This is a genomic window from Paenibacillus sanfengchensis (assembly GCF_036864765.1).
GTDB classification, from domain to species: domain Bacteria; phylum Bacillota; class Bacilli; order Paenibacillales; family Paenibacillaceae; genus Fontibacillus; species Fontibacillus sanfengchensis.
Genome location: NZ_JBAGJC010000001.1, coordinates 346,030 through 403,700, shown reverse-complemented (window position 1 = coordinate 403,700; position 57,671 = coordinate 346,030). Strand labels below are relative to the sequence as shown.

General features: G+C 52.1%; 47 protein-coding genes (2 of these 47 only partly in view). 34 read left to right on the top strand and 13 right to left on the bottom strand.

Annotated features, from left to right (window positions below):
* The 5 genes from yqeK to V4U84_RS01800 all read left to right on the top strand — a co-directional run.
* A protein-coding gene (gene yqeK / locus V4U84_RS01820; RefSeq protein WP_334076611.1) for a bis(5'-nucleosyl)-tetraphosphatase (symmetrical) YqeK crosses the window boundary here: on the top strand, positions 1-472 show its 3' portion. 659 nt of this gene lie to the left of the window's left edge; only the last 472 of its 1,131 coding nucleotides appear in the window; its start codon lies beyond the left edge, outside the window; its stop codon occupies positions 470-472.
* A gap of 3 nt (positions 473-475) precedes the next feature.
* Positions 476-1,090, top strand: coding sequence for an NUDIX hydrolase (locus tag V4U84_RS01815; protein ID WP_334076610.1), 615 nt, complete (start codon positions 476-478; stop codon positions 1,088-1,090).
* A gap of 30 nt (positions 1,091-1,120) precedes the next feature.
* Complete coding sequence (locus V4U84_RS01810) at positions 1,121-1,729, top strand: DUF4269 domain-containing protein (protein WP_334076609.1); 609 nt, start codon at positions 1,121-1,123, stop codon at positions 1,727-1,729.
* A 10-nt stretch (positions 1,730-1,739) separates the two neighbouring features.
* The gene (cysK, locus tag V4U84_RS01805) at positions 1,740-2,675 is read left to right on the top strand and encodes a cysteine synthase A (protein ID WP_334073374.1); all 936 of its coding nucleotides are present in this window, start codon (positions 1,740-1,742) and stop codon (positions 2,673-2,675) included.
* Positions 2,676-2,827: 152 nt separating this feature from the next.
* Positions 2,828-3,247 carry a YjdF family protein gene (locus tag V4U84_RS01800; RefSeq protein ID WP_334073070.1) on the top strand — a complete coding sequence of 140 codons (420 nt, stop codon included), beginning with the start codon at positions 2,828-2,830 and terminating at the stop codon, positions 3,245-3,247.
* Between the two features lie 64 nt (positions 3,248-3,311).
* On the opposite strand, the gene V4U84_RS01795 is transcribed toward V4U84_RS01800, so the two are convergent.
* Entirely contained in the window at positions 3,312-4,148 is an 837-nt protein-coding gene (locus V4U84_RS01795; RefSeq protein ID WP_334073069.1) for a helix-turn-helix transcriptional regulator, read from the bottom strand.
* A 142-nt stretch (positions 4,149-4,290) separates the two neighbouring features.
* Between V4U84_RS01795 and fabF the strand changes: the two genes are divergently transcribed.
* From fabF to V4U84_RS01725, 14 genes are all read left to right on the top strand, one after another.
* A complete protein-coding gene (gene fabF / locus V4U84_RS01790) occupies positions 4,291-5,526 on the top strand; it encodes a beta-ketoacyl-ACP synthase II (RefSeq protein WP_334073068.1) in 1,236 nt (411 codons plus the stop codon).
* 264 nt (positions 5,527-5,790) lie between these two features.
* Entirely contained in the window at positions 5,791-7,122 is a 1,332-nt protein-coding gene (locus V4U84_RS01785) for a hemolysin family protein (protein WP_334073067.1), read from the top strand.
* A 144-nt stretch (positions 7,123-7,266) separates the two neighbouring features.
* Positions 7,267-8,337, top strand: a complete 1,071-nt coding sequence (locus tag V4U84_RS01780; protein ID WP_334073066.1) for a DUF4349 domain-containing protein — start codon at positions 7,267-7,269, stop codon at positions 8,335-8,337.
* 126 nt (positions 8,338-8,463) lie between these two features.
* Positions 8,464-9,618 (top strand): response regulator, encoded by a 1,155-nt coding sequence (locus tag V4U84_RS01775; RefSeq protein WP_334073065.1) that lies wholly within the window; start codon positions 8,464-8,466, stop codon positions 9,616-9,618.
* Positions 9,619-10,334: 716 nt separating this feature from the next.
* Positions 10,335-14,366, top strand: coding sequence for a collagen binding domain-containing protein (locus V4U84_RS01770; protein WP_334076608.1), 4,032 nt, complete (start codon positions 10,335-10,337; stop codon positions 14,364-14,366).
* Positions 14,367-14,577: 211 nt separating this feature from the next.
* Positions 14,578-16,020, top strand: coding sequence for a polysaccharide deacetylase family protein (locus V4U84_RS01765; RefSeq protein WP_334073063.1), 1,443 nt, complete (start codon positions 14,578-14,580; stop codon positions 16,018-16,020).
* Positions 16,021-16,040: 20 nt separating this feature from the next.
* Positions 16,041-17,360, top strand: a complete 1,320-nt coding sequence (locus tag V4U84_RS01760; protein ID WP_334073062.1) for a nucleotide sugar dehydrogenase — start codon at positions 16,041-16,043, stop codon at positions 17,358-17,360.
* A 65-nt stretch (positions 17,361-17,425) separates the two neighbouring features.
* Positions 17,426-19,237, top strand: coding sequence for a glycosyltransferase (locus V4U84_RS01755; protein WP_334073061.1), 1,812 nt, complete (start codon positions 17,426-17,428; stop codon positions 19,235-19,237).
* A gap of 11 nt (positions 19,238-19,248) precedes the next feature.
* Complete coding sequence (locus V4U84_RS01750; RefSeq protein WP_334073060.1) at positions 19,249-21,000, top strand: polysaccharide deacetylase family protein; 1,752 nt, start codon at positions 19,249-19,251, stop codon at positions 20,998-21,000.
* A gap of 33 nt (positions 21,001-21,033) precedes the next feature.
* Complete coding sequence (locus V4U84_RS01745) at positions 21,034-22,116, top strand: glycosyl hydrolase family 18 protein (RefSeq protein ID WP_334073059.1); 1,083 nt, start codon at positions 21,034-21,036, stop codon at positions 22,114-22,116.
* A gap of 89 nt (positions 22,117-22,205) precedes the next feature.
* Positions 22,206-22,850, top strand: a complete 645-nt coding sequence (locus tag V4U84_RS01740; RefSeq protein ID WP_334073058.1) for a class D sortase — start codon at positions 22,206-22,208, stop codon at positions 22,848-22,850.
* A gap of 28 nt (positions 22,851-22,878) precedes the next feature.
* Positions 22,879-26,025 (top strand): hybrid sensor histidine kinase/response regulator, encoded by a 3,147-nt coding sequence (locus tag V4U84_RS01735; protein ID WP_334073057.1) that lies wholly within the window; start codon positions 22,879-22,881, stop codon positions 26,023-26,025.
* Entirely contained in the window at positions 26,025-26,672 is a 648-nt protein-coding gene (locus V4U84_RS01730; protein WP_334073056.1) for a GGDEF domain-containing protein, read from the top strand. Before V4U84_RS01735 ends, V4U84_RS01730 begins: the two co-directional genes overlap by 1 nt.
* A 121-nt stretch (positions 26,673-26,793) precedes the next feature.
* A complete protein-coding gene (locus V4U84_RS01725; RefSeq protein WP_334073055.1) occupies positions 26,794-28,986 on the top strand; it encodes an alpha-galactosidase in 2,193 nt (730 codons plus the stop codon).
* 84 nt (positions 28,987-29,070) lie between these two features.
* On the opposite strand, the gene V4U84_RS01720 is transcribed toward V4U84_RS01725, so the two are convergent.
* The 3 genes from V4U84_RS01720 to V4U84_RS01710 all read right to left on the bottom strand — a co-directional run bounded on the left by V4U84_RS01720 (position 29,071) and on the right by V4U84_RS01710 (position 31,854).
* Positions 29,071-29,520, bottom strand: coding sequence for a carboxymuconolactone decarboxylase family protein (locus V4U84_RS01720; RefSeq protein WP_334073054.1), 450 nt, complete (start codon positions 29,518-29,520; stop codon positions 29,071-29,073).
* A gap of 81 nt (positions 29,521-29,601) precedes the next feature.
* Positions 29,602-30,501: a sigma-70 family RNA polymerase sigma factor gene (locus V4U84_RS01715; protein ID WP_334073053.1), complete on the bottom strand. Its 900-nt coding sequence runs from the start codon at positions 30,499-30,501 to the stop codon at positions 29,602-29,604.
* A gap of 102 nt (positions 30,502-30,603) precedes the next feature.
* On the bottom strand, positions 30,604-31,854 hold the full coding sequence (locus tag V4U84_RS01710; protein ID WP_334073052.1) for a methyl-accepting chemotaxis protein: 1,251 nt from the start codon (positions 31,852-31,854) through the stop codon (positions 30,604-30,606).
* 422 nt (positions 31,855-32,276) lie between these two features.
* Between V4U84_RS01710 and V4U84_RS01705 the strand changes: the two genes are divergently transcribed.
* Positions 32,277-33,701 (top strand): N-acetylmuramoyl-L-alanine amidase family protein, encoded by a 1,425-nt coding sequence (locus tag V4U84_RS01705; protein ID WP_334073051.1) that lies wholly within the window; start codon positions 32,277-32,279, stop codon positions 33,699-33,701.
* An 87-nt stretch (positions 33,702-33,788) separates the two neighbouring features.
* Here V4U84_RS01705 and V4U84_RS01700 read toward each other — a convergent pair whose 3' ends face one another.
* From V4U84_RS01700 to V4U84_RS01685, 4 genes are all read right to left on the bottom strand, one after another.
* Positions 33,789-36,230, bottom strand: coding sequence for a glycoside hydrolase family 94 protein (locus tag V4U84_RS01700; protein WP_334073050.1), 2,442 nt, complete (start codon positions 36,228-36,230; stop codon positions 33,789-33,791).
* 167 nt (positions 36,231-36,397) lie between these two features.
* Positions 36,398-37,450, bottom strand: a complete 1,053-nt coding sequence (locus V4U84_RS01695; RefSeq protein WP_334073049.1) for a LacI family DNA-binding transcriptional regulator — start codon at positions 37,448-37,450, stop codon at positions 36,398-36,400.
* Between the two features lie 135 nt (positions 37,451-37,585).
* Positions 37,586-38,497 (bottom strand): molecular chaperone DnaJ, encoded by a 912-nt coding sequence (locus V4U84_RS01690; RefSeq protein WP_334073048.1) that lies wholly within the window; start codon positions 38,495-38,497, stop codon positions 37,586-37,588.
* A 189-nt stretch (positions 38,498-38,686) separates the two neighbouring features.
* A complete protein-coding gene (locus tag V4U84_RS01685) occupies positions 38,687-39,580 on the bottom strand; it encodes a C40 family peptidase (RefSeq protein ID WP_334073047.1) in 894 nt (297 codons plus the stop codon).
* 185 nt (positions 39,581-39,765) lie between these two features.
* On the opposite strand from V4U84_RS01685, the gene V4U84_RS01680 reads away from it, so the two are divergent.
* Both V4U84_RS01680 and V4U84_RS01675 read left to right on the top strand, forming a co-directional pair.
* Positions 39,766-41,013, top strand: a complete 1,248-nt coding sequence (locus V4U84_RS01680; RefSeq protein WP_334073046.1) for an MFS transporter — start codon at positions 39,766-39,768, stop codon at positions 41,011-41,013.
* A 125-nt stretch (positions 41,014-41,138) separates the two neighbouring features.
* Positions 41,139-42,131 carry an aldose 1-epimerase gene (locus V4U84_RS01675; protein WP_334073045.1) on the top strand — a complete coding sequence of 331 codons (993 nt, stop codon included), beginning with the start codon at positions 41,139-41,141 and terminating at the stop codon, positions 42,129-42,131.
* 103 nt (positions 42,132-42,234) lie between these two features.
* Here the strand turns inward: V4U84_RS01675 and V4U84_RS01670 are convergent, their stop codons facing one another.
* The gene (locus V4U84_RS01670; protein ID WP_334073044.1) at positions 42,235-42,597 is read right to left on the bottom strand and encodes a LytTR family transcriptional regulator DNA-binding domain-containing protein; all 363 of its coding nucleotides are present in this window, start codon (positions 42,595-42,597) and stop codon (positions 42,235-42,237) included.
* A 175-nt stretch (positions 42,598-42,772) separates the two neighbouring features.
* Here V4U84_RS01670 and V4U84_RS01665 point away from each other — a divergent pair, with 175 nt between their 5' ends.
* Positions 42,773-43,858, top strand: a complete 1,086-nt coding sequence (locus V4U84_RS01665) for a lactonase family protein (RefSeq protein WP_334073043.1) — start codon at positions 42,773-42,775, stop codon at positions 43,856-43,858.
* On the opposite strand, the gene V4U84_RS01660 is transcribed toward V4U84_RS01665, so the two are convergent.
* A complete protein-coding gene (locus V4U84_RS01660) occupies positions 43,855-44,946 on the bottom strand; it encodes a bifunctional 3-deoxy-7-phosphoheptulonate synthase/chorismate mutase (RefSeq protein ID WP_334073042.1) in 1,092 nt (363 codons plus the stop codon). The two genes, V4U84_RS01665 and V4U84_RS01660, sit on opposite strands and share 4 nt — an antisense overlap.
* Positions 44,947-45,477: 531 nt before the next feature.
* Here V4U84_RS01660 and V4U84_RS01655 point away from each other — a divergent pair.
* Positions 45,478-46,539 carry an AI-2E family transporter gene (locus V4U84_RS01655; protein WP_334073041.1) on the top strand — a complete coding sequence of 354 codons (1,062 nt, stop codon included), beginning with the start codon at positions 45,478-45,480 and terminating at the stop codon, positions 46,537-46,539.
* A gap of 63 nt (positions 46,540-46,602) precedes the next feature.
* Here the strand turns inward: V4U84_RS01655 and V4U84_RS01650 are convergent, their stop codons facing one another.
* Positions 46,603-47,142 carry a hypothetical protein gene (locus tag V4U84_RS01650; RefSeq protein WP_334073040.1) on the bottom strand — a complete coding sequence of 180 codons (540 nt, stop codon included), beginning with the start codon at positions 47,140-47,142 and terminating at the stop codon, positions 46,603-46,605.
* 123 nt (positions 47,143-47,265) lie between these two features.
* Here V4U84_RS01650 and V4U84_RS01645 point away from each other — a divergent pair, with 123 nt between their 5' ends.
* The 5 genes from V4U84_RS01645 to V4U84_RS01625 all read left to right on the top strand — a co-directional run bounded on the left by V4U84_RS01645 (position 47,266) and on the right by V4U84_RS01625 (position 53,555).
* On the top strand, positions 47,266-48,291 hold the full coding sequence (locus V4U84_RS01645) for an FUSC family protein (protein WP_334073373.1): 1,026 nt from the start codon (positions 47,266-47,268) through the stop codon (positions 48,289-48,291).
* Between the two features lie 225 nt (positions 48,292-48,516).
* A complete protein-coding gene (gene helD, locus V4U84_RS01640; protein WP_334073039.1) occupies positions 48,517-50,859 on the top strand; it encodes an RNA polymerase recycling motor HelD in 2,343 nt (780 codons plus the stop codon).
* Between the two features lie 92 nt (positions 50,860-50,951).
* Complete coding sequence (locus V4U84_RS01635; protein WP_334073038.1) at positions 50,952-52,196, top strand: MFS transporter; 1,245 nt, start codon at positions 50,952-50,954, stop codon at positions 52,194-52,196.
* A 221-nt stretch (positions 52,197-52,417) separates the two neighbouring features.
* On the top strand, positions 52,418-53,095 hold the full coding sequence (rpiA, locus tag V4U84_RS01630) for a ribose 5-phosphate isomerase A (protein WP_334073037.1): 678 nt from the start codon (positions 52,418-52,420) through the stop codon (positions 53,093-53,095).
* A 25-nt stretch (positions 53,096-53,120) separates the two neighbouring features.
* Positions 53,121-53,555 (top strand): GNAT family N-acetyltransferase, encoded by a 435-nt coding sequence (locus V4U84_RS01625; protein ID WP_334073036.1) that lies wholly within the window; start codon positions 53,121-53,123, stop codon positions 53,553-53,555.
* Positions 53,556-53,608: 53 nt separating this feature from the next.
* Here the strand turns inward: V4U84_RS01625 and V4U84_RS01620 are convergent, their stop codons facing one another.
* Positions 53,609-54,283: a tetratricopeptide repeat protein gene (locus V4U84_RS01620; RefSeq protein ID WP_334076607.1), complete on the bottom strand. Its 675-nt coding sequence runs from the start codon at positions 54,281-54,283 to the stop codon at positions 53,609-53,611.
* Between the two features lie 181 nt (positions 54,284-54,464).
* Here V4U84_RS01620 and V4U84_RS01615 point away from each other — a divergent pair, with 181 nt between their 5' ends.
* The 5 genes from V4U84_RS01615 to V4U84_RS01595 all read left to right on the top strand — a co-directional run bounded on the left by V4U84_RS01615 (position 54,465) and on the right by V4U84_RS01595 (position 57,541).
* Positions 54,465-55,016, top strand: a complete 552-nt coding sequence (locus V4U84_RS01615) for a hypothetical protein (protein ID WP_334076606.1) — start codon at positions 54,465-54,467, stop codon at positions 55,014-55,016.
* A 74-nt stretch (positions 55,017-55,090) separates the two neighbouring features.
* Positions 55,091-55,345, top strand: a complete 255-nt coding sequence (locus V4U84_RS01610) for a hypothetical protein (protein WP_334076605.1) — start codon at positions 55,091-55,093, stop codon at positions 55,343-55,345.
* Positions 55,346-55,443: 98 nt separating this feature from the next.
* Complete coding sequence (gene gpmA, locus V4U84_RS01605) at positions 55,444-56,193, top strand: 2,3-diphosphoglycerate-dependent phosphoglycerate mutase (protein WP_334076604.1); 750 nt, start codon at positions 55,444-55,446, stop codon at positions 56,191-56,193.
* Between the two features lie 69 nt (positions 56,194-56,262).
* The gene (locus V4U84_RS01600; protein ID WP_334076603.1) at positions 56,263-56,976 is read left to right on the top strand and encodes a glycoside hydrolase family 73 protein; all 714 of its coding nucleotides are present in this window, start codon (positions 56,263-56,265) and stop codon (positions 56,974-56,976) included.
* Between the two features lie 169 nt (positions 56,977-57,145).
* Entirely contained in the window at positions 57,146-57,541 is a 396-nt protein-coding gene (locus V4U84_RS01595; protein ID WP_334076602.1) for a hypothetical protein, read from the top strand.
* Between the two features lie 45 nt (positions 57,542-57,586).
* On the opposite strand, the gene V4U84_RS01590 is transcribed toward V4U84_RS01595, so the two are convergent.
* Positions 57,587-57,671: the 3' end of a hypothetical protein gene (locus V4U84_RS01590; RefSeq protein ID WP_334073029.1), read on the bottom strand. It continues 317 nt past the right edge of the window; only the last 85 of its 402 coding nucleotides appear in the window; the start codon falls outside the window, past its right edge — the gene reads right to left on this strand; its stop codon occupies positions 57,587-57,589.

Here is a 57,671-nt window from a genome sequence, read left to right as displayed (position 1 = left end):
CTCTCCTGTCAAAATGCAGCTGCTTCGGATGTTTAGGCATATGGCCTGGGCCAACCGGAAAATCGTGAATGCGCTTCAAGAGGAGGAATCGTTGCCGGAACGCCCTTTTCAACTGTTTGGCCATATTTTGGCGGCGGAAGCAACGTGGCTCGCCAGACTGCAGGGAGCGGAAGGAAAGGCAGGGCCCCTCTGGTCCGCCGGAAAGGGAAAGATCGAGCATTACACCGAGCTTGCGGAGGAGAACATCGAAGGATTCCGGCAATTTATGGCCGCAGTGAATGACGGGAAGCTGAAGGAACAGATTCATTACCGAACAAGCAACGGGGAGTCGTTCGCTACATCGATCGAAGATATATTGACGCATGTTGCGCTTCACGGCAGCTATCATCGGGGACAAATCGCCGCTTCCCTGAGGATGGCGGAGATTGCCCCGCCGGCAACGGATTATATCTTTTTCGTGAGAGGGGACTGAACGATGCAACTGAAATGGCTGGAATGGGCGAAGCAAATTCAGGCGATCAGCCAGGCCGGGCTTGCTTATTCCAAGGATATGTATGATTTGGAGCGTTTTGAAATGCTGCGCGACTTAAGCGTGGAAATTCTAAGCGAATATACCGGCGTTGAAAAGGAGCGGGTGAAATCGCTGTTTGCCGGGGAAAGCGGATACGCGACGCCGAAGGTGGATGTCCGCGGGGTCGTGTTTCGCGATGAGCGCATCCTGCTCGTCCGGGAAAAGCTGGATGGGGATTGGGCTTTGCCCGGGGGCTGGGCGGATGTCGGTTTATCGCCGAAAGAGGTGGCCGTCAAGGAGATCCGGGAGGAATCCGGTCTGATCGTGGAGCCAGTACGCCTGCTGGGCGTACTGGATAAGAAGTTCCATGACCATCCTCCTGCGCCATGGCATGTTTATAAAATGTTTATTCTGTGCGAAGAGACGGGCGGAGAAGCCCAGGCGGGCATGGAGACGATGGAGGTCGGCTTTTTTTCCAAGGATGGGCTTCCTCCTCTTTCCCGAGAACGCAATACGCTGGAGCAGGTTCTATGGTTATTTGAAACCAGGGGGAACCGTCATGAGGTTCGATTGGACTAACTTGAATAAGCATCCGGAGGAGGAGGTTTCATGGCCTTGCCGGACGGCAAAGACCTTGATTATTTAATGGGCGGAACTCCCGTTCAGCAGGAAGTTTACCACTTGATCCAACGGTACGGTCTTTGCGAAATGTTGAAAGATTATCATCCGGTTCTCGTCGGGACGGTTCCGCTTGATCTCCAAATTCCGGGCAGTGACCTTGATCTCATTTGTGAAGTTTTTCATTTTCATCGTTTCGCGGATCATGTACGTCGGCGCTTCGGCCACTTTCCGGGTTTTACGCTTACCCGCCGGCGGGTGCATGGGGTAGAAAGACTCAAGGCCAATTTTAATTGCGGGAATTGGCCTGTTGAAGTGTTTGCGCAGCCGATCCCCGTCCACCAGCAAAACGGGTATCGGCATATGATGGCGGAAGCCCGGGTGCTGCGCCTCTTCGGCGAGGATTTCAAGCGGGCGGTGATTCAGCTCAAACAGCGGGGCTTCAAGACCGAGCCGGCCTTTGCTTCCTTGCTGGGATTGGAAGGGGATCCTTACCTTCGGTTGCTGGATTTGACAGATTGGACGGACGAGGAGTTGGTTTCCAAATTTACATCCCCAATTGCGGGTGTTAAAGTGGAATTGTTGAACTATAAAAAGTGAGGGATGAATGTTGTCGAATATCGCCAAAAATTTAACGGATCTGATCGGAAATACGCCGATGCTGGAATTGAACAATTTCTCCGCCGCTTCCAAGGCGGATGCCCGGCTTGTCGCGAAGCTGGAATATTTTAATCCGGCGGGCAGCGTAAAGGACAGGATCGGTTTTGCCATGATCAAGGATGCCGAGGAACGCGGCTTGCTGAAGCCCGGTTCGGTCATTATCGAGCCGACGAGCGGAAATACCGGCGTGGGGCTGGCTTTCGCCGCGGCGGCTCTCGGCTATAAGCTGATTATTACGCTCCCCGAAAGCTTCAGCATCGAACGGAGAAAGCTGCTTGTGGCGCTGGGTGCCGAACTGGTGCTGACGCCGGCCGCGGAAGGCATGGGGGGAGCGATCCGCAGGGCTGAGGAACTGGCCAATGGGACGCCAAATGCGTTTATTCCCCAACAGTTTGAGAATCCGGCCAACCCGGAAATACATAAACGGACCACCGCGGAGGAAATCTGGAGCGATATGGATGGCAAGGTCGATATATTCGTGGCCGGCGTAGGAACCGGAGGGACGATTTCCGGCGTGGGAGCGGTATTGAAAGAAAGAAATCCCAAGGTGCAAATCGTGGCTGTGGAGCCCCATGAATCGCCGGTGCTGTCGGGCGGAGCGCGCGGATTCCATAAGATTCAGGGCATCGGGGCCGGCTTTGTGCCGCAAAATTACAACCGCGAGGTCGTGGACGAGATTTTCCCGGTAAAAGATGAGGATGCCTTCGCGACTTCCCGACTGCTCGCCCGGACCGAAGGCTTGCTTGTCGGCATCTCGTCCGGTGCGGCCGCTTTCGCCGCGCTTCAGCTTGCGAAACGCCCGGAGAACGCGGGGAAGAATATCGTCGTTCTTCTGCCGGATACGGGCGAACGTTACTTATCGACACCGCTTTTTCCTGAAGAGTGATGCCGAAATCCCGCAAGATTTGCTATACTGAAACCCGGAGCGCAAAAACACATTCTGGTTGGTAGTCCAGAAGCATGGTTTTTTGCCGTGTCAGTAACCTTCCCCCCTCGGGATGTCCGGCGCTTCGATGCATAATAAGAGGGGGATTTACCATGAAGTTGACGGTTTATTTTGAGGGACAGTTTTGGGTTGGCGTGGTGGAGGAGACCATTGGAGGGCAGTTGAAAGCGTATCGGCATATTTTTGGGTCCGAGCCGAAAGATCCCGAGATTTTTCAGTTTGTGATTCAAGAGCTGTCCCGCGTTGCGGATGTGCTGTCGCGTTCGAGAGGCGTGGAAGGGGAACTCGATACCGGTGCCCGCAGAGTCAATCCGAAACGGCTGGCCCGCCTGGCTGCTCGTGAGTTGAACCGTCGAGGAATCTCGACGTTTGCGCAGGAGGCCTTGAAGGAAGAACTGCTGCTTCGCAAGAAGGAGCGGAAAAGTCTCGGCCGGGACGAGCGTGAACGTCAGCAAGCGTACAAGCGCGAGCAAAAGGTGCTGAAAGCGAAGCAGAAGCACCGGGGTAGATAGGAAAAACAGCGTTCCCCGCTTGAATGGGGAACGCTGTTTTTTTGCCTGTTTCGCTGTCGCGGCTTTACCCCTCCAGCAGTTTTCTGAGCTTCGTCTCCGTAGCGGTTTGTGGGGCAGGGGTGTAAATGCTCATCCTGAGGTCGGATTCCCCTTGGACCTGGAGGGAGGACAGATTAAACAGCATTTTTCCGGCCCGGGCGTGGCGGAATTCGATCATAACTTCGGGAGCCGCACTCACTTCACTCTGATTCCACAGCTCCTCAAAGTCGGGGAATTCCCCCGACATCCGCCCGATAAAAGCCGAGTACCAGGGATCGGCCACATATTGACCGTAGTAGGCGCGGAAAATCGCCAAAAATCCCCGAACAAATTGGGCCCAGTTCACGGCAAGCGTACGCAGCTCTTTTTTGCGAAACAGAAGATAGATTAAATTGCGCTCGGCTTCGGGCACCTGTTCAAAGTTCAGAAACACGTGGGAAGCGGCTGTATTCCAGCCTACGATATGACAGTGACGGTCGGAAATAAGCGTAGGACAAAATTTCAGCTCTTCGAGGATTTTGTTGAGCGACGGACTGATCTCGGCCTCCCGCCCCGGGGCAAGCTCGGGATGAAAGCCGTTATCGAGCGCCAGATCAAACAAGTACTTACGCTCATCGCTATTCAGCCGGAGCGCTCCGGCTATGGCGTCCAAAACGACGGCGGAAACCTTGATATCCCGGCCCTGTTCCAGCCAGGTATACCACGTTGTACTGACCCCGGCCAACTGGGCGACTTCTTCACGCCGCAGTCCGGGAGTCCGCCTCCGCGCGCCCGGCGGCAAACCGACCGCGGCCGGATGCAGTTTGGACCTTTGGCTTTTCAGGAAATCCGATAACGCCTTAAGTCGGGGATCATTATGCATGCGAAAGACCTCCTGTTCTTATTGTATTATCAATTATACTAGGATAACCAAAAACTTGTAATAGGATAAACAAAGGGTACAATAGGGACAAACGGCTCCCGATCCAAGAATGGGACGGGACTTTATGAGGAGGCACAAACGAATGCAAAGAGTTGTTGTGACCGGCATGGGAATCGTTTCGCCGCTGGGCCATGATGTTGAACTTTTCTGGAACGGGCTGAAAGCGGGACGCTCCGGCATTTCCGTTATCGATCATTTTGATGTGTCCGGTTTCGGGACAAAAATCGCGGGAATTGTGCGGGACTTCGATCCGGAAGCCCTGTTTGGGCGTAAGGACGCGAGAAAGATGGACCGCTTCGTCCAGTTCGCCGTATATGCCGCGGAACAGGCGGTGAGGGACGCCGCACTTGATCCCGAGCGGATCGACCGGGAGCGCTTCGGGGTATATGTCGGCACCGGAATCGGCGGTATCACGACGCTGACGGACAATATGGAGGCCTATCAGCAGCGCGGTCCGGGCCGCGTCAGCCCGAGTCTCGTGCCGATGATGATCTCCAACATGGCCGCCGCGCAGATCAGTATCAGGTACGGTGCCATGGGGCCGACCTTGTCCCCCGTCACGGCTTGTTCCATCGGCAATACGGCGATCGGAGAAGCGCTCCGCCTGATCCGAAGCGGCGAGGCCGACGTGATCATCGCCGGAGGGACCGAAGCGGCGGTGCATCCGCTGTCCCTCGCCAGCTTCGGCAACGCAACGGCCCTGTCGAAGCGGAACGAGGCGCCGGAGCGGGCCAGCCGTCCGTTCGATGCGGAGCGGGACGGTTTCGTCATGGCCGAAGGAGCGGGCCTCCTTGTCCTGGAGTCGCTTGACCATGCCCGGCGCAGGGGTGCCCGCATCCATGCCGAGGTTATCGGTTACGGTGCCAGTTCGGACGCCTATCATGTCGTGGCCTCGCATCCGGAAGGGGAAGGGGCTTTCCTGGCGATGAAACGGGCGCTGCAATCGGCCGGCATTTCGGCGGCGGACGTGGATGTCGTCAGCGCCCATGCCACGGGGACCCAGGTCGGAGATTTGGCGGAAACGACCGCGCTTAAGAAGTTGTTCGGCGAGCAGGCCGCCCGCACTCCGGTTACGGCCAATAAATCGATGACCGGCCATATGTTCGGTGCCGCCGGAGGGGTAGAGGCCATCGCCTTGATCCAAAGCTTGAAAGAAGGCGTAATTCCGCCAACGATCAATCTCGATCATCCGGACCCGGCGTGTGACCTGGACTATGTCCCGCACGTTGCCCGTCAGGCCCAATTAAACATCGGCCTCTCGAATTCCTTCGGTTTTGGCGGACATAACGCCGCCATTCTGCTTCAAAGGGGAGAGTGAATCCGCCGCTCATCTACCGGGTTGGGAGGGCTCGAATTGCAAAAGCTTGACACCCCGATAATCGGCTCTTTATAATATATTTTAATATTCGGAAAGAGGTTTAGTTACGATGAGCGATACGGACGACCCGGACAGTAACAACCCCAACCCTGATCAGGGAAATAATATTATCCAGGCATACCAGGCATAACCTGCGTCTAATTTGACGTCGGGTTGTGCCTTTTTGCGTTTTAAAGCGTTCCATAAATTTGGAGGTGTTTTCTTTTGTTTGAACTTATCATTATTTTCATTTTGATCCTGATCAATGCTTTTTTTGCCGCCTCGGAAATCGCGTTGATTTCACTGAACGATAATAAGATCCGGTTGATGGCGCAGCAGGGGCATAAGAAGGCGAAAAAACTGGTTGAACTGCTGGGAGAGCCCAGCCGGTTTTTGGCCACGATTCAAATCGGGATTACGCTGGCCGGCTTCTTTGCCAGCGCTTATGCGGGAGACAGCTTTGCGGGGGATCTGGCGGCGTTTCTCATCGAGCGTGGAGTACCGCTGTCGCCAACGGTCTTAAGTACCATTTCACTCGTCATCATCACCTTGTTTCTCTCGTATTTTCAACTTGTTCTCGGAGAACTGGTACCCAAGCGGGTAGCGATGAAAAAGGCGGAGGGCATGGCGATGTTTGCGGTAAACGCGCTATATGTGCTTTCAAAAGCCACGGCCCCCTTTGTCAAAATGCTTACGTTATCCACCAATCTGCTCGTTCGTCTGTTCGGAATAGACCCCAACGCGAAGGATGAAGAAGTATCCGAAGAAGAGATCCGGATGATGCTGGATACCGGAACCGAGCTCGGGACGATACAGGCCAGTGAGAAACTGATGATTAACAATATTTTCGATTTTGACAATATGAACGTTTCCGACATTATGACCCATCGGATCGATGTGGTTGCTTTGCCGGTGGATGCCGATTTACAAACGGTGGCTGAACTGGCGGACCGGGAACAATACACCCGTTTCCCGGTATACGAGGACACGATCGATAACGTGATCGGGGTGTTGCATGTGAAGGATTTGATCCGTTATCTGAAGCAGGCGGAACCTCGTTTGTGGGATTTGCGTTCGATGTTAACCCGGCCTTATTTCGTCCCGGTATCCATGAAGACGAATGAATTGTTTGAAGATCTGCAGCAAAACCGGATTCATTTGGCGGTCGTCGTCGATGAATACGGTGGGACGGCCGGGATTGTCACGATGGAGGATTTGTTGGAAGAAATCGTCGGTAATATCTATGACGAACATGATGTAGAAGAGGCGGAATACGAGCAATTGCAGGAGGGCAGCTATCTTTTCCGGGGAACGGTGTCGCTTCACGATGCGCAGGAGCTGCTGGGAATCAGCCTCCCGGTTGAGGACTTCGATACTTTGAGCGGGTTTATGATCGGTCAACTGAAACGGATTCCGACGACGCAGGAAAAGCCGCAACTGGAGTATAACGGCTATATCTTTGCCGTTCGGGAAGTGGGGCAGCGCCGGATTCGTAAGCTTGCAGTCACCAAGAAGACGGAATCGGAAACCGTTCCGGAAAGCAATCTGATAGATTAAGATTAGGGATTTTCCGGCAACCTTCCAGCCTCTGGAAACGTCAGGTAATCAGGATCGGTTGATCGCTGTCATAGAAACTTATAAAGATGAGCCGCCGCGATTCAACCGGATTTCCTGACGAATCCATTTCAGGGGGCGATTGAAATGAAACGATGGGGCAGTTGCGCAGTTGCTTTAAGTCTTGTGCTGGCGATGCTGTTGGGAGGCTGCGGGAGCGCCCACAATTCGGCCGGCAATGCCAGTTCGGCCGATCCCGGCGGAGCCGGCGGCTATGCGGCGGAAGAGATGTCGGTTGCTACCGCAGAAGATAAGGCGGTGATGGATGAAAAGAGTCCCGCAGATGGCGGGGTGGAGGGGAGTGAGGCGGAAACGGCGGTTCGGCCGGGTGAGAAGGCCGCGGACTCTTACTCTTCCTCGGCTGGGGCTGGCGGCGGGTTTCAGGCGTCGAGTTCGGAAACGGGTCTTAACAAGAAGCTGATCTACGAAGCGAATGTGACCCTCGAAGTGAAAGATTTCAATAAGGTTCAATTGGATATCCGCAGTCTGGTCACATTGACTGGAGGTTACATTGTTGAATTTTCCGACAACCAGTCCGGCAGCGAGCGAGGCGGCACGTTCATTCTAAAGGTTCCGGCCAGCGGGTTCTCTTCCTTTCTCGATGAGCTTGGAAAGTTGAAATCCGAATCTTTCCAGCAAAGTATTCACGGGCAGGATGTTTCCGAAGAGTATGTGGATCTGGAGTCCCGGCTCAAGGTGAAGCAGGCGATGGAGGCGCGCTATCTGAAGTTTATGAATGAGGCCACCAAAACCGAGCAATTGGTTCAGTTCGCCAACGAACTGGAGCGGATACAGACTGAAATCGAACAAATCAAGGGGCGCATGCGGTTTATCGATAATCACGTGGCGTTCTCCACGGTGGAGATTCGGGTTTTTCAACCGTTGGATGACGCCGCAACCAAGCTTGAAAAAGAGCAGGCTCCGCTCCTGCAGCGCGCCGAACAAGCGTTGAACGGCAGTATGAAGGTGATTTCGATGATCTTGCAATGGGTCGTCATCGTCATTGCCGGCGCCTTGCCGGTTATCCTGATCGCCGCATTGATCGTGGCCATTTATGTCCCACTGCGGAAGAAGCGCGGGAAAAGGCAGTCCGTACGCGAAGCGGAGCGCCCCGAAAGCCTCGATTCCACCGGCCCCGATGAAGGAGATGTAAGGTAGAAGGAGAATGGTTCGCCTCGGACGTAGCAGGTTCGAGGCTTCTTTGTTGAAGTTAATTATGTTATCCTTCTTAGTAAGCAAGCCATGTAAGTGCAATACACTCAAAGCGATTGAGGAGTTAAATCTATGAGAGTAGTCATTGTGGATGATGAACAATTGGCTTTGGATTACCTGGAGCGGCAAATCGCGAAAATCACGGATATCTCTGCCGACATCGTCGGGAAGTTTACCGATCCCCTTGAGGGGAAGCGGTTTTTGCTGCAAAATCAGGCGGATGTAGCTTTTTTGGATATCCATCTGCCGGAGATAAGCGGTATCGAAATGGCCGAACAAATTTTGGAGGCCAAGCCGGAGCTTGCCGTTGTGTTCGTAACGGCTTACAACGAATTTGCCGTCAAAGCCTTTGAGCTCAATGCACTGGATTATATTGTGAAGCCGGTACGTCTGGAGCGTCTTTCAAAAACCTTGTCGCGTGTCCGGGACAGCTTGTCTCTGAAGCAGCCATCTGTGGCTGAAACGGAATCGGCTCAAGATCTTCGCCTGAACTTGTTCAGACAGTTCAGTATCGCCGCAGAGGAGGGGCAACACTTGCTCCAGTGGCGGACAACGAAGGCGCAGGAACTGTTTTTGTATCTGCTTCAGCATCGCGGGCAGTTGGTTCGCAAATCTACCTTGACCGACTTGTTGTGGCCCGAATATGAGCTGGACAAAGTTTATTCGCAGCTCTATACCGCGGTTTATCATATTCGTAAAACGTTAAAGCCATATGCGAAATACATTCAAATTACAAATACCACCGAAGGGTATATTTTAAGCTTGACGGGAGTCCGGCTGGACATCGAGGAGTGGGAGGAACGGATCGGCAAGCTCCCCCCGATCAGCGAGGTCTCCTTGGAAGATTACATAGATACGATGAAGCTTTATTCAGGGGATTATTTGCAGGAATACGGGTACTGGTGGACCGAGAGCGAATGTCAGCGCTTAAAGGAGCAAGGGCTGGGCGTTTCTTTCGCGATCGCGGAATGGTACCAGCAGCAGGAAATTTGGGATAAGGCGGTCTCTTGCTACCAACGTTTGAGATCTCTATATCCGCAGGAAGAACGAACTTATTTTGAGCTTATGAAGATCTATGCTTCTGCGCAAAACTCCGTATTGGTCGAGCAGCAATATAAAGAGCTTCAATACATTTTGAAAGAGGAATTGGATGTAACGCCGAGCAAATATATCACCGACTGGTATGAAGCCTGGTGCCAAGCTCGGGAGGCAGTCCGGAAGGTTTAGAGCCGATTCAGGTTAGGGCACACAGCGGTATCGCCTCTTGATTCTCCTTGATGAAGACTTACCTGCATTGATATAATCGAGTATGAATTCCTGCAGAAGGTCAGGCTTTCCGGCTGGTACTAACGCCTGGGAGGAGTCTAACGGCTGTAGCAGCCGCTATTTAACGAAAAGTAGCCCTTTCGAAATTCTAACGGTCGTGAGCGCCGTTATTCCCCTGGATACTCGCCTTAACAGCCTGTTTGTGCGAAAATAAGCGCCGTGATGACCGTTAGAATGGGAAATCGGCGTTTTCAGGACAAATAACGGCTGTGGCAACCGTTAGCGTTAATTTTCGTCTTTCTTGCAAGGCTGCTCATGCGACGGCGGTTAGGGAAATGGGGCACGCCGGATCCAACTCGCCACACCGAGGCGACAAGTTTCAAAATAAGCAGCACCCTCCTGCGCGGCTTATTAAAACAAGGCTGGCCGCCGGCAGACGAACCTAATAGCAGTCTCCAATACTAGGAGCAAGTTTTAAGAGTGCCGGAAGGCGCTCTTTTTTTGTCGAGAAGCTTGTTGAGAAATATGTGGAGTATTGTAGAGAATTTGTTCAGAACCAGGAACTAGTATATTTATTGTGACTTTTTATACAACAAACCTGATAGGAGGGGTCAGGAAAAACAAACTTCGTTTGATCCTTGAAAAAAAAATAAAAAAGAAGGTGAGTAAGTAACCCAATGAAGAAAAGAATGATTGCCATAGCGATGGCCTGGGTTCTTCTGCTTCAAACGGTGTTTGGAGCGTGGATGCCGACGGCCAGCGCGGATTCGAATGCTTTCCCTCCGGGGGATGCGGCAACGGTAACGGATGCGGTCTATGGACCGGTTTCGTTGATGGCTGTCGGCAAAGAGAGCATGATCACCAAGGTTAGGCTCCTGGACCAAAACAACACCGTGATCGATGCGGTGTACAATCCGAGCCGTGAAGGATTTTCCAAGCCCGGGGATCCCGTTCGAATTGAATATGAATGGTCATTGGAGAACGGACACGGCTATACAGGCGGCCAATCGTTTGAATTTGACATCCCTAAGGAATTCACAATTTACAGTGGGTTTACCCAGCCGCTGTTCATTGATGACGGCAGCAGCATTGGGGAGTTTACCGTTGAAACGAACGGTCACGTAACGGTGGTCTTCAATGATCAGGTGGATAACTCGGAAGTTCGGGGCACCATGGAGATGCACACCGAATTCAGCAAGACTGAGATTAAAGGAAGCATCGAAGTACCCATCACCTTCCCGATACGTGGAGGGGACCAGGTAACAAAGGTTAAATTTGCGCCGTTTGGCGGGAAGCCGTTAGTAAAGCAAGGTACGCCAACTGGGGAAAAGTATATTGATTGGACCTTGGATGTTAACACAGATGCTAAAAAACTGAACGCTCCTGAGATTTCGGATCAAATTCCTGCTGGACTTAAGTTGGATAAGACCAGCATCAAGGTTTACGGACTTAACCTGAACATTGACCGGGCACCGGGCGAAGGGAGCGAGGTTTCCCCTGCGGACGGGAGCTACACAGTGGCAGCCGAACCGGATGGTTCCGCTTTTAGCATCAAATTTAACGATGCTGAGGTTACTTCGGCATACCGGATTCGCTTTAAAACGGACGTGATCGATGAGAAAGAAACCTATTTCAATAATACAGCCACGTTAAAGAGCAACTCTACCACTGTGAGTGCCTCCGATGATGTTACCATTCAACGTAAGGAACTGGTGACAAAAAAAGCCGGTAATTATGATCCGGTCAATCAGACGGTGGAATGGACGATTGATTATAATCACGGGGAAAAACCTATCATTGAGGCCGAGGCGTTTATTGTGGACCGATTTCCTGACACCATGGATTTGGTTGGAGACCTCATCGTTACTCAGGTTGGAGCCGGGGAAGTGGACAAAAGCAAATTTGAAGTAACAAAACCCGATGATCTGGCTCCGGGCCAAAACGGTTTCAAATTGAAATTCAATTCAGGCATAAATTCAGGGTACACGATTAAATACAAGACTAAATACAAATCAAGGGTATACGATAATGTTAAGGTCACGAATGTAGTATCCACGACATACAAAGGGGAAGAAACCAAGAAGTCCGCATCTCAAACCTTTAGCAGCGGGATCGGAACTAAGAGCCTTGTAAAGTCCGCTACAAATTATGCTACCAAGGAACTTACCTGGAAAATCGTTGTTAACAGTGACCTTCAGAAAATGACGGACCTAGTTATCGATGACAACTTCACAGGTGGAGGATTGACCTTGATTCCAAGTGAACTTAAGGTAACCTCTAAATCCGGAAATGTAATACCCCATAGCTTGGATAGTAGTATAGCAGTTGATCAGGGTTTTAAGCTAAGCTTCTCGGGAGAGTTCTCCGAAGAATACGTGATCACTTATAAGACTGCGTTTGATCCTAGTAAATCGGAGTTCGGGAACAATGCTAAATTAGACTGGGCGGAAAAGACAGCTGATTATCAAACTTTGAGTGATTCTTTTGATCCTAACCCCTATACCAAGAACAACGGTGCCAAGACAGGCAGCTATGATCCTCAAACCAAGAAATTAACCTGGACAATCTATGCCAATTACAATGGGTTCAAAGTAGATAGTGCGATCTTTAAGGATCCTCTGCTGGAAAATCAAACTTTGGTCGAGGATTCACTAAAAGTCTACCAAATGTCTGTTCAGGAAAACGGCGATCCTTTGCAACGTTCGGAAGTCGATCTCACTAATAAAAAGGTTGATACCACCAACGGCCAGATTCAGCTCGATTTTGGAAACATCCATGAACCCTACTGGATTACCTTCCAAACGAAGCTTGATAACACATTGGTGGCGGACAAAATACCGAACGTCGCTGCATTGAGCGGGGAAGGCGGAGCAAAATGGAATTGGGGCCATACCGTAACAATCCCGCACGGCGAAGTATATGTCAGCAAGACCGGTGAACGCGGCGCCGGCAAAGACGCCGACAAAATCTTTTGGCAAATCAAAATCAACGAAGGTCAATCCTACGTCGAGAATCCGAAAATCATCGATACGCCAAGTGCCAATCAAATCGTGAAGCCGGAAACTTTCGAGCTGTACGAAGGTAAAGTGGATGCAAATGGCAACGTTTCGGCCGCTAAGCTTCAGGAAAAAGGCAAGGACTATGATGTTGTGCTTCACACCGATGATTCGGGTGAATTGAAGAGCTTCGAAGTGATTCTTCCCAAGGCCATCGAAACGGCCTATATCCTGAAATATCAGTCGGAAATCGCCGTATCCGTCGACAAAGAAAAGATCACGAACCAAGTGAACTTTACGGGAGACGGTGTATCGGTAGGTACGCGGGAAACGGGGAAGGAGATTGAAATTCGCTTATCCTCCGGTTCCGGTACCGGCTCTGGCGTTCGCGGCGGTCTGGAAATCACGAAAGTGGACAAGGACAGACCGGACACGGTATTGCCCGGCGCCAAGTTTGAGCTGAAAAACAGCAAGGGCGAATCGATCGGAGTAAAAGAAACCGGAGCGGACGGGAAAATTACGTTCACCAAGCTGCTTTACGACACCTATACGCTGACCGAGCTTCAAGCGCCGGCGGGCTATGAACCGCTGACGGCTCCTCTAACGGTGAAAATCGATAAAGAGGTGCAAAGCACAGGCGGCGTGAAAGTGCTCCCGGTACCTAACGAAAAAATCCCATACATTCCGCTCGGCGGTTTGGAAATCCAGAAAGTGGCCCAAGAGGATACCTCGAAAAGACTGGCAGGGGCCAAATTCCAATTGCAGGATGCGGGTAAGCAAAAAGACCCGATTGTCTTGACGACGGATGAAACAGGGCGTGCACGGATTAACGGACTTACCTTTGGGGATTACACCCTGAAAGAGATCGAGGCTCCTGCAGGTTATGTACTGGACCCCACGGAGCGTAAAATCGCCATCGACAAGGAATCCATCGTGACGTTAACGGTGGAGAATGAAAAACAGCCTGACCCTGTCGCTTCACTGGAAATCGTCAAGGTCGACAAGGACGATGTTTCCAAGAAGCTGGCCGGAGCGACCTTCGTACTCCAGGATGCCGCAAAGCTGAGGGACCCGTTGACGGTGACAACGGATACTTATGGTGTGGCGGTGTTCCCGAATCTTCGATACGGGGAGTATATCCTTAAGGAAACGGCGGCACCGGCGGGCTATCTGCTCGATGCGACCGAGCGTCCCGTAACGATCGGTTCGAGCACCGAGCTGGTGGACGGCAAATTCATACTCCCTATTCCCAACGTCAAAAAGCCGCAGGTTCCCGGAAACCCAGGAAACTCTGGCGGCAATAACGGAAACCGCGGTGGCGGAAAATCCGGAAACAAAGGCGGATCCAGCCAACCGCAAACCCCTTCGCAACCGAATAAGCCGAATGATCCTTCAACCCCTCCTGCGGAAGATGGGGACGGAGGAAACAATAATGATCAAGGAAATACGGAGGCTCCAGGCACAGGTAACGGTTCTGCCGGAGATACCACCGGGCCGGATCAAAAACCTGATCAGGATACGAAGCAAGACGGCAAAAATAGCTCATTAGGAAATTCAGGCGGTGAAGCCGGAGTTGATGCCGGTCAGAAAGGCAGTGGCGTGAAAGTGCTGCCGAAAACCGGTGAAGAGAGCGCTTTGCCGGTGCAATTGGCCGGGGTTTCCTTGATTGCTCTAGGCTTGTTGCTTAAGAGAAGAATGGCACTCAAAAAGTAGTTTGACACCGAGCGTTCCCCAAAGGAGACCTTTCCTCTCCTGGGGAGCGCTTTTCTTTTGCCCGAAAATTCTCTTAGTTTGTATAGAAATTGTAAAGAAGAATGAGGTATTGTAATAGTGGGGCTATTTTACTAGAAAAATAATCTTGGTGCTGTGAGGAAATTCCTATTATACTATGTTTATTTACGATTTTTAAAGGAGCTAAGGAAAGATGGAAGTAATGAAACGGCCGCTGCGCAAAGCGGGAGTGATGATCTCGGCCTTCTTCATTCTGTTGGCGGGATGTTCGGCGGAGACCGGAAAGGGTTCGGATCAGCCTGTCGTGAAGCCGACGGAGGTTGTCGAGAAGTATACCGGCGGAAAGAGTCTGGAACTCCCTTTTGTATACACGGCCAAGAAGGAATTATCCCTGACGTTTAACGGGATGGGGGATAGAGACACAATGACGAAACTGCTGGCTCAGTTGGACAAATACAAGGTGAAGGCGACCTTTTTTCTTCCCGGCATACGGGTTGCGGAGGAACCTGATATTGCCGCGGCGATCTTGGCCGGCGGGCATGAGATTGAGAACAACACATTAAACCAGTTGGACATGAACAAGCTGAACTACCAGCAAATCTACAAAGAGGTCAAGCTGGCCAGCGACGTGATCGAAGAGAAAACCGGAACGCGCCCGAAATATGTGCGCACCCGCTCGGGGGACTATCCCGCGGATCTGCCTTTGGTGGCGGCCCAGCTCGGCATGAAGGCGGTGGTCAGCTACAATATCAACCCGAAGGACCGGGATATGAAGAGCGCCAAGGAGATTGGCGACTATGTGAAAAAATATATCCACCGGGGCGGCATTATCTCATTGAACACCGACATTAATCCGGAAGTGATCGCGTCGATTCCCTTTATCGCCGCGGCGGCGGACGAGGTCGGATATAAGCTGGTTACGCTGGACAAGCTCGTCAGCGGCGGCGGCGTACGAAAGCCGCTCGAGCAGATTCCGGGTTACGATGCGGCGCGCATCAACCCCGAGTACCAAAAGGCGGACTATCGTCTCATCTACCAGGTGGACACTCCCAAGAAACATATAGCCCTCACCTTCGACGATTGGGGGAGCGACAAAACCGTCACGAAAATTCTCGACATCCTGGCCGAGAAGGGCGTGCACGCTACGTTCTTCCTGCGGGCAAAAGGCGTAGAAACCAACCCGAATCTGGCCAGGGCGATGGTGGAGGAAGGGCATGATGTCGCCAACCATTCCTACAGCCACCCGGTGGTCACTTCCCTGACGGCCGAAGAACTGCAGAAGGATATTGTCAAGGCGCACCAGGTGATCACCGACGCGATTCAAGAGCAGCCGGTTATGCTCTTCCGCCCGCCTACCGGTGTAGTCGACGACGAAAGAGCCAAAGCGATCGCGGCGGTAGGCTATCCGGACATCGCGATGTACGATGTGACGATGCTCGACTGGGATGCCTCCAACAGCGCCGACGATATCGTGAACGGCGCCTTAACGCAGACGAAGCCGGGCAGCGTGATCCTGCTTCATATGCTGGATGACATTCATACGATTGAAGCTCTGCCAAGGTTGATCGACAGTCTGGAAGGCAAAGGCTATACGTTTGTGAAAATGGCGGATTTGATCAAGGAACAAAAAAATTAGGACAGCGGGGAAGTAAGAATATGAACACTGGACTATATGAAAATATCGTCGATCGGCGTGAAAAAATCGCGGTCATCGGCCTCGGGTATGTCGGCCTTCCGATCGCGGTCGCTTTTTCCAAAAAAGCCGAGGTGATCGGCTTCGATGTCAATGTCGCCAAAGTGGCGAGTTATCAGCGGGGAATCGATGTCACGGGGGATCTGGGGGACGAGGCCATATCCGACTGCCGCGTGAAATTTACGTCCGATCCGGCCGATCTTGACGGGGTGCGATGCTTCATTGTGGCGGTGCCGACGCCGGTCAAGAGCGGGAACGTCCCCGACCTGCAGTTCGTGAAGAAGGCCAGCGCGCTGGTCGCCGGAAAGATGAGGCCCGGATCGCTCGTCGTTTTCGAGTCAACGGTCTATCCCGGAGTGACGGAGGAAGTTTGCGTGCCGGTGCTCGAATCGCAATCGGGTCTCCGCTGCGGCACCGATTTCAAGGTCGGCTACTCACCCGAACGGATTAATCCGGGCGACCCGGTTCACCGCCTGGAGAATATCGTGAAGATCGTTTCGGGCAGCGACGAAGAGGCGCTGGGCACCGTTGCGAAGTTGTACGAACTGATCATTGAGGCCGGGGTACACCGGGCCGAAACGATCAAGGTCGCCGAGGCGGCCAAAGTCATTGAAAATGCCCAGCGCGATATCAATATCGCCTTTATGAACGAACTGTCCATGCTGTTTCACGAGATGGATATCGACACGAATGCCGTGCTGCGGGCGGCGGGGACCAAATGGAACTTCCTGAATTTCCGTCCGGGTCTGGTCGGAGGACATTGCATCGGAATCGATCCGTATTATTTAACGTATAAGGCGGAAGACAGCGGATATCATTCCAAAATCATTTTGGCCGGCCGACATGTCAATGACGGCATGGGGAAATATATCGCATTAAACATCATTAAAATGATGGTTCGGGAACGCCTGGATCTGAGCCGGACGAAGGTAGGCATTTTAGGGCTGGCCTTCAAAGAAAATTGCCGGGATATCCGCAACTCCAAAGTCATCGATATCATCCGGGAGCTTCAGGAGTACGGCGTCGAACCGCTTGTCTTCGATCCGCTGGTCGACCCCGCGGAAGCGTGTGAGGAGTATGGCGTGGAGCTATCGGGAGCCGAGGCGCTGAAGGAACTCAATATAGTCGTTGTGGCTGTGGCGCATGATTGTTTTGCCTCAATGGGTCCGATGGAAATCGACAGCATGTGCAGCGACGACCAGCCCAAGGCAATGATCGATATTAAAGGGATTTATGACAAAAACGTGTTCAAACACAAAGGCTTCCATTACTGGAGCCTGTAATATAGCGATTGGGGTTTTCTCAAGTGATCATTAAGAAAAAAGAAAATAAAGAAGAAAAATTAACAATGACTCGAACGGACCGGCGGACGCTTTCGTATGTTCCCGATCCGGAACAGGTCCGCAAGAGCGCGGACCGAAGAGGCTCGCAATTGGCGGGATCCGGGGACGGAGATGTTGATCCGGAGTATATCAACAAGCTGCGGATGTTAAGTTTGCGATATATGGCCGACTTTGAAGTACTGCTCGTGCCGGAGGGCAAGCGGAAAAAAGAGGGAACCCGGGGCAGGGCGGTCGATATCTCGGCAACGGGTCTCTTGATCGAACTGGGGAAAGATGCGGACTTGATGGAAGGAAACCGGGTGAGCGCCCGCTTCCGTATTCCTCCCGGAACGATGCCGGAGGGGTTTGAATCCGCCGTTACCATTGACGCTAAGGTTGTACGCCGTTTTACACGTGAGGACGGGCAGGAAGCCAAGCTCATGTTGGCCGTGGAATTTTCCAAGCCTCTGACTGCTTACTTTCAAAGAAAACGTTGGGGATATTCCGTCTACTCCGCGAGCGCGATCCTTTTTGTAGCCGTCTTGTTTATTATGCTGATGCGCGTGGAGAGTGTCATTTACTTCCGCTACAACCTGGTGCTTTATTTATACAGCTTGATTGCGGCGGCTTTTTTGCTGACCCGCTATTTATTCGGCGCCTTTTACCGCGATGTCCCGATCAATCCCGACTATACGCCGGGCGTTTCTATCATCATCCCTTGCTTTAACGAAGAAGAATGGATCAGCAGGACGATCATGAGCTGTATCAATCAGGACTATCCGGTGGACAAGCTGGAGGTGATTGTGGTGGATGATCGTTCCACGGACGGTTCGGTGAGCCATATTCGACAAACCGTGGAGTTGATTCATAACGAGGCGGAGCGCTTTGCTACCAGGGATCGGCTGAAGTACACCGTTCTGGAGAAGAACGGCGGAAAGCGGGAGGCGCTGGTCAAAGGGGTCGAGTTGGCCCAACATGATCTCGTCGTCTTCGTTGATTCGGACAGTTTCCTGGAACCTACGGCGATCCGGCATCTGGTCCAGCCTTTTCAAGACCCGAATATGGGCGGCGTGGCAGGGCGGACGGATGTGGAGAACAAATACACGAACACCGTCACCAAGCTTCAGACGGTTCGCTATTATATCGCATTTCGCATAATGAAGGCGGCGGAATCCTGGTTTGACAGCGTCACCTGTCTTTCCGGTCCTTTGTCATGCTACCGGAAGGATCTCATTCAGCAGCATGCCGAGGCCTGGCTGAATCAGAAGTTTCTTGGACAGCCCGCAACCTTCGGGGATGACCGGAGCATGACCAACTTTATATTGAAAACGCATCGGACGGCATACCAGGATTCCGCGATCTGCTCCACGATCGTTCCTTCGAAGATGGACGTATTTCTGAAGCAGCAAATGCGGTGGAAACGTTCCTGGCTTCGCGAATCGCTCCGGGCCGCGACGTTTATTTGGCGGAAGGAGCCTTTTATGGCCTTATTTTTCTACATAGGTTTAATCGTGCCGATCGCCGCGCCGGTTGTTGTGCTGTATAACCTCGTTTACGTACCGGCGGTTTACCGCGTTTTCCCCACGACCTTCCTGTTGGGGTTATTGATGATGGCTTTGCTGATGAGTTTGGCGCACCTGATGTTCCGGAAGAGCCGGCTTTGGGTATTCGGCTTCGTCTTCTGTGTCTTTTATGAGTTCATCTTGCTCTGGCAGATGCCTGTAGCTTGGGTGACCTTCTGGAAGTCCACTTGGGGAACGCGGGAAACGCCGCAGGACATAGAGGCCAGGAAGAAGAAAGAAGCACGGAAACTTAAAAATAAAAACCGAGTCAAGTGAGGATGGCAGACATGGTAAAGAAAAAACAAGGTTCTGCCCTGGATGTACGCAGAAAAAACACGAAGAAGCTGGTCAAAACGTTGATCCAGTCCGTCATATTGGTCTTGTTGGGGGTCGTTTTGTTTCATGCTGTGTTTGATGTAGAGACTTATCAGGAGCCCGACCGGGCGAAATGGCAGCAGCAGGGCGGGTTTATCGCCCTGTCCTATTTCGGTGTGGGGCGTTCCGGGACCTCCAAATTGGTGGACAAAAGCGACCTGGACGAGCAGCTTCGGGTGCTGCACGATTTGGGCTATCAGACGATATCGCAGCAGGATATCATGAACTTTTATACGAAAGGCAAACCGCTTCCGGACAAGGCGCTGTTCCTGTCCTTCGAAGACGGGAGAAATGATTCGAGTTTGTTTGCCCGTCCGATGCTGGAGAAGTATAATTTTAAGGCGACATTTTTTTCCTATGCCGACAAGCTGGGAGACAATAAAGAGCGGAAATTCGTCCAGCCGGAAGAAATGAAGAAGATGGAGAAGACCGGTTTTTGGGAAATGGGGACGAACGGGTACCGTCTCAGCTACATTAATGTGTTCGATAATGATGGCCGTTTTATCGGGATGAAGAACGAGAATGAACTGCGGGATAAGTCCAATGTGGCGTACTATAACCACTATTTAATGGACTTTATTCGGGACGAGAATATGATCCCGGCCGAGAACCGGGATGAGATGAATGCGCGGATCAGCGCCGATTATGAGAATATCCAAGGAATATATACGAAACAGATGGGTTATGTGCCTTCGGTCTATATGATCATGCATGCCAACGCGCTCGGCGAAGGAATGAACCGTCTGGTGACGGAGGCCAACCAGGAAAATATCCGTCAACTGTTCCAGATTCATTTCAACCGGGAGGGTGAGGCTTATAATTCCAAAAGTGCCGATATTCTCAATCTGACCCGGCTTCAGCCCGCACCTTATTGGTCGACGAACCATCTTTTAATGAGGCTGCGGGAGGATACGGGCGAAGCGCTGCCGTTCATAACCGGAAATGAGGAGGATGCCGGACAGTGGAACGTCAAGGATGGGGCGGCGCAGTTTAAAGATCATGAGCTGATTCTGACCTCCCCGCCGGGAAGAAGCGGATGGCTCGAATTAAAGGAACCGGCAAAGAGCGGGAATTTGCACTTTTCCGCCAAAGTGACCGGAAATGTGGTGGGCAAGCAGAGCATTTATGTCCGGTATGACCGTGCGAAAGATTCTTATATCCGGGTCACTTTGGACAACAACACCCTTCAAGTGGAACAGAAGAAATCCGGTGCCGATCCTGAAGTCTTGCTTGCGCGCAAGCTGGACGCCGTCTCCTGGTCATCCGAAGATCTGAGCTTTGACAAGGCTTCCGTCTATACGTATGAGCAGACCTCGGCCGGAGTGAATAAGGATGACGATGCCCATCCGATCAATATCAATGACGAGCGGCAGGTCGACATTTCGCTGGACGGCGGTTCCTTGACTGTGCGGGTGGACGACGAGGCGATGCTGGACAAGCGGCAGATCGATGATTCCATACGATCCGGTACGGTGGCTGTCGAAGCGGAATACAACGAGAAGAATAAGAAGGAAAATATCTACGATGCCCGGTTTGAAAATATGGAGATTACAGCGGGTGACCAGGTTCTGTTCAGCAATGCCCCCCATGGCTGGCAAGGGGCGGCTGACCGCGTAAAAGCGGCGGTAAACGCCGCTGTTGACTGGGCGATCGAAACATTCTAGGTTGATTACATCAACGCAAGTGGAGGTGGGCTAATGCCTGCAGGCAGAGGAACGCGAATCGCCCTGGCGGGAGCCGGAGCGCTGCTGTTGGTCGGAGCCGCCGCCGTCTGGTTCTCTCTGCGGGGAGAGACCGGCCGCGACAAGCCGGACCCCATTCCGGCGGACCGGGCGGAATTTTCCGCCTGGCTCGTCGATTGGCAGTTGGATGCCGGTATGGAGGAAGCGCAAAAGCTGGCGGGCGGCCCCCCGCAAGGGCTGCAGTTGTTTGCCGCTTATTTTGATGAAACGGACGCGTTATACTTCAGCGAGGATATGAAAAAGGCGCTGTCCCGAATAACCGAGCTCCGTGCCGAACCCGCCGCCGAGATCGGATTAACCCTCGTTAACGACATCGTCCGGACGGACGGGAGCTCGGCGCAAAAGGATGCGGACCTGGTCACCCGCCTGGTGGCTACCGAGGAAAGCCGCGGCCGACATATCAGGCAAATCATCGATACTCTTGAAGAACATGGATTGAATCGGGTGGAAATCGATTACGAAAAGATCAACAAGGAAGACTGGACGTCCGTCAGCCTTTTTTATGAAGAGCTCTACGAACAGCTGAAGGCGCAAGGGAAAACACTTCGCATCGTGCTGGAGCCGAAAGCTCCGGTTGAATCTGTGACGCTTCCGGAAGGGCCCGAATATGTCATGATGGCTTATAACTTATTTGGAAGCCATAGCGGTCCCGGGCCCAAAGCAGACCTCGCATTCATCCGTAAGGTGTCCGGCAAACTGAAAAGCCTTCCCGGAAAGCCGGTCATCGCGCTTGCCGCCGGCGGCTTCGACTGGTCGGCGTCCGGAGAAGTGACGGCCGTGACCGAGAAGAAAGCGAAGGAGCTGGCGCAAGCGGAAGGGGCCTCTCTGCAGAGGGACAAAGACAGCGGCAGTCTGCACTTTGAATACCGCTCGAAGGATGGGGAGCAGCATACCGTATGGTTTGCCGACCGGATGACCCTTAACAGCTGGGTACAAACGGCTCGGGAAGAAGGCATAAACAGCTTCTCGCTGTGGCGATTGGGAGAACTGGCCGAGGATACGCTGGAATACTGGAAAGAAGGAACGGCCGGCTCTTGACCCGGTATTCCTTCTTTTTTCGTTGAGAAATTGTAGAGCCGGGTGCGTTAAGCTGATTTCAACAACATAGTCAAAGGTGGACAAAACCGATGCGAAAGTGGCCTTACTTGCTCATCATTGCGGGGTTGATTCTGATTGCGGCTCCTTACGCCATAGAATGGAATGCCAATCGGGAGGAGAAGAAGCTGCTTCAGGAAGCGGAAGCACTCCAGAGGTTAAGGGACACCGGAGGTCCGAACTCCGAACTGGCGGCAGGATATGAACGAGTGTCCCGGCTGCTTGAACAAGATCACGGGGAAGAAGAAGCTCCGCCCCCTGTGGCCAAGGAAACTGTGAAGGAGGGGACTCTGGCGACGATCGAAATTGAAAAGATTGATTTAAAGCTTCCCGTGCTTGAGGGGGCGACCCAGAAAAACATGAAACACGCGGCTGCGCATATGATGGAGACGGTGCCTTTTGGTCAAGTCGGCAATGCGGCGGTGGCCGCCCACCGTGCCCGAACCAAGGGGAGACTTTTTAACCGCTTGAATGAAGTGGAGATTGGAGATAAGATCAGGATAAGCACGATGGACGGGACCTATGAATATACCGTCTATGATACTTCGGTAGTTGAACCTACGGATTTGTCCGTGCTTGAAGGAAATGGCCAAGATAAAATCCTCACCCTGATTACTTGTCACCCCTTAAAGAATCCAACGCATCGGCTGATCATTCAAGCCAGAATCGAGTCCTAGGGGTACACTTCGAAAGGAATGGAACCGATTGCCGCTCGCACCTCTCAAGCTGAACTCCAAGCGAAAGATGCTTCTGTATTTGCTCCTCTTTATTTTGCTCCTTCTGGGCCTTCGGTTATTATGGTTCCAATTCCGGATGATTCCGGAGCATCCGCAAGCGGAGCATGGAATCCAGAATTTGCGGGAATGGAATTTCTCCGATAACCAGGTGATTACGTTAAATGGAGAGTGGGAGTTTTATCCCGGGGTCTTCGTGGAGCCGGAAACGTTCTTGAAGTCGGAGGGCAGGTTGGATCAACAATTCATTCATGTCCCGGCGAATTGGGTCAATCAGTCCGAACTCTACCGTAAACATAAATTTGCCACTTATCATTTGCGCGTACTTCTTAAAGACAGTGAGTTATTGTACGGTATGCGCATCTACAGCATCGATACGGCGTCCAAACTGTTCGTCAACGGAAAGTTGCTGAAGCAGGCCGGGAACCCGGGCGAAAGCGCCCCGGACAGCCAATCGAGCAATATCCCGTACTCCGTGCTGTTCAAATCGGACAGGCCTTATCTGGATATCGTGATTCACGTTTCGAATCACGAGTACTCGGGGAAGGGCGGCATCAACCAGTCCATCAAGTTCGGAATGGCGGAGGCCATAACCCGGGAGGAATTTTTCACCAAAACGATGCAAATCATCGTCACGATTGTGATGCTGCTGCACGGCCTTTGCGCCTTGATTCTGCTAATGATGGGGTATCGCGGAAAAGGGCTGGTTTATTTTGCCGTAATGAACGTTTTTGCGGTTCTGTCCGTGCTGTCGGAGGACGATCGGATGCTGATCGCTTGGCTGCAGCTGGATGTCGTGTGGTCCGTGAAATTAAGGCTCGTGATTTATATGGCTCTGGCCTTATTTATCACCTTGTGCACAAGGTCTTTGCTGGAGGAACGCAAATTAAAAACACCGATTCGCGCTCTTACAGCTCTGGGTATGGTCAGTATGCTTATCACGTTGTGCCTGCCGGTGGAGTATGTTACCTACTTCCGGCTCCTGCTGCTCGCGCTCAACGTAGGTATGAGCCTTCTCGTGACAATGACGATTGTAAATGTGATCCGCAGCGGGGAGAAGACGGCGTTTTCCTTCCTCCTGGCGGCAACGGCCCTGTCGATGAATATTTTGATCGGTGGAGTTGTCAAAGCTCGGTTTTGGCAGGATATGCCCTACTATCCGGTAGACCTTGTCATTGCGTTTCTCAGCTTTGCTTCCTTTTGGTTTATCCGGTTCAGCCAAACTTCGATCCGTGCCGGAAAGCTGGCGGAACAACTGCTTAAGGCGGACAAGCAAAAGGATGACTTTCTGGCCAATACGTCTCATGAACTGCGCAATCCGCTTCACGGCATGATCAATATGGCGCAGACGGTCCTGGATGAGGAAGGGAGCCGTCTTCGGCCTCAGCACCGGGACAAACTGCAACTGCTCGTCACCGTCGGCCAGCGGATGTCTTTGCTGCTGAACGATTTGCTGGACGCTACGCTTCTGCGGAACCGAGACGTTCGGCTGCAAAAACAGAGCGTCAATTTGGAGGGCATAGTGGCCGGGGTGTTCGATATGGTGCGTTACTTAACCGAAGGCAAGCCGGTGGCCTTGGAACAGAGATTTCAAACCCCGTTCCCTAACGTCATTGCCGATGAGAATCGTCTGGTTCAAATTTTGTTCAATCTGGTGCATAACGCCATAAAATATACTCGTGAAGGAAAGGTGACCGTGGAAGCCGAGATCAAAGAGGAGACCGTCTGCATTCATGTGAAGGATACGGGAATGGGGATGGATCGGGAAACCCTGGAAAGGATCTTTGAGCCTTATGAACAAGGAGATTCGGGGATCACGGCGACCGGAGGCGGGATCGGGCTGGGGCTCAGCATTTGCAGGCAGTTGGTTGAGCTACATGGCGGTACGCTCACCGCTCAGTCGGTCCCCGGTCAAGGGTCTGTATTTACATTTACAATCCCGGTGGATCTACAGCACAAGGAGGCTCTGTCGCCCCCGTCGTATCTGGAGGCGGCCGCGAGTGCGGTTGGGATAATTGAAACGTCTCCGTTACAAATCGAGGACCCCGTCATTGAAGAAACCGCGCTTGATTCTCAAGGGTTAGCGGAGGATCGGCCGCATATTTTGGCGGTGGACGACGACCCCATTAATCTGAAGATTTTAGAGGACATGCTGGCTCAGGAGCAATACCATGTCGTTGTCGTCACAAACGGAGAAGACGCTCTTAAACAACTGGAGCTGCGTGAATGGGATCTGGTGATTGCCGATGTTATGATGCCGCAGATGTCCGGCTATGAGCTTACCCGGAAAATCCGCTTCCATTACTCCATCTCCGAACTGCCCGTATTGCTGTTAACGGCCCGGAGCCGGCCGGAAGATGTGTTCACGGGCTTTTCTTCCGGGGCTAACGACTATGTCGCCAAGCCGGTAGGGGCGATGGAGTTGAAAGCGAGAGTGCGGGCTTTGGTTGAGCTCAAGCACTCGATCCATGAACGGCTCCAGATGGAAGCCGCATGGCTCCAAGCTCAAATTCAGCCGCATTTTCTGTTCAATACGTTAAATTCCATCGCTTCCCTCAGCGAAAGCGATCCCGCAAGAATGGTCATTCTGCTCGAGGAATTCGGCAATTATTTGCGGAAGAGCTTCGACTTGAAAAATTTGGAGCGTGTCGTACCGTTGGCGCATGAACTTGAACTTCTCCATTCTTACTTATATATTGAAAAAGAACGCTTCGGGGAGCGGCTCAATATAGATTGGCAGATTCCCGCCTCGGTGGAAGCGGAAATACCGCCTCTCTCCCTTCAAACGTTGGTTGAAAATGCGGTTCGGCACGGTATACTTGCCCGGGCCAGCGGCGGCACGGTAACCATTCGGATTGCGGAATGCCAGGCCGAATGGGAATTCGCGGTATCGGACGACGGGGTGGGCATCGGGGAGGAAACAATGAAGCAGTTGTTGGTCGGAACACTTACACCTCCTGGCGGGGTCGGGCTGATCAATACGGATCGCCGGTTGAAGCAAATTTACGGGCAGGGTTTACAGATTTCCAGCGTCCCCCACCGGGGGACGACCGTGAAATTCCAAGTCCCCAAACAGCGGCAGACAACAAGTAAGGCAGAAATGGGGATGTATAGGTGATGACAATGAATTTATCCGAAATAAACCTGCACTATATTCTTTATGGTTTTGTCTTTATAGTACTGCTCGCTGGAATTTTTTATATCCGTACCCTTTTGGCGGAGAGAAATACGCTGAGGGAGCTGGCGTATCGGGATCCGGTGACCGGGTTGTTAAACCGGAACGGATTCGAACATTTTTGGTCGACCTTTAAAGGCAAGGACAATCTGGCCCTGCTAAGTCTGGATTTAGACCGGTTTAAAGAGATTAACGATTCTTACGGTCATAATGCGGGCGACCAATTGCTCAAGGAGGTCAGCGAGGATTTGCAGCAGGTGACGAATAAAAATTTGCTCGCTTTTCGGATGGGCGGAGACGAATTCTTGTTCATTATGAAAAATCGCGACCCGAACCAGGTTGAGATTCTCGCAGGCTTAATTTTAAGCAAAATCAGCAGGCCCTATCACATTCAAGAGCGGGATATGTCCGTAACGGGCAGTATAGGGATTAGCCTGTGCCATGCTTCCAAAGTGGACCGGGCCCGGATGCTGGAAGAAGCGGACCGGGCGATGTACCATGCCAAACGTTTAGGCAAAAACCGATATTATGTCTTTTCCAGGCCGGCTCCCGATGGGCAGGTTGGCGGGGACAAGGAAAATGTGGTGTGACAAAAAAAGACACAAAAATCCATGTATCAGATCACTTTATTAACGTTACTCCTCCTGGATATCATAGTAGAATGAGGTAAGTGCTAATCCAGATATCATAACCAATCAGGAGGATTTTACTATGCCCATTTTCTTTGATAAAGTTCAGGGTCTGTTCCATCTGCAATCGCAAAATTCCAGCTATTTGATCCAATTGGTGCGTGGCTATCCGGCTCATGTATATTACGGGCCCAAGCTGCGCAACGACGCTAATTTGTCGAACCTGGTGCAGCTTACGGAGAGGGCGTCTTTCTCTCCAAACCCGATTCCGGAGGATAAAAGAATTTCCCTTGACACGCTGCCGCAGGAATACCCCGGATACGGGACCAGCGATTTCCGCAGTCCGGCCTATCAAGTGAAATTGGCCGACGGTACCCGGATTACGGAATTGAATTACAGTTCGCACCGGATCGTTTCCGGAAAGCCGGCTCTCGCGGGATTGCCCGCCGTTTATACGGAAGGAGATTCCGAAGCCGAGACATTGGAACTCGAACTGAGCGATGCGGTTTCCGGGCTAACGGTGACCTTGTTCTATACGGTATTCTCCGATTTTACCGCCATTATCCGTTCGGTGAACATCGCGAACGCGGGCCCTAACACGGTGGAATTGGAACGCGTTTTGAGCGCGTCCCTCGATTTTGCCGACAGCGACTACGACGCCTTGTATCTGTCCGGTGCCTGGGCCCGCGAACGCCATATTCAACGGCGGAAGTTGGCTCCCGGAGTCACGGGGATCAGCAGCCGCAGAGGATCGAGCTCCCACCAGCAAAATCCGTTTATCGCCCTGCTTCGTCCGGATGCCAATGAGCGTCAAGGCGACGTATACGGGTTCAGCCTCGTATACAGCGGCAATTTTGTGGCGGAAGCCGAAGTCGAGCAGTTTGGGACGACACGGCTGCAAATCGGCATCAATCCGTTCGATTTCGGCTGGCGGCTTGAGCCGGGAGACCGCTTCCAGACCCCGGAAGTGGTAATGGTATATTCCGACGAAGGCCTGGGCGGCATGTCGCGGACATACCATCGGTTGTACCGGACCCGGCTCTGCCGCGGACAGCACCGCGATCAAGTGCGGCCGATTCTGGTCAACAACTGGGAGGCGACCTACTTCGATTTCAACGCCGACAAAATCGAGGCCATCGCAAAATCGGGCAGTGAGCTCGGGATCGAGCTGTTCGTGCTGGATGACGGCTGGTTCGGCCGCCGCGACAAGGATAACAGCTCGCTCGGCGACTGGTTTGAGGACCGCCGCAAGCTGCCGGGCGGTCTGGAGGATTTGGCCCGCCGGGTTGAAGCGACCGGTCTGCAATTCGGCCTGTGGGTCGAGCCGGAAATGGTTTCTCCGGACAGCGATCTGTACCGGAGCCACCCGGACTGGTGCCTGCATGTGCCGAACCGCCGCCGGACGGAAGCGCGGGACCAGCTCGTGCTCGATATGTCCCGGGAGGATGTCCGGAACTATCTGTACGAGCGGCTTAGCGATATTTTCCGAAACGTCCCGATTTCGTACGTCAAATGGGATATGAACCGCAATATGACGGAAATCGGCTCCGCGCAAGTTCCGGCCGAACGGCAGAAAGAAATTGCCCACCGTTATATCCTCGGCCTCTATGACCTTATGGAACGTCTGACGAGCGAGTTTCCGGGTATCTTGTTTGAAAGCTGCTCCGGCGGCGGCGGCCGGTTTGATCCGGGCATGCTTTACTATATGCCGCAAACTTGGACCAGCGACGATACCGATGGCGTGGAGCGGTTAAAAATCCAGTACGGTACGAGCCTGGTGTATCCGGTCTCCACGATGGGGGCGCATGTCTCCGCCGTTCCGAATCACCAGGTGGATCGGATCACTTCACTTGCCTTCCGCGGGGATGTCGCTATGTCCGGAAATTTCGGCTACGAACTGGACCTGACCAAGTTCACGCAAGAAGAGAAGGAAACGGCAAAACGCCAGATCGAATTCTACAAGCAAATCCGCGGCCTGGTGCAGCAAGGCGACCTCTACCGCTTGCGCAGCCCGTTTGAGGGCAATGACACTTCCTGGATGTTTGTGAGCGGTGATCGGGAAGAGGCGCTGCTGTTCTACTTCCGCGTGTTGGCGGAACCGAATGCGCCGCTGCGCAGCGTAAAGCTGGAGGGGCTGGATCCGGTCAAAAACTACCGGTTAGAGCCAAGCGGAGAGGTGTTCGGCGGGGATCGTATGATGCACGCGGGCATACCGGTATCTTCTCTGCATGGTGATTTTTCGAGCATGTGGGTGCGTTTGACAGCCGTACAATAATCTTTAGTTTTGGTGTGATCATAATACACAGAAAGCCTGGAGCGTGGCTCCAGGCTTTCTTGTTGTACGGGGAGAACAGCGGCATTATTTGTCCATGCACCCGGGAAACATCCCCGTGGAAATGGCGATGCGATTCCAGGCATTGATCAGGTTGATGGCAAAAATCAGATCGACGTATTCCTTCTCGCTGTAAAAACTCCGCACGCGTTGATACAGTTCCTCCGGCACACCCTCCTTGGAGATGAGGGTAACAGCTTCGGTCAGTTCCAGCACGGCTTTTTCCCGGTCGCTGTAGCACGGGGACTCCTTCCAGACGCTGATTAAAGCGATCCGCTGTTCGGATTCGCCCATCTTCCGCAGTTCCTCGGTGTGCATGTTGAGGCAAAAAGCGCAGCCGTTGATTTGCGAAGCTCGAATTTTGATCAGTTCATACGCAACCCGGTCCAATCCGCTTTCCTTGACGCGATTCTCCAATTGAGTCATGGCCCGGTAAACCTCCGGATTCACAGCGTAATGGTTCAGTCTCATTTTCATGGCAAATCCCTCCCAATGGTCTGTTTATGATTTACAAAGATAAGACAAAGAAGGAAGGGATTTTGTGACCGGACCGTAAAATTAATGAGACACAAGCAGGGAAAGAGGAGGAGCCAGCGCTAATTTATCCGGGTTGGTAACCAAATACATATTCTGGATTCGCCCGTCGGCATCCCCTTCAAAAGCGATGGCTTTGACGGGTTGGCCTTCTTGATAAAGGAGTAGTCCCCAGTCTCCGTTTAAGAGTACCGGCACCAAATTGCCGGATAAAGCTCCTTTACGCAAAATGCCGTTCCAAAAGGCCATAATCCGTTTCCGGGTATAGATCGGACGCAGCGCCGACCGCACTTTTCCGCCGCCATCGCTCCAAAGGACGGCATCCTCGCGTATCATCGCCAGCAGGGGGGAGAACTCCCCTTGCCGGGAGGCTTGAAGAAAAGCCTGAACCCATTTGGAAACCCGGTCCCCCGGAACCTGCGCTTCGTCCAGCCCGCTAAGGTTCAGTTTTTTCCGGGCCCGGCTCAGCAGTTTTCGGCAGGCGGCCTCGGTTTTGTTCAGGATGGATGCTATTTCCTGATAATCCACTGCGAATGACTCCCGCAGAACAACCACGGCCCGCTCTTCAGGGGAAAGCCGCTCCAACATAACCAAAAAGGCATATGAAACCTGCTCCTCGCAGAGCACGGAATCATCCATTCCGGAGGAGATTTGAAAAAGCGGCTCGGGAAGCCATGTCCCCGGATATGTTTCGCGGGAAAACCGCGGGGACTTCAGCACATTCAAACTGCGATTGACGACGGCTTGCCGAAAGTAAGGCAGCGGATTCCGCACATGTTCAAATGAAGTGGGGGTTTCCATCAAGGAAGTAAAGGTGTCCTGGACGATATCCTCCGCTTCTGCCCATGAACCCGTTAACCGATAGGCCATGGCTATGAATGACGATTTATGTCCGCGGTAAAATTCTTCCCATGGCGTTGACATGAAACGGTTGTCTCCTTTCAATACGTTCTATCGATTTGATTATCCCAATATACCAAAAAAAAGACCGCCGTGTCTCAAAAATAGACGGCGGTTTAAGTCATTTTAGAATTTGAAGATATGTATCGTCTTTTGCAACTGGAATACCGCGTTCTTCATTTCTTCGGCTTCATCGGCCATCGCCTGAATCGACGTAATCTGTTCATTCATAGAAGCGGAAACCTGCTCGGTTCCGGCCGCCGACTGCTGCGTGATCGCTGAAATATTCTGGATGGCCGACGAAATATGCTGGGCGCCTTCCAGCATCGCTTCGCTTTCCTGGGAGAAGACGGAAATTTGCTCCGAAATATATTGAACACTATCTACGATTTGCTGAAAGACGCGTTCCGCTTCCCGGATCATCTCATTCTGCTTGCGTACGACGTCTTCATTGATTTTGATATTTTGTCCGGCCCGCACAACATCCTGCTCAATGCTGCGGACGAGGCTAAACACCTCTTTGGTGGAAGCGGTGGACTCCTCGGCCAGCTTGCGGACCTCATGCGCGACTACGGCAAAGCCGGCACCGTGTTCGCCCGCCCGCGCTGCCTCGATCGAAGCATTCAGGGAGAGAAGGTTGGTTTGCTCCGCGATTTCCGAGATCGTACTCGTAATCTTCGTGATCCCCCGGGCATTTTGAGCCAACGCCTCGATGGACTCGGCCACGCGGTTGGTCGCTTCAATATTGCGCCGCATCCCCTCGGCCTGCTGTGCTACCGACTCCTGCCCCCGCTCCACGAGATTCAGCATCTCCATGGAGCGCTGGTTCATCTCTCGCGTAGAACCGGCATAATTACTCACTTTAAGCTCGATTTCACCGATCGAACCTTTCATTCCGGTGACATCCTCGGAGATTTCGTTGGCCCCGAGCGCGAGCTCGTTCGACGATTGGGTCACCTGGGTCATGACGCGGATGAGCTCCTGGTTCCGGTCGGCGATCGACCTGCTGGAATCCATCACTTTCCGGGTGATTTCCGAGGTTTCTTGCAGAATTTTACGCAGTTTGTCGGCCATGTTGTTGAAGGCGCGGTTCAGTTCTTCCATGCCCCCGGTTTCCATGATCCGAACGGTGAAATCCCCTTTGGCGATTTTGGCGGACGCGTTTGAAATGTCGTCGAAAGAGCCGGTCAAAGACTTCTGAACGTAAACGGTAAGCGGGTAAGTAAGCGCTCCCAATACAATGATCAAAATAATTCCCGCCAGCAGTTTCCCGACGACCACAAACAAAACCAGCGTAGGCACGGCAAACATGGCGGCCACCATATAGCAGGCGGCGGAGATTTTTTTGGATAGAGGAAGTCCGTTGAACCATGTCATAAGTATGATGCCTCCCTTGAAAAATAGGATATATCTACCATTGATTATATCACCGACTATGAAATGAGGATAGGTCTTTTATCTAGCGTCCCATCAGACAACCTTTTTCGCATAGCCCCGTGGATCGTCCTAAATACCTGCAGATTTGCATCTTTTGGATTTGGAAATGCGCTCGGCACCTTGATAGCCGGGGGCTTAATACAGATTCGGATGTCTGTGGGCCTCAGACTGCAATAATCGATTAGAAGCAAAACAAATTTTGCAAAATAATGTAGTTTTAGAAGGGAAGGTATATATTCATGTAGAAATATCCATGATGACAATTTGTTGATTACACTACTTAGCAAGGGGGGGCAGACCTTTGTGGCCAAATAAAAGCCATAACAAAATCATAGATTGCGACGATTAATAGAGGTGTGAAAATGAAAAAGGCATTTTTTTTATATTTTTTAAGTTTGATTTTCTTAATCGTTCTCTTCCCGTATGAAATTCATGCAAAAGCCGCTTCATCAAAAATCGTACTGGATGGCCAGGAAATAGTTCTTCCAGAAGGCGTGGAAGTTGCCAGTATAAATAATAACGTGATGATCCCCATAAGAGTCGTGGCTGAAAATTTACAATTTAATGTAAAGTGGGAGCAAAAGACGCAAAACGTTAAAATTGAAAATAATTCGAATACGATCTCTTTAAAAGTGGGTCAAAAAGAAGCTAAAGTCACCAATAAGCAAGTTTTGCTAAATACCGCACCCCTGGTGCAAAAGAATACAGTTTTAGTTCCGATTCGTTTCGTCAGTGAACAAATGGGGCTCGAGGTAAATTGGAATAATGCCGACAAGACAGTATATCTTGCAAGTAAAGAAGAAAATGTTATTCCGCCCAAAGATCATACCGATGACTCATTAACATATATAAACGAAATCCAATTTAACGATAATCAGCTTGTTATTTCCATGAACGGGCAAGTTACTCCAAGCCTATTTTCGCTGCCGGACCCTAAAAGGATCGTAATCGATTTGCCGAATACCGCATTTGCGGATACGTTCCAGTCAGTGGATGCCGGCCTAAACGGGAGATTGGACGTAAGCGGAAATTCACAGATAGCAGACATTAGATATTCACTGTTTAATCAAGATCCAAAGCAAGTCCGGATCGTTGTTGAGTTAAACGAGGATCAAAACATGCCGCTTAACTATGAATTTAATGAAGGCAACCTAATCGTTAATTTAAACCATCCGGAGAATACTACCGATCCTCTAGATCCTGCTGACCCTGTTAATCCTCAAAATCCTGTTGCCGAACCGGGAATGAAAACGGTAGTGATTGACGCGGGACATGGCGGCAGCGATCCGGGGACAACCAGCTACAGCAAGAGAGCCGAAAAGGAATTTACTTTACCGTTAGCCTTGAAAGTCCAGGAGTTACTTTTACGGGAGCCCGGGATTCATCTCGTAATGACTCGTGAAAGCGATGTTTATCCTACCCGTTCAGAGCGCGTGGCGTTGGCCAATGAAGGAAATGCCGATGTCTTTGTCTCGATTCATGGCAATAGTGTGCCCTCCTCACCGCAAACGACCGGAACGGAAACATTTTATTATAAGCGGAGCAGCAGCAAACAATTAGCCGAATCTATTCATAAGCGGTTGGTGGAAGCCATGGGTTTAAAAGACCGAGGAGTCAAGGACGGTAATTATCAGGTCATTAGAGAGACCCATATGGCTGCGGTTCTTTTGGAGGTCGGGTTTCTAAGCAACCCGTCGGATGAGGAAGCGATGTTTTCCGAGGATATGCAATACAAGGCGGCCCAAGCTATTGTCGATGGTATAAAAGAGTATTTGAATCTTACATAAACGTGAGGCAGAACAATAATGCGTGCCCGCGTGATATGTGGTAAAAAAACAGGGAAGGGGAGAAAATCCCCTTCCCTGTTTTTTTAGTTAGCCTAAGACCACTTCAACCTGGTGCACGCCGCCGTCGCCGATCGGAGCGATAATGTTGCCTTCCACCGCTTGACCGTCGACCGTCATGCTCTTGACGCCTTTAGAAACGCGGCCCGGATTCAGCACTTTGATCACAAAGATGTCGCCGCGGAATACGCGGGTAATCTCGAACTCATCCCATGCGGCAGGGATGCAAGGCTCAACCTTCAGGCCGCGGAAGTCCGGCTGGATGCCCAGGATCGCCTGAGTAATCGCCACATAGTTCCAAGCGGCGGTTCCCGTCAGCCAGGAGTTCTTCGCCTCCCCGTGACGAACCGCGTCTTTACCGGCGATCATCTGCGAATATACATACGGCTCCATCCGGTGGATTTCGCTGATGTCCTCCAGATAAGCCGGAGCGATCTTCGAATAAACTTCAAACGCTCTGTCCCCGTGGCCAAGCACGGTTTCCGCGATCATGATCCACGGGTTGTTGTGGCAGAAAATGCCGGCGTTTTCCTTATACCCTGGCGGATATGTGGAGATTTCGCCCAGGTTCAAGTAGTACTTGGAGTAAGGAGGCTGCTGCAGCACGATGCCGTATTTGGTGTCGAGCCTTTCCTTCACGGAGGTCATCGCCTGGTCGGCAAGTCCTTCCTCCACACCGATACCGGCCATAACGCAGATCCCTTGCGGCTCGATAAAGATTTGGCCTTCCTCGTTCTCTTTGCTGCCGATTTTTTGGCCGTAGTGGTCATAAGCGCGCAGGAACCATTCGCCGTCAAAGCCGTGTTCCAGCGTAACGGAGCGCATTTTTTCCATATGGGCCACCGCTGCGGAAGCTTCGTCTTCCAGGCCGCGCATCCGGCAGATTTCCGCAAAATCCGGGCTGACAAACACAAACAATCCGGCGATAAATACCGATTCCGCCGTGCGTCCGGCGATGTTCTCCGTCGTCTGGAACGATTCGCCCGGCTCTTTGGAGAAGCAGTTCAGATTCAGGCAGTCGTTCCAGTCCGCCCGGCCGATCAGCGGCAAGCCGTGAGGCCCGAGGTTATGGATGACATGATAATAGGAACGCTTCAAGTGCTCGAACAGGGTTGCCGTGTTGTTCGGATTGCTGTCAAACGGCACCTGTTCATCCAGAATGCTAACGTCTCCGGTCTCTTTAATGTAAGCCGCCGTTCCGAGAATGAGCCAGAGCGGGTCGTCGTTAAATCCGCTGCCCACTTCGTTGTTGCCTTTCTTGGTCAACGGCTGGTATTGGTGATAAGCGCTGCCGTCCTCAAACTGCGTGGCGGCGATATCGAGAATCCGCTCTCTGGCGCGTTCCGGAATTTGGTGTACGAAGCCGAGCAGGTCCTGGTTCGAATCCCGGAAGCCCATGCCGCGGCCGATGCCGGATTCGAAATAGGAGGCGGAGCGGGACATGTTGAACGTCACCATGCACTGGTACGGATTCCAAATATTGACCATCCGGTTCAACTTATCATCGCCGCTGTTGATTTGATATTTGGAGAGCAGTCCATTCCAATAGGCGGCAAGCTCTTCCATCGCGCGATCCACGTCGGCATCCGTGGCGAATTTCTCGATCATGGCGAGCGCCGGTTTTTTATTGATGACGCTAGGCGCTTCCCATTTGTCTTCCTCCGGCACTTCCACATAGCCCAAAATAAAGACAAGGCTTTGCTCCTCGCCCGGCGCCAGGTTCAGCTTCACTTCGTGGGAACCGATCGGAGACCAGCCGCTGGCTACGGAATTGTTCGCTTTGCCCTGGACGACCGCTTGCGGTTCATGAAGGCCGTTATAAAGACCGACGAACGATTCGCGGTCCGTGTCGAACCCGTCGATGGCCCGGTTGACGGAATAGAACGCGTAGTGGTTTCTGCGTTCGCGGTATTCGGTTTTGTGATAAATGACGGAGTCCTTCACTTCCACTTCGCCGGTGCTGAGATTACGCTGGAAGTTTGTCATGTCGTCCTGGGCGTTCCACAGGCAGAATTCGGCAAAAGAGAAGAGGGAGACCGTTTTGGCCGCCGCGCTCGTATTTTTGACGGTCAAGCGATGAACTTCACCGTTGTAGCCGAGCGGAATGAAGGCCAGTTGAGTCACGGAGACGCCGCCGCGCTCGCCCGTAATCGAGGTATAGCCGAGACCGTGGCGGCACTCGTAAAAGTCCAGATCTCGCTTCACCGGCATCCAGCCCGGCGTCCAGAAATCCTGCGTATCATGATCGCGGAGATAGTAGTAACGTCCGCCGGTGTCCAGCGGGATATTGTTGTAACGGTAACGCGTCAGCCGGCGCAGGCGGGCGTCGCGGTAAAAGGTATAGCCGCCGGCCGTATTGGAGATCAGACCAAAAAATTGCTCGTTGCCCAAATAGTTGATCCAAGGATACGGGGTCTGCGGGGTGCTGATGACATATTCTTTGCGAACGTCGTCAAAATGTCCGAATTTCATGAATTAATGCTCTCCCTTCGTTTGTGAACGCGCGTTTATTTTGGTGAAAAGTACCGCCCCAACCTGCTTCATGGGGCAGAATAGGGGCGAACCGGACGGATGGCCCAAATTTACGGGCGGCATGGACGGCCGAATCGATAGCTTGCTTGACTGTCGTTCTTTGTCGGTCAAGCTTCCGGCGGTTTGCAGGAGTCGCGGATAATGAGCCGAGTCGGAAAGCTTACGGTGCTGAACGTGGGCTCCTCCGCGCTGCACAGATCGATGACCTTCGAGACGGCCGCCTTGGCCATGTCGTCGATCGGCAGCTTGACGGAAGTCAGCTTGGGACTGATGACGGCGGCGAGCTGCACATCGTCGAAACCGATAAGCGACAGGTGTTCGGGCACCGAAATGTTTTGTTCGGCAAACGCTTCCATCGCCGCAATCGCCATATCGTCATTGGAGCTGAACAAGGCTGTCGGAAGCCGTCCGCCCGCAGCGAGGCGCTGCGCTTCCCGGTAGGCGGTTTCCTTCAAAAAGTCGCCCTCCAGAATGAATTCCTCCCGGACCGGAAGACCGTGCTTTTGCAGCGTGTTCACGAAGGCCGTATAGCGCTCCCGTCCCGAGAACGTATTCATTCTGCCTTTAATAATACCGATTTCCCGGTGCCCCAGCCCGATCAAGTATTCGATCGCCTCGACCGTGCCTTCGTAGTCCATGGAATTGATGACGGCAAGGTGGCTCTTGTTCAGCCGCTCGGCCATAATTTCGGAAATATCGTAGTCGATGAGCACGAGCGGAGCGTTCTGGCCCACCAGTTCCCGAACCAGTTCGATGTCCTTCTGCGTTCCGACCAGGATGCCTCCGTCAATCCGCTTTTGCAAGAAAGCCTGCTTGATCTTCTGGAAATCCTCCGGCGAGTAAACCGTATGAATGAGGACGTAGAAACCGCGGGCATTCGCCGTATCGACGACAAGGTCGACGATCGGGGCGAAATAGCTGTTCTGGTATATCCGGCTCGCGTTTTCCTTCTCGTTCATACTGATGGCGAACAGGCCGATCGTATCGGTCCGTTTGCCGGCCAGCGCTCTGGCGAAGCTGTTGGGCTCGTACTGGTACTGCTCGATCACGCGCAGCACCTTGGCCCGGGTAGCTTCGGGAACGTTGGGATAGTTGTTGATGACGCGGGAAACGGTGCTTCGGGATACCCCCGCCAATTTGGCTATATCTTCGCTGCGCATGTGGTTCCCTACTTTCTTGTAAACGCGCGTTTATGAGTCTATTTTAGTGGATGCCCCGGACGAAATCAATTCCTTATTTTTGATGTTGCAAAAAACCTCCCGAAATCCGCTTCGATTTCGGGAGGTGAATGGCGGCTACTTGGCCGCTACGCCCGGTTCCAGATACCGTTCGATGAAATGCAGCGCTTTGTCCTTGTTTTGGCTGCCGATCCGCAGCGTAATGATCATATCGTCCATGCCAAGCGGCAGCGCTTTGGCCAGGGCGCTGTCGGTGACCCGGATGCCGTAAATGTGGTCCTCCGTATCTTCTTCCGTACGGCCCTTTACGAGTGAGTCCTCTTTCAGAAGCGGCTTTAGTACGCCTTCGGCCTCATCGTCCAGGGGTTCAAGAACGCCACCGCCGCCCAGCCATTTGAAAGAGCTCTCATCCAAAATATATATATCCGGCGTTTCCGTCGCCACGACCGCCATGGCCTTTTGCTGAAAAGCGATCTCCGTCGCTCCCGCCCCCTGGCCTTGCGAGGGAAGATAGGTGAGGAGCACCTCAAGCCGCTTCCACTCCGGGAATTGGGCGGTCATCGCTTGTTCGAGACCTTCATCCCCACCTTGATTCTGGTCAGACATATAATTACCTATAAACATAATCGACAAATCGACCGGAGGCAGGGCGGCAAGCCGCTTTTGTTCTTCCTGGTGGTTGATGAAGGCGACCGTTCCGGCTACCAGCACAATGACCGCGATGGCGGATATAATGACATGGGTCCGGTACAATCGAAAAAAATCATCGATTTTCTCGGCGGTTCCTGCGAATTTCCCCCATTTGTCGTAGCGCTTCCGGCTCATTTCGTTGATTTTGCTGCGTTCTTCATGCTCCACAATCGTTTTGTAGGCTTTCAGCTTTAAGTCATAATCGGATTCGCCGGTTTCGTCTTCAGCCGACTTGGAACGGGACTTCTTAAGCACCCGCTCGAAGGCTTTCTCAACCTCTTCTCTGGAAGCGTTCTCGGAAAGTCCTAAAGTCTCATAAGCTCTTTTCAGTTCGTCCATCGCCAATCTCCTCTAATTGTAAGTGCTTTTTGCTCTCTATTGTTCTAGAAATGATATGGATAGTAGTCCTACCATTCATTATACTTTGTATTTGTAACGAAGGGAAATGGTGGGGAGAGGGGGCGTTGACGGACGAAAAATACCGGGGACCTGAGGTCTCCCGGTATTAGGAGTAGCGTTGATAGGGATTTATTGCACCCGGCGCATCGACAGGATGACGTCATTCCAGTAACCGCTGTCCAACGAACTGATCTGTACGCCGGGGTCTCCCCATGTATGAATAAATTTTCCGTTACCGATATAAATGCCGACATGGCCGGGAATTTTCTCGCTGTCAAACCGGCCGGGTACCGTAAAGAAGATCAGATCGCCGGGAAGCAGCTCGGATCGTTCGACGGGAGTTCCCTGTTTGGCTTGATCCCTGGCGAGACGGTGAAGATCGATGCCAAACCGCTTAAACACATGACGCGTAAAGGAGGAACAGTCAAAAGTGTTGGATTGCTCGTAAGGGGCGGCTCCGAATTCGTAGGGAACGCCCAAAAATTGTCTGGCGTAGGAAATGAGCTCATCGCGGTTTTCGGCCAGACCGAACGCCTGGAATCCCCGCTTTCGGGGCTGTGCGGCAACGTTAGGGGCCTGATCGCCGCCGACGGAAGCGATATGCAGCTCCCCGGTCTTCGGATTTTTGGAAACTTGTCCTTGCAGCAGGTCTGAAAGGGCAGCGGCCGTCAGATAGGTTTTGCCGTTTTGTCTTAATGGCGGTTGAGCCAAAGTCACCTGCTTGCCGAACGAAATGGCCGATCTCTGGCTTGGCGTAAGCTCGAACATGACATCGGTAAAGCCCATTTGCGCGCTGTTCTGGCTTTCTTTGAGCCGCAGCCCGAGGGAATCGGCAACCTGTGTAAGGGGAATCCATTCGTTATCCGCCGGAGTGCCCTCCGGGCCGGTTCGCATCAAAGGGTTTTCCGGCTTGGGGACGGATCGGGCGGCTGGGCCGGGCTGTTGATTCCCGCAGGCGGTGGCGGCCAACAATAGAAGCCCGAGAAGCAGGGGGACCCAAGTTTTTTTCGGAGCAATGCTCATTTGCGTATCGCACTCCATTCTGTGGATTAAATCCCGGAAATGACGATGGAAAATCGCCTTCGGGAAAGGATCGGATATGTAGAAGTATGTAATAGTCTGTTTATTTTATGTAAGCTGGGGGAATTTCCCGGTTGATCGAGGTTTTGTTGACAAAACAAGGAGCGTGTCTTATGAGGGGCGGCATCATGATAAAGCACAGTACCCAGCGTAAACCGTCGGAGCAGCGCAGAAATTTGGCGATGGCGACCTGGGAAGGAGTTCCTTCCGTTATTTTTCAGACGCTGTTGGGCGGTCAATTTTTAACAGGCTTTTTACTTTATCTCGGGGCGACTTCCGGGGAACTTGGCTTTGTGTTGGCGATTACGACCTTTGTGAATATCGGTCAGCTGTTTGTGGCATTTTTGATTCAAAAAATCCGCAGCCGTAAATGGGCGTTTGTCATCTTCGGCACCATTCAGCGGGTGTTGTGGGGAGCGACGGGCCTGGCTCCGTTTCTGTTTCCCCAGAAATATTGGGTCGCCGCCTATATCGGGCTGTATGTCTCGGCTTTTTTGCTGAATACGTTTGTGGGGATGCTTTGGAATTCCTTGATCAGCGATATCGTTCCGGCGAGGGTAAGGGGAAGGTACTTCGGAATCCGGAACATGATTTTGAACGGGCTGGGGACCCTTTTTATGTTTATCGGCGGAATGCTGCTCGACCGTTTCCCCGGAGGGCAGGGTTTTCTGTATCTGTATATCGTCGCCTGGATCTGCATCACCGCCAATATCGTGACCTTTTTCTTCTACCCTGATCTGCCGTTTGAACGCTCGGAAGAGACCAAGTTTCTGCCCATGCTTAAGCGGCCGCTGCGGGATCGTTCTTTTATCAAAGCGACGGGTTTTATCGCCGGTTTTCTATTTTTGCAAAATCTGATCGTACCGATGTATTCCTACGTCATGCTGGAACTGCTGGAAATCAACTACAAAACGATCTCGTTGCTGAACGTGACGCAGACCCTCTTTATGATGGGGAGTTTTTATGTCTGGGGCAATCTGAATGCCAGATACAGCAACCGGAGGCTGCTTCTCTGGACAATGCCTTTGATCGCGCTGGCCGTTTTGACCTGGGGACTTACTTCGGTGTTTCCGGTGCTGCCGGTCTTGTTTCTTGCGCATATTCTTTTTGGCATCGGAGTGGGGGGCTTTAACCAGTTGGCGTTTAATTTCATGATCGGCGATACGCCGAAGGCGGAGAGACCGATGTACATGGCGATGTATTCGGCGATTACGGGGGTAGCGTCCTTTTTCGGTCCGCTCATCGGCGGGCAAATGTATGAGTGGATCGAGCATTGGCCGAAATGGACCCAGGTCTTTGGCTTGCAATTGGTCGTCGGCGTCCTGATGATTGTGCTGGCGATGACGATCGGCCGGCGAATTTTGCGGGATGCCTAGCCGGATGACATCATGAGCGGTCCATGGGAATGTGATAGGAAAAGATGACTTTTGAACCGGCATTCGGTATAATCCTTACCAGGTTAAGGAAGCAATCATATTTAGACTTGAGGGGAGAGGGCAATATGGCACACTTGAAGGCATATGAGGGTTCGTTTCATGGGGAACCGGCGGTCTGGCTGCAAGCCGGCAAATATGAAGCTGCTATGGTACCCAGTGTCGGTGGTAATCTGTTAGCTTTTCGCGATACCGAAAGCGGTTACCGTTTTCTGCGCGAACCGGCGGAAGGAGAGATGGAGGATTTCAAACGCAATCCGGGCATCTACGGAATTCCGGTATTATTTCCGCCGAACCGTTATCAGGACGGAGTATTCCCCTGGAAAGGGAAGGAGTACCGCTTCCCGGTGAATGAGGAAGCGACCGGAAACCATCTGCACGGTTTTTTTCACACGGTAGCCTGGGAAGTGGAAGATTTCGGTCAAACGAAGCTGGAAAGTTATGTCACGGTCAAAGCGGCAGTGGATGAGCAGCATGAAGCATTCCGCTATCTCCCGTTCCGCTTTACGGTGAGATTGAAGTACAGTTTGAGCGAAGAAGGGCTCTCCCAACATTTGTTCGTGCATAACCAGGACGAGCAGGAGATACCCTGTCTGCTGGCCTTTCACACGGCGGTTAATGCGCCGTTTGCGCCGGGCAGCGAGGCGCAGGATTACCGCGTCAAATTGACGGTCGGCAAGCGCTGGGAACTCGATAACCGGATGCTCCCTACAGGCGGCCATCAAGCGCTGACCGAAGAGGAGAAGAAGCTGCAAGGCGAGGGCGTCTATCCTTTCTACGCGCCGATGGATAATCACTATACAGCCGTACCCCAAAACGGCCGAAACCGGATGGAACTGACCGACACGAAGATCGGCAAAACGCTGGTCTATGATGTAGGCACCTCCTACAAACAGTGGATGATCTGGAACAACGGGGCAACCGAAGGATTTTTCTGTCCGGAACCCCAAATCAACTTGGTGAACGCGCCGAATGTGGATCTGCCTGCGGAGGAAATCGGCCTGTTCAGTCTGGCGCCGGGGGAAATCTGGGAAGAGACCGCTCGTTTTTACGTAAAGTAAGAGCAAGGGAATTTCCGGTGCACGGCAATTATGGAAAGCAAAAAGCGCGGGTTTGCGAAGGGAGCATCCTCCCCGGCAACCCGCGCTTTTTGTTGGGTTTCACTCAGCCTACCTGATTCATACCGGCCTTTCTGCGGTGGGATACGGGAAGCAGGCGCTTGATCTGTTCCAGGTTCCGCCGGGGTACCTGAATCGTCTTGATCCCGTGGACCTCATCACGGAACCATACGACATTGTCCCGAATCTCCGCGATTTTCGGCAAATTGACGTAAAAGTTGGTGCTGATGCGGTAGAAGGAAGGGTCCGATACAAGTTTGGAGGTTTGTTCGGCGGAAAGTCTCTGTTTTATACTATAATTTCTGCCGTGAAAACAAACGAGTCCGTGAGCCCCAATTTTGAAGAAATACGTGTCATGCGGATCAAAATCCGCATAGACGTCCTTCTTCTCCAATCCGACATTCATCATTCCAAATCCCCCTTCAGATGATGTTGTGGAAGCGCTTGCAGTATACCATATTTTTACGCGTTTGTGTAGGGGATATGATTAAAATTTAAACACTTCCGGGACAAACGGCTGGACTTTTTCCTTTTTTTACGGAAGAATATTAGAAAGAAGCTATATATAAAGGAGGCCGACTTTCTTGTCAACCTTATCGCAACGTCAGCTTGTATTCGTGGGATCATATGCCGAAGCGGACAACACCGGCGTTTACGTCTATGAATTTGATCCTGCCCAAGAGGCCTTCCATCGTTTAGAGGCCGTATCCGGCTTGAAAAACCCGACGTTCCTGTGCGTGGATGCCGACCACCGCAAAATTTACAGCATTGCCGAAACCCATAATGAGTCGGGCGAACGAATCGGGGAAGCCGTCGCATTCACTGTCGATCCGGAAACCGGGCGGCTCAGTGAACTGAATCGGGCCCGCACGATTCAACCCTCGTCCTCACATATCGCTCTGGACGGAGAGAACCGGTACATCGCTTTGTCCGGCTACCATGGCGGGAATGTAGGACTGGTCAAACTGGAAGGAGGAGGGCTTGCAGGCCGCCTTGTCGACGAACAGCGGCATACGGGAAAGGGGGCCGACCCCGAGAGACAGGATCGGCCGCACCCGCACTCCGCGCTGTTCAGCCCGGATAACCGTTATATGCTCGTTGCTGATCTGGGCCTGGATCTGGTGCGTACTTATGCATTTGACGCCGAAACGGGAACGCTCAGCCCGATCTCTGATGCAGTCACGCCGCCCGGCTCCGGCCCCCGGCATATGACCTTCCATCCGAATGGGAAGTGGGTTTTCTCCATTAATGAAGTCGGCAATTCGATGACGACATATCAGTATGATGCCGAGTCCGGGCGTTTGACGCCAATCGAAACGATCTCCACGCTGCCCGAGCATTTCCAAGGCGAAAATACGACCGCGGAAGTGGCAGTATCGAAGGACGGCCGTTTTCTTTACGGCTCCAATCGCGGACATGACAGCATCGTGCAGTTCAGCATCGATCAGGACAGCGGCCGGCTTTCCCTCGTGGAGCATGTGCCTACCCAAGGCGGACATCCCCGTCACTTTGCCCTGACGCCGGACGGCGGCTACCTAATCGCGGCAAACCGGGATGCGAATAACCTGGTCCTGTTCCGCGTCGATCGGGATAGCGGCCGGCTGCAATTTACAGGGAAGACCGTATCCGTATCGAAGCCGGTGTGCGTGCGTCCCGTTCTGTTCGGTTAAACTTCGGCGGAAACCGATTTGTTGAATAGACCGGATGACGCAATACCTTCCCACAGTTTTTCAAACTGCGGAATATCAAGCTGCTGGGCGGCGTCGGACAGGGCGGTCTGCGGGTCCGGGTGAACCTCCACCATAATCCCGTCGGCACCGGCGGCGAGAGCCGCCTTCGCGCAAGGCAGCAGGATGTCCTTTCTTCCTGTGGAGTGAGTCACGTCGACGAGAACCGGAAGATGGGTTTCCTGTTTCAGCAGCGGGACGGCCGAAATGTCCAGCGTATTGCGCGTCCACTTCTCGTAAGTGCGGATGCCGCGCTCGATGAGCATGACCCGGCTGTTTCCGCTCACCGCGATATATTCCGCCGCATGCACGAACTCCTCCAATGTGGCGGCAAGCCCCCGTTTTAGCAGAACGGGAATTCCGGCTTTGCCCGCCTCTTTGAGGAGCTCGAAATTCTGCATATTTCTGGCCCCGATTTGAATGATATCGATATACCGTTCCGCCAGCTCGATGTGAGCAGGGTGAACGATCTCGCTGATCGTCGACAAACCGAATTCCTCGGCCACCTCTTTCAGCATCTTCAACCCCTCTACCCCAAGGCCCTGGAAATCGTACGGAGAGGTGCGCGGTTTAAAGGCGCCACCCCGCATCACTTTGATCCCGGCCTTCCGAAGAGCGGAGGCCACCGTCCTTAACTGCTCGTAGGATTCTACGGAGCAAGGACCGGCGATCATAACTTGAGCTTCCCCGCCGATGAATGTGCCGTTCACATCGATGACCGTATTTTCCGGTTGTTTTTTCCGGCTGACCAGCAATTGTCGTTTATGCTCTTCTTCTTGCAGATGAAGCGAAGCTTTAAAGATCTCCTTGAAAATATGCTTGATCTCGGCGTCGCGGAACGGTCCGGGGTTCAGTTTCGTCAGTTCATCGAGCATGGCTTTTTCCCGCACCGGATCAAACTTCGGAACCCCCTGTTTCTCCTTGATTTCTCCGATGGCGCGGGAGACCTCCGCACGCTCGTTTAGCAGGCGCAGCAGCTCGTGATTCATGCGGCTTAGTTGGGCGCGCAATTCCTCTAAGGTTTGGCTCATGTTTAAACACTCCTCTGAATAGATGGGATGGAGGCTGAAAACAAAAAAAGGCCGTCTCGTGAGGGACGGAAGTTTCCGCGGTACCACCCTCATTAGACAACCTTCTGGTTTCTCAGCTTGGACACGGATAACGGTGTGAGGCCGGATCTCCTTACTACCCTGAGGGTTCGGGAAATCGACTCGGGAGCGAACTTCGGCGGCGCGGCTCCATCGGGGTGCTCTCAATCTCCGGCACCGCCGTCCCTGTCTGGTCGCATTCGCTTACTTTTCTCCGTCATCGTCGTTTCTGGCGTTTATTATCAATTACGTAATTATTCGAGATTATAGACCTTACCGCAAAAACTGGCAAGAGAACGCTATCCCGCTTGGAAACTGTGACGCAATGTTTCGTTAAAGCTGTGGTTTATTCACAAGGAGGGAGCCATTAAGCGGAAATTGTTCTGTTTGCTCACTTGCTTTTCGGGCAGGAGCTGACATAAGATAAACCCATAGGTTTTTCGAAGACCACTTAAGGGGAGCAGGTTGCAAATTATGACGTTTTTTAGGGAATTATTTCAAATGCCGGGTTTTCGCAGGGTGCTGGCCCTGTCGTTTGTCATACTGGTGCTTTATTTTTCGCGCAGCATGCTCAACATGATGTTAATCACGTTTATCTTAACCTATTTAATTAACCGGATTCATAATTTCATCGCCCGGAACGTAGAGAAGGTTGTCCGGATCCACCGGAGCATTTCAATACTTTTGATTTACATCGTGATGATTTCTCTGCTCGTGCTGGCGATTGTCCGATATTTACCCGTCTTTCTCGACGAACTGACGGATCTGGTAAATCAGGTCATTTCATTTTACGATAACCCTCCCACGGACTTACCCGATAATCTCATTTTGAATTTTTTAGTGGATTCCCTTAAGGATATCGATCTCTCTGCTTACATCAAAGATGGGTTCAGTTTTGCAGTCAATGCTTTATCCGATATCGGAAAATGGAGTCTGAATCTGTTCGTCGCCATTATTCTCAGCCTGTTCTTCCTGTTGGAGAAAGAGAAGGTGACCCACTTCACTGCGAGGTTTAAAGCGAGCAAGTTTTCCGCACTGTTCGTCGAACTGGAATACTTCGGCAAGAAATTCGTCTCGTCTTTCGGTAAAGTAATTGAAGTCCAATTTATGATCGCGTTCGTGAATGCGGCGCTCTCCACAATCTTTCTGTGGATTTTCGGGTTCCCGAATTTGGTGGCTCTATTTATCATGATCTTTTTGCTGGGGCTGATTCCGGTCATGGGCGTGATTATCTCGCTGATTCCGCTGTGCGCGATCGCTTTTAAGATCGGCGGCCTGGTCAAGATCGTCTATGTCCTCGTGATGATCGCCCTGGTGCATGCCTTGGAAACCTATTTCCTGAATCCGAAATTTTACTCCAATAAAACGCATCTCCCGATCTTCTACACTTTCCTGATCCTGCTCGTTTCGGAGCATTTCCTCGGAGTTTGGGGGTTGATCATCGGGATACCGATCTTCATGTTTTTGCTTGATATTCTGGAAGTGCCGATCGGTACGGCGAAGAAGACGGAGAAGCTGTCACCGGCCAATAAGTAATCAAACGAGGCTAAAGGGATGGAGCCCTCGCCGGGCAGGCGGTTGGCTCCGTCCCTTTTTTGCTTAATTTTGTTCGTCCGCCGGTTTGAAATCCGGATTAGGCCAAACAATGTGGTTATGGTGCATATCCAGCGCCGGATGTCCGGGGGTGCCGTTTTTCCAAGTCCGGTGAATTATTTTGTTCAGCTTGTCCGGCAGGCGTTGTTTTATTTTGGCGGCCTGCTCCGGCGCAAGCTTGCCTTCGGTAACGGCTTCGTCCAAATGACGGGACGCCGCTTCCGTTAATTTTTTGATGTACTCGACTTCACTCCAGCCCTTCTCGGCTTGCACGACCTGCATCAGGGATTTGCCTTTCCGAAGGCGGTCGAGGAGCTCTTTCGGCTCCATACCGAGCATGGCCGCCGTATCTTTAACAAGGTGCCCGCCGCGGGAGTGCCGGAAAGGCAGGCGATGCGGCTTGCCTTGCCGTTCGCCGTTCTCCGTATTCGGAGAAGAGTTATCCGCCGGCGACAAATGAGCGAATGCGGGAGAGGAAGCAAAGAGTCCCCACAACACTACCGCTGCAAGGAACGTGGTAATTGCCGGACGCTTAAGCTGGTCCATAGACTTTTTTCACCTCATCGTTTAGAATAATTTGGGCCTTGCCTTCTTAGTGTAGACAAAATGAGCGGATTCATATCAATTCGGGTAAAAATGAGAAAGAGAGAAGCAACAGGAGGTATCGATGTGACGTTTGGCGCGAGAATGCTAAAAACCGGCCTTGCGGTAACTTTAGCTTTATATGTGGTGAGCTGGCTCAATTTATCTTCGCCGGTCATCGCGGCGGTTGCCTCTATTTTTGCGATGCAGCCGACGATTTACCGGTCCTGGAGATATTTGCTCGACCAGCTCCAGACCAATACGCTCGGGGCCGTTCTCGCCATGCTGGGCGGAATGCTGTTCTCCAACGAGCCGATTGCGGTAGGGCTGGTCTGTATTCTGGTCATTATGATCTGTCTGAAGCTGAAGATGGGAGAGACCATCGGAATTACACTGGTTACCGTCGTATCGGTGATGGAAGCTTCGGGACAATGGGAGTTCGCCCTGAATCGGTTTGCTCTAAGTTTGATCGGAATCGTTTCGGCATTCGTGATCAATGTCCTGGTCATGCCGCCCAAGCCCAAGGTACAGTTTCTGAACCAGATCAAGGAGACATTCGATCAGCTTTCCTTGCTGTTGCGGACGGCGGTCTCCGATGAAATGAAAGAAACGGTATTCCGGAGCGAGAAGCGGAAGCTGGAAGACAAAATCAATGCCCTAACGGACAAATATAAGTTGATGGAAGAAGATCAGAAGAAACTGAAAACGCCAAAGTTCAGCGACAGCCGCCAATTGGTCGTATATAAACAAATGCTGAGAACGCTGAGAAAAGGGTACGAGGTGCTGGATGCCGTGGAGCAGCATTACTTTCAAGCGGTCGTCCGGACGCCGGAAATGAACCGTGAATTCGATCAGCAGCTCGAGAAGCTGACCAAATTTCACGAGCATATCATGCTCAAGTTTGACGACAAGCTGAAGCCGAACAACCGTGAGGCCGAGCAGTTCGAGCAGGATAACGACGAGTTTCTCCGCCGTATGCTGGACAGGTATGCTTCCGAGCGGGTCGGCGTTCTGCGTCTGTCCATCGTCTCGGCGGAGATGTATGAATACGGTCATCAACTGGAGAGGCTAAACCGGTTGGCGGATCACCGCCATACTCACGGAGATTCTTAAATACCAAAAAAAAGTCCTGCCGATCGGCAGGACTTTCATCCATTAAACGTTAATATCAAGTTGAAAAAGCTGCATAAAATGGTTACAATAAAAGTTGGATTCATTAATTATGGAAAAGTGAAAATATCCTAATTGGATTTTATCATATTATCGTTTGATTGTCAATAGGATGTTTGCCTTGTCCGTAAAATCGGAATACAGAAGTTTACAAGGGGAGCGATCAGTGTGAACGGAACGGATCAAGCATGGAAAGAAGAACAGCAGCGCGTTGAATTTGTCTCCGACCGGATTGATGAACAGATCGCGCGGCTGGAGCGCGAAGTGGGAAGCGTACGCGGAGATGTTGTGGCCATGCGGAAGGAATTTTGGGATGAGGTGACCGTCAATTTTTCCGAAGCCGACGATGTCGGAGAAACCTCCACCAGCTTGCGCCAGCAGTCGCAAGTGTTATCCGAGCGGGAGAAGAGTCACCAGCACGCTTCGGCGGCGCTCGGAAAAATGAAGCGGCTCAAGCAATCGCCTTATTTCGGACGTATCGACTTTGAAGAAGAAGGCTACGGGACCGAATCGATTTATTTGGGAATCGCTTCGCTGCTGGAAGAAGGGGACGAGACGTTCCTCGTCTACGACTGGCGCGCCCCGATTTCGAATCTTTACTACGATAGCGTCCCGGGGCCGGCTTCTTACGAGACACCTTCCGGTACGATTGAAGGGACGATGACGCTGAAGCGGCAGTTTGTCATTCGGGGCCGCGAAATCAAAGTGATGTTCGATACCGGCGTCACGATCGGAGACGAGTTGCTGCAGCGGGTGCTGAGCCGCAGTTCCGACGCCCAGATGAAGAGCATCGTCGCCACGATTCAGCGGGAACAGAACCGGATCATCCGCAATGACAAAAGCCGGATGTTGATCGTACAGGGGGCCGCCGGCAGCGGAAAGACCTCCGCCGCTCTCCAGCGCGTCGCTTACTTGCTTTATAAGCATCGGGACACGCTGCAGGCGGACCAGATGATTCTTTTTTCGCCGAATCCGATGTTCAACAGCTATGTGTCCACCGTTCTGCCGGAGCTCGGAGAAGAGAACATGCTGCAGACGACGTTTCAGGAATACCTGGAACACCGGCTTGGCCGCGAATTTCAGCTGGAGGATCCTTTTATCCAGATCGAGTATGTGCTTTCGAGCCGGGAGGATGAAGCCTACGCCGCGCGCGTCAGCGGGATTCGTTATAAGTCCTCGGCTTCGTTTCTTGATGCGATAAACCGGTATAAGGAGCTTTTGGAACGCAAGGAGATGAGGTTCAAGCCGTTAAGGTTTATGGGCAAGGTGGTCGTGGACGCGGACGCGATCGCGGAGAAATTTTACGCTTTCGATCCGGCGATTCGGCTGGCCAACCGCTGCGAGCTTTTAAAGGATTGGCTGCTCAAGGAACTGGCCGCCTTCGGAAAGAGTGAACTGGGTGAGCCTTGGGTCGAGGAACAAATTCAACTTCTGGATAAAGAGGATTATCAACGGGCCTTTCAACGGATGCGCCGCAATCAAAAAGGGCGGGAGGATCATTTCAGCGATTATGACGAGGAAAGCGTCATTTTATCCAAAATGGTGGTCAGCGACCGATTGAAACCGTTGCGCAGATGGGTGAAGTCGCTGCGCTTCGTCGATGGGACGGCGCTTTACAGCCAGTTGTTTCAAAGTCGGGAGCTGTTCAAGGAGATTCACGGCGACGAGCTTCCGGCGGACTGGGACGCCATTTGTGAACAGACTTTGGAAAAGATCAGGGAAGGGGAGCTGTTTTACGAGGATGCTACACCTTTTCTGTATTTGAAAGAACTTATTTTGGGATTCCGCTCCAATACCTCGATTCGCCATGTCATTATCGACGAAGCGCAGGATTATTCGCCTTTTCAGCTGTACTTTCTCAAGCGGCTCTTTCCCCGTGCCCGCATGACGGCGCTCGGCGATCTGAACCAGGCGATTTACGCGCATGCCTCCGTTCTTCAGCAATCCACGTCGCTGACGGAGCTTTACGGTGAGCAGCAGAGCGAACTGATTACTTTGGTGCAGAGCTATCGATCCACCCGGGAGATCGTCGAGTTTACGCGCGGCATGATTCCCGGAGGTGAAGCGATCGTACCGTTTAACCGGGAAGGCGAAAAACCAGAGGTGCGTGTACTGCGCGACGTTTCTGAATTGCATGAGCGAATCCGTCGCGATATTGCGGGCCTGCGTGCCGAGGGGTATGACATGATCGCGGTGATCTGCAAGACGGCGGCCGAAAGCCAGCAGGCTCACGAGGAGCTGTCGAAAGAATTGCCGGTGAAGCTGATCAAGAAGACGACGCTCTCCTTTGAGAAGGGGATCCATATTATACCGGCTTACCTGGCAAAAGGGGTTGAATTTGACGCCGTCCTGATTTACGACGGTTCGGACGAGAAATATACCCGTGAAACGGAGCGCAAGCTCTTTTACACGGCATGTACCCGGGCCATGCATCTGCTGCATGTTTATTCCGTCGGAGCGCCCAGCCGATTTATCCGCGAAGCCCGGGAGGATACGTATATCCTTGTATAGCTGTGAATAAAGACCTGGAGTATATTTTCGCGAATTACAACCAAACTACCCTTTATGGAATGATTTATTGACTGTGAAGGGTGGCCATCTTAATGGATAGTAAAAAAGGCGATTTGGCTGCGCTCGCTTCCATCCCGCTCATCATGACATTGGGCAATTCCATGCTGATTCCGATTCTTCCGCAAATTGCCCGCAAGCTTCATATTTCCTCGTTTCAGGTTAGTTTGCTGATTACGGTGTATGCGGTTGTGGCCATCCTGCTTATTCCGGTGGCCGGGTATCTTTCGGACAAATGGGGCCGGAAAAAAATCATTATTCCCAGCCTGATTATCGCCGGGCTCGGGGGGGCGGTTTCCGGAGTAGCTCCCTGGTTTACGGAAGGCCTGGCGGTATATTGGGTTATCCTTGCTGGCCGCTTTTTGCAAGGGATTGGCGCAGCCGGCGCTTTTCCGATCGTCTTGCCGCTGGTGGGGGATTTGTTTGACGAAGAAGATGAGGTGAGCCACAGTCTCGGGATCATCGAGACCTCGAATACGTTCGGCAAGGTGCTCAGCCCGATCTTGGGAGCGCTTCTGGGCGCATGGATTTGGTATATGCCGTTTTTGGCGATACCGGTAATGTGTCTGGTTTCCCTTCTATTGGTCGTTTTCCTGGTCAAGGAGCCCGAGCGCCGCGATGAGGCCAAGCCTCTGAGGGAGTTTTTCACTTCCCTGAAAAAAGTGTTTGCCGAAAAAGGACGCTGGCTGTATGCGATATTCGCGATCGGCTGCATTTGTATGTTTTTGCTCTTCGGTGTTCTGTTTTATCTGTCCGACCAGTTGGAAAAACGGCATGGTCTGGACGGGGTACTGAAAGGTCTGGTCCTTGCCATTCCTTTGGCGGCCTTATGTTTGGCTTCATACATTACGGGCAAAAAAATCGGAAAGAACAAAAAGCTGATGAAATGGTGCGGTGTTGTCGGCCTGGTCATGGCGACGGGCGCATTGTTCGGGATCAGCTTTTTGAACAATATTTATTTCGTCATCGCCTGTCTGATCGTGTGCGGGGTCGGGATCGGGACCGTCCTTCCCAGTTCGGACGCTTTAATCACCGAGGGGATTGATAAAGAGCTGCGCGGCACCATCACGTCCATTTACAGCAGCATGCGCTTTATCGGTGTTTCGTTGGGACCGCCGGTAATCTCCTTGCTCGTGGGGGCGGGCCACGCGATGATGTTCATCACAATCGGGGCCGTGGCGCTGATCGCGGTTGTTCTGCTGCTGCTGATGGTCAAGCCCGAATCCGGAAAAGGAGAGGGCGGCAAAGGAAAGGCGCCGAGACCGATTCATCAGGCCTGACTAAGATTAGAATACAATCCTTAATCCCGCCACTTCTAAGAACAAATAGAGAACAGCGTTATCCTGAATGCACCGAAGGGGCAGTGATCGGGATGCGCTGTTCTTTTTTATGCTTGTTTTTGGTATGATATTAGCTGGTTCCACAAAAAAATGAAATTCGTTACATAAGGTGTTGAATTGCTCATCGGTAACAGGATGCGGCAAAATAAGGAGGCATAAGGATGAATGCTAAACAAGCTGCGGGGCACAAGGCGGCCGAATGGGTTCGAGACGGAATGACCGTCGGTTTGGGGACGGGGTCCACGGCATATTATGCCATTGAAAAAATTGGAGAGATGGTGAGTCAAGGCCTGAAGATTCGGGCGATCGCCACATCGAAGGCTTCCGAAGAGCTCGCGGTGAAATACGGGATTCCGCTGGTAGCGGCCTCCGAGGTGACCCGGTTGGATCTCGCGATCGACGGAGCGGACGAAGTGGATCCCCAGATGGCGTTGATCAAAGGGGGCGGCGGCGCCTTGCTTCGCGAAAAACTGGTGGCCATCAACAGCGACCGGTTCATTGTCATCGCCGACAGCGGGAAAATGGTGCCTCATTTGGGACAGTTCAAGCTCCCGATCGAGATCGTTCCTTTTTGCTATGAGTGGACGCTCGGGCAGCTCCAAAACCGCTATAATGTTGAATTTGAAATGCGTAAACGGGACGGACAACTGTATGTGACCGACAACGGAAACTATATTGCGGATGCGTCTTTTGGAAAGATCGTTTCTCCTGCCCAATTAAGCCATGAACTAAAAATGACCACCGGTGTCGTGGATCATGGACTGTTTGTGGATATTGCCGATACGGTTATCGTAGGTTATGAGGACGGAAGAACAGAAGTCATCGAGAAAAAGAAATAAAAAGGAAGAAGGGAGGAACGAAAGCGTGCTCGTTCAAGTGACATCTTTTCCCGCCGGGGAGGCGCTTCAGGAACTGATGGAATATGCCACCGGCTTTGACTCCGATCGGGAACGGCAGGCCTGGGACCTTTACGCATCGGCCGGACAAGCCGAGCTGTACGGTTATGAAGAGGAGGGCGAATGGATCGGGTTAATCGGTTTTGCGTTCCGGGAGGGCGCTCAGATGGAAATTCTCCATCTTGCGGTGCATCCGGAAGACCGGTTGAAAGGTTACGGGCGCGGAATCATACTGGAAACATTACTTCTAAAACAACCCCGGGTCATCACGGCGGTAACGGATGAAGAAGGGGCCGATTTTTTCCGGAATATCGGATTTTCGGTTCAAGATTATGTTTCGCAGAGCGGGTATGAGGAGTTCCGGTGCGTGTATCGGTCAGAGGAAGAAGAATCGGATGAATAGAAAAAACCGCAGCCGCCGGGTAAACCGGGGATGCGGCTTTTTTGGCTTTCGCGCTAAGTAAACAGAAAAGAAAAATAACTCCGTACCGCCCATTTTCGTTCGTGACGCTTTTTGAATTTTGGCAGGCTTCTGTAAATGGCAATGGATTCCTGAAAGGCACGCTGCGCTTCTTCCTTGCGTCCCAGGGAGCGATAGAGGCTGCCGAGCAGAAAGCAGGCTTCGCTGGAGGAGGACTGGATTTCACCGTACTTGGCGGCATAGGCCAGCGCATGTTCAGGATCTTGTTCCCGAAAGGCCAACGCCAGCGTTAAATATGGTTGGCCGTATCTCACGCGTTCATTTAATTTTAAGGCATGCAGTTTCATGGCCTCGCCTTCTTTTACACGTTTCAGTCCAATTGTAGCCGTGCCTAAATCGTCCCAATATTCCGCGGAATTCTCGGAGTAGTCTCTCACTTCCTCCAGAAGATCATGGGCTTCCTTATACCTTTTGCGTTCCAGTAACAAACGTGCCAGCTCACGCTTCGCGGAAACATCATGCGGGCTTAGGGAAAGCTGCTGGCGAAGCTTAAATATGCTGCGATGCCTTTTGAACGGTTTGGAAATGCTCGGGAAAACGCCGACAAAGCGCCGATCGACAAAATAAAGTATGGCCAGCAGAACAATAATCGCGATGAAAGGATTCCCCGTCAGCCAGGACAATAAAATAAAAAACATAAACTTGCTCATAAGTTCCTCCACCTGTCTTTGTATTTCCCAATTATAGCATAGATTAGGCGATGAAGGATTATAGTTGAGCGGCGGTTTGGGTATTAATGAGTAGAGATCATTAAAGGAAGCCGCCCGTGGGCGGCTTCTGAACGGTCCGTTGTCCGTGCGTTATTGTAACCCGCGCATAGTCGAACCAGTGTTGGATGGGTTGAATTGCGACCCGGACGTTTGGCCGATCGACGATCCGAAGGACGATCCGGTGGACCCGATTGATCCGGTGGACCCGATGGATCCAGCGGACCCGGTGGTTCCCACGGATCCGATGGAACCCACGGAACCTGCGGAACCCACGGAACCCACGGATCCGATGGATCCGGTGGAAGATCCGAAGGACGTTCCAGCCGACGATCTGAGCGAAGCGGATCCAAAGGAACCAGCAGACGATCCGGTGGACCCAAACGACGAATTTACGGACGAAGATCCGATGGAAGAGCCTGCCCCGAAGGACGAACCCGATCCGATGGAAGAGCCGGAACCGATAGAGGCGCCTGTACCGAAGGATGAACCGGACCCAATGGAAGAGCCCATGCCAAAGGACGAACCCGACCCGATGGACGATCCGCCGGAAGCGGCGCCAACGGAAGTGGAAGATCCGATCGACGAAGATCCGATTGACGAGCCAATGCTTCCTTGGTTAAATCCCGATTGGCCAAATCCCGCCCCAAATGAGCTGGACGGTCTGTATTCCTGACTTCCAAATTGGCTGGTTCCCGTAAAGGAGGTTCTCTCAATTTGGCTTGTTAATTGCGAAAGTTGCTGGAATTGTTGCATAGCTTGTTGGTGTTCCTGAATCGCAGTTTGGATCGTTTGAACCGCCTTGCGTTCACGTTGAGCCAGTTGCTCCAGTTGAATCGCGTTTTGCTGTTCCTGTTCCAGCATTTGCTGGTACATGGCGGTAGACTGGCGGGTTTGCTGTTCCAATTGTCTTACAAGCTGTTCGATTTCGCGAACTTGCTGGGACACGTTGTTGAACATGAAGTTTGTCCTCCTAAATATTTAGATATTGGGAATCATGGTTAGCTTACCCACCATATACCTGGATATGCGTTTTTGTAATAAGATAAAGATGTAGTTTTCTGGAAATAAAATCATACTCAGAAAAAGAAAGGTGATGGAGGATGTACCGGTTGGTGCTGGTCAGACATGGAGAGAGCGAGTGGAATAAATCCAATCTGTTTACGGGATGGACTGATGTCGACTTATCCGCAAAAGGGGTCCAAGAGGCGAAAGATGCCGGGATTTTGTTGAAGGAGGAGAAATTTGTTTTCGACGTAGCTTACACTTCGTATCTAAAACGCGCGATCAAAACGCTGTACTATATCCTGGATGCGATGAACCTGCTCTGGATACCAGTTCATAAAACATGGCAGCTAAACGAACGGCACTATGGAGCTCTGCAAGGACTAAGTAAATTAACGACGGCGCAGCAATACGGGGAGGACCAGGTCATGTTGTGGCGGAGAAGCTTCGACGTTCTTCCACCGTCCCTTAACCAAGAGGATGAGCGTTATCCGCGTAACGATCCGAAATACCTCGACGTTCCGGATTCGCAAATTCCGCTGACGGAAAGCTTGAAAGAGACTATCGTGCGAGTGGAGGATTATTGGGAACGGGAAATCAAGCCGCAGGTCCTTGCGGGGAAAAATGTTGTGATCGCGGCCCATGGCAACAGCCTCAGAGCATTGGTGAAATATTTGGAGAATTTGAGCAATGAGGAGATCGTGGATGTCAACATTCCGACAGGGATCCCGTTGGTCTACACATTGGACGATCAATTAAAACCTGTCGAGAAGTACTATCTCGGCAGCGACCAGAAGGTCGAACACAAGATTAAGAAAGCGGCTGATCCGGACAAAATCATGGAATAAGCCTGTTTTGTCCCGTTTGTCCAAGCGTCCGGAGAAACCTCTACATATGCTTATTTTGGAGGTGATGGGATGGACAGAATCGAATTCATCGCTAAACTCGCTCCGAACGCGGTAAAAGATTGGCATGAAAGCGGAGTTCCCGCTTCCCTTACCATCGCCCAGGCCGCACTGGAATCCAATTGGGGATCCAGCGGTCTGGCGAGACAAGCCAACAATTTATTCGGGATAAAAGGTACCGGGCCTGCGGGCAGTGTGATGATGCCGACGACCGAATACAGAAACGGATCGCCGGTACGGATCAATGCCCCCTTCCGGAAATACCGCTCATGGGCGGAATCGATCGCGGATCATACGCGGCTGTTGGAGAATAAGCGTTATGCCGGCGTGCTGCGGCGTCCTGGACAGGAGGCGGCTAAAGCGGTTGCGGCTGCAGGTTATGCGACCGATCCGTCATATGCTTCCAAATTGATCGCATTGATGGATATGTATGATTTATATCAATATGATACCCGGAAAGGGGATGAACCGATGACGGCCGAGGAGAAAAAGCGGTTTGAAGCCCTGCTGGATACGGTGGCCAAGCAAGCGGAGCGCATTGCCGAACTGGAAAGGAAAGCGAGTATGCCGGTACCCGATTGGGCAAAAGAAGCGGTACAGGCCGCCGCCAGCTATGACCGGGCTCACCCGCTGATCGATACTCCTGAAGGAGGTAGTCTTGATTTCTACCGGGTGATTACGATCATGCATCGACGCGGGCTTTTTGACAAGAAGACAGCAAGTTAACTAATTTCCGGAAATGAAATGACGTTTTTTTCATTCAAAGGTTACGGTTTTGTAAATTCTATATATACAAGGATTGGGAAAAAGCTTATACTCATGGTATGGGAATGAAGAACGCGAAGAAGACACCCTCTTTCTGCAATGGCAATACAATTGGAAAGGAGTGTGTTAGATGGAGTTGCTGGAACAATTAAAGGAGCAATATAAGTCTCTGGAAAATCGGGTCCGGCTGTTGATATTGGTGCACTCCGATATTGAATACGTTCAAGGCTCTTCCGAATGTGTCGAAGGCGGAGCATTTGCTTGGGCAGCCCTCTCCCACGATTCCAAACTCATACAATCCGAACTGTACCATGAATATAAGTCCTTGATCAAGCAAGCGAGAAAGCATCTGGAGGAGGCCGGCAGCAATTATCTCGATACATTCGACGAAAGCTGCAATGAGGTCAAATCTTATATCTTGCAGGAAAATCTTCTTTGGGGCTCTTCACTTCAAGATGTATTCAGCAGCGTAAAAAAAGAGCTCGACCTTCAACGGGGGCTGATCGCCCAGCCGGTATTGATTTGAAGGCGAAAGCGCGAAGGCGTCGCAGAGCATATCTGTGACGCCTTTTTACTGTTTCAAACTTCCCCAGGAAATGGCGAAGCCCCCCTTATGCTGGTTCCCCTTCACATCAACACGGTAGCTGCCGGGTTGA

Bases quoted from the DNA above. Each gene is read 5' to 3' on its own strand.
- V4U84_RS01705 (WP_334073051.1), top strand. From the start codon at position 32,277: ATGAAAAAGGCATTTTTTTTATATTTTTTAAGTTTGATTTTCTTAATC.
- V4U84_RS01760 (WP_334073062.1), top strand. From the start codon at position 16,041: ATGAACACTGGACTATATGAAAATATCGTCGATCGGCGTGAAAAAATC.
- V4U84_RS01740 (WP_334073058.1), top strand. From the start codon at position 22,206: ATGCGAAAGTGGCCTTACTTGCTCATCATTGCGGGGTTGATTCTGATT.
- V4U84_RS01685 (WP_334073047.1), bottom strand. From the start codon at position 39,580: ATGAGCATTGCTCCGAAAAAAACTTGGGTCCCCCTGCTTCTCGGGCTT.
- rpiA (WP_334073037.1), top strand. From the start codon at position 52,418: ATGAATGCTAAACAAGCTGCGGGGCACAAGGCGGCCGAATGGGTTCGA.
- V4U84_RS01675 (WP_334073045.1), top strand. From the start codon at position 41,139: ATGGCACACTTGAAGGCATATGAGGGTTCGTTTCATGGGGAACCGGCG.
- V4U84_RS01620 (WP_334076607.1), bottom strand. From the start codon at position 54,283: ATGAGCAAGTTTATGTTTTTTATTTTATTGTCCTGGCTGACGGGGAAT.
- V4U84_RS01700 (WP_334073050.1), bottom strand. From the start codon at position 36,230: ATGAAATTCGGACATTTTGACGACGTTCGCAAAGAATATGTCATCAGC.
- V4U84_RS01765 (WP_334073063.1), top strand. From the start codon at position 14,578: ATGGAAGTAATGAAACGGCCGCTGCGCAAAGCGGGAGTGATGATCTCG.
- V4U84_RS01780 (WP_334073066.1), top strand. From the start codon at position 7,267: ATGAAACGATGGGGCAGTTGCGCAGTTGCTTTAAGTCTTGTGCTGGCG.
- V4U84_RS01725 (WP_334073055.1), top strand. From the start codon at position 26,794: ATGCCCATTTTCTTTGATAAAGTTCAGGGTCTGTTCCATCTGCAATCG.
- V4U84_RS01720 (WP_334073054.1), bottom strand. From the start codon at position 29,520: ATGAAAATGAGACTGAACCATTACGCTGTGAATCCGGAGGTTTACCGG.
- V4U84_RS01715 (WP_334073053.1), bottom strand. From the start codon at position 30,501: ATGTCAACGCCATGGGAAGAATTTTACCGCGGACATAAATCGTCATTC.
- V4U84_RS01815 (WP_334076610.1), top strand. From the start codon at position 476: ATGCAACTGAAATGGCTGGAATGGGCGAAGCAAATTCAGGCGATCAGC.
- V4U84_RS01800 (WP_334073070.1), top strand. From the start codon at position 2,828: ATGAAGTTGACGGTTTATTTTGAGGGACAGTTTTGGGTTGGCGTGGTG.
- V4U84_RS01650 (WP_334073040.1), bottom strand. From the start codon at position 47,142: ATGGACCAGCTTAAGCGTCCGGCAATTACCACGTTCCTTGCAGCGGTA.
- V4U84_RS01750 (WP_334073060.1), top strand. From the start codon at position 19,249: ATGGTAAAGAAAAAACAAGGTTCTGCCCTGGATGTACGCAGAAAAAAC.
- V4U84_RS01660 (WP_334073042.1), bottom strand. From the start codon at position 44,946: ATGAGCCAAACCTTAGAGGAATTGCGCGCCCAACTAAGCCGCATGAAT.
- V4U84_RS01695 (WP_334073049.1), bottom strand. From the start codon at position 37,450: ATGCGCAGCGAAGATATAGCCAAATTGGCGGGGGTATCCCGAAGCACC.
- V4U84_RS01600 (WP_334076603.1), top strand. From the start codon at position 56,263: ATGGACAGAATCGAATTCATCGCTAAACTCGCTCCGAACGCGGTAAAA.
- V4U84_RS01670 (WP_334073044.1), bottom strand. From the start codon at position 42,597: ATGATGAATGTCGGATTGGAGAAGAAGGACGTCTATGCGGATTTTGAT.
- gpmA (WP_334076604.1), top strand. From the start codon at position 55,444: ATGTACCGGTTGGTGCTGGTCAGACATGGAGAGAGCGAGTGGAATAAA.
- V4U84_RS01755 (WP_334073061.1), top strand. From the start codon at position 17,426: ATGACTCGAACGGACCGGCGGACGCTTTCGTATGTTCCCGATCCGGAA.
- V4U84_RS01680 (WP_334073046.1), top strand. From the start codon at position 39,766: ATGATAAAGCACAGTACCCAGCGTAAACCGTCGGAGCAGCGCAGAAAT.
- fabF (WP_334073068.1), top strand. From the start codon at position 4,291: ATGCAAAGAGTTGTTGTGACCGGCATGGGAATCGTTTCGCCGCTGGGC.
- V4U84_RS01810 (WP_334076609.1), top strand. From the start codon at position 1,121: ATGGCCTTGCCGGACGGCAAAGACCTTGATTATTTAATGGGCGGAACT.
- V4U84_RS01710 (WP_334073052.1), bottom strand. From the start codon at position 31,854: ATGACATGGTTCAACGGACTTCCTCTATCCAAAAAAATCTCCGCCGCC.
- V4U84_RS01690 (WP_334073048.1), bottom strand. From the start codon at position 38,497: ATGGACGAACTGAAAAGAGCTTATGAGACTTTAGGACTTTCCGAGAAC.
- V4U84_RS01595 (WP_334076602.1), top strand. From the start codon at position 57,146: ATGGAGTTGCTGGAACAATTAAAGGAGCAATATAAGTCTCTGGAAAAT.
- V4U84_RS01795 (WP_334073069.1), bottom strand. From the start codon at position 4,148: ATGCATAATGATCCCCGACTTAAGGCGTTATCGGATTTCCTGAAAAGC.
- V4U84_RS01730 (WP_334073056.1), top strand. From the start codon at position 26,025: ATGACAATGAATTTATCCGAAATAAACCTGCACTATATTCTTTATGGT.
- V4U84_RS01775 (WP_334073065.1), top strand. From the start codon at position 8,464: ATGAGAGTAGTCATTGTGGATGATGAACAATTGGCTTTGGATTACCTG.
- V4U84_RS01655 (WP_334073041.1), top strand. From the start codon at position 45,478: ATGACGTTTTTTAGGGAATTATTTCAAATGCCGGGTTTTCGCAGGGTG.
- V4U84_RS01635 (WP_334073038.1), top strand. From the start codon at position 50,952: ATGGATAGTAAAAAAGGCGATTTGGCTGCGCTCGCTTCCATCCCGCTC.
- V4U84_RS01745 (WP_334073059.1), top strand. From the start codon at position 21,034: ATGCCTGCAGGCAGAGGAACGCGAATCGCCCTGGCGGGAGCCGGAGCG.
- V4U84_RS01770 (WP_334076608.1), top strand. From the start codon at position 10,335: ATGAAGAAAAGAATGATTGCCATAGCGATGGCCTGGGTTCTTCTGCTT.